This window comes from Sinomonas humi, from assembly GCF_000802235.1.
Classification (GTDB): Bacteria; Actinomycetota; Actinomycetes; order Actinomycetales; family Micrococcaceae; genus Sinomonas; species Sinomonas humi.
In genome coordinates, this window is record NZ_JTDL01000129.1 from 1 (window position 1) to 56,473 (window position 56,473).

Below are 56,473 nucleotides of genomic sequence, written 5' to 3' on the forward strand. Positions count from 1 at the left end.
GAGGGAGGGAGGGAGGGAGGGAGGGAGGGCCGTCAGTCGAAGACGACGGTGCGCGTCCCGTCAAGCAGCACGCGATGCTCAGCGTGCCACTGGACGGCACGGCACAGGGTCCGGCCCTCGACGTCCCGGCCGAGCTGCACGAACTGCTCGGGGGTCTTCGAGTGGTCCACCCGGATGACCTCTTGCTCGATGATCGGACCTTCGTCGAGATCGGCGGTGACGTAGTGCGCTGTCGCTCCGATGATCTTGACCCCCCGCGCATGCGCCTGGTGGTACGGCTTGGCGCCTTTGAACGAGGGGAGGAACGAGTGGTGGATGTTGATGGCTCGGCCCTCGAGCGCGCGGCAGAGGTCGTCCGAGAGGATCTGCATGTACCGCGCCAGAACCACAAGCTCGATCCCGTGCTCCTCGACAAGCGCGAGCAGCTTGGCCTCTGCCTCGGCCTTCGTTGCGGACGTCACGGGCAGGTGCACGAACGGAATCCCGTAGAACTCCGCCATCGGCGCAAGCTCGGTGTGGTTGGACACGATGACGGGCACTTCGATGGGCAGCGCACCGGAGCGCTGCTGGAAGAGGAGATCGTTGAGCGTCCGGCCGTCCTTCGAGCACATGATGAGGGTGCGTACGCGCTCGCCGTCGGTGAAGATGCCGAGCTTCATGTCGAACGCCTCGGCCACCGGCGCGAGCGAGGCCTCGAGCTCCTCGCGCGGCGCGGACGTTGCGACGGTCACCCGCATGAAGAACGTGCCGGTTTCACGGCTTTCGTACTGCCGTGATTCCGAGATGTTGCAGCCCGCTTCGAGCAGGGCTCCGGAGACGGCGTGCACGATCCCGGGGCGGTCGGGGCAGGAGAGCGTCACGATGAACGAGTTGGGTACCACGCTGTATAGGTTAGGCGCTCCGCGCCGCTTGGGCGTTTTCGGGCCGGTGGTCTGCCTCGAGCCGCTGGCGGGCCGCGAGGGCAGCGGCGCGGCCCGCCCGCGTCGCACCGATCGTCGAGGCCGACGCCCCGTACCCCACGAGGAAGAGGCGCGGCTCGCGCACGACGCTCACGCCGTCGTGGGCCATTAGCACTCCGCCGCCGCGCTCCCGGAGTCTGAGCGGCGAGAGGTGCCCCAGCGAGGCCCGGAATCCGGTGGCCCAAAGGATCGCATCGAGCTCGAGCTCCCTCCCGTCCGCGAGCACGGCGCCGCCCGACGTCAGGCGCGCGAGAGGCCCGAGCGAGACAAGCACCCCGCTCTCGATGCCATCGCGGTACTGCTCGGTGAGCGGTAGGCCCGTCGCCGCGACGACACTGAGAGGGGGGAGGCCGGCGCGCGTGCGCTCGCTCACTCGGCGTTCGACGTCGACGCCCCAGTCAGCATCGAATGGCGCCTTCCGGAACTCTGGGGCGCGGCGGGTCGACCAGAACGTCGTTGCGCCGGCGGCGTCGAGTTGGAGGAGGAATTGCAGAGCTGACGTCCCACCGCCGACGACCAGCACCCGTTGCCCCCGAAACTCTTCCGCTGAAACGAAGTCGTGGGTGTGCAGCTGCCGTCCGCGGAACAGCTCCTGCCCAGGGTAGTGCGGCCAGTGCGGGCGATCCCAGGTTCCCGTCGCGTTGATCACCGTCTCAGCCAGCCACTCGCGCCCGTCGACCGCGCGCACGAGGAGAGGTCCGTCGTCGTCCGCGGCCCTCGTCACCGAGGTGACCCTTGCCGGCCGGAGGATCGGGAGGCCGAAAGTCCGCTCGTACTCGCCGTAGTAGCGGCTTACGACGGCGGAGCTCGGCTCGTTGGGGTCGGGCGCCTCGAGCGGGAGGCCGGGGAGGGGGTGGAGGCCGTGCGCGGCGTCGAACGTGAGGGACGCCCAGCGGTGACGCCATGCGCCTCCCGCGCCGTCGTTCGCGTCCAATACGACATAGTCGTCCCACGGCCCTAGCCCGCGGCGCTGCAGCCAGTATGCGGCGCTCAAGCCAGCCTGCCCTGCACCGATCACGAGGCTTCTCAGTGCTTCCATTCGGCTCCTAAATTGACACGTCAACCACTACTGCAACCGGATCCGAGCTCCCTCTGTTCCCGGACGCTCCGCAGGGTAGACTGGCCTGGTCGCGACTGGCGTTGGGTGGATCACCACCGGGGAGCGACGTGCGTCGTCATCGAAGGATTCGAGCCCGGGAGGGCGGCGCGAACGGGACACCGCGGGTCGTACGCCTGGGCCGGGGGTCGAGCACGCTGCGCCGTCACGCCCCGCCATCCAGTTCCGGCATGGGCGAAACGGCCGGTAGCCTGACCAGTAGCACGCCGAGCCCAAATCCAGGAGATCCCGTGACCACCGCGAATCCCACCGTGTCCTCCGTCAGCAACCTTCCCCTCGCCGACGTCGATCCTGAGATCGCCGCCGTCCTCGACCAGGAGCTCGGGCGCCAGCGTGGCACGCTCGAGATGATCGCGTCCGAGAACTTCGCTCCCCGCGCCGTCATGGAGGCGCAGGGGTCTGTCCTCACGAACAAGTACGCCGAGGGTTACCCGGGGCGCCGCTACTACGGCGGCTGCGAGTACGTCGACATCGCCGAGAACCTCGCGATCGACCGGGTCAAGGCCCTGTTCGACGCCGAGTTCGCGAACGTCCAGCCGCACTCGGGTGCGCAGGCCAACGCCGCCGCCCTCTCCGCGCTCATCAATCCAGGCGACAAGATCCTGGGCCTCTCCCTCGCGCACGGCGGACACCTCACGCACGGCATGAAGCTGAACTTCTCCGGGAAGCTCTACCAGGTCGCCGCGTACCAGGTCGAGGAGGACACGTTCCGGATCGACATGGACAAGCTGCGTGAGCAGGCGCTCGCCGAGCGTCCGCAGGTCATCATTGCAGGCTGGTCCGCGTACCCGCGCCACCTCGACTTCGCCGCATTCCGCTCGATCGCGGACGAGGTCGGCGCTTACCTGTGGACCGACATGGCCCACTTCGCCGGCCTGGTCGCGGCCGGCCTGCACCCGAGCCCGGTCCCGCACTCGCACGTCGTCACCTCGACCGTCCACAAGACCCTCGCGGGTCCCCGTTCGGGCGTGATCCTTGCGAAGCAGGAGTTCGGCAAGAAGCTCAACTCGAACGTCTTCCCCGGCCAGCAGGGCGGCCCGCTCATGCACGTGATCGCTGCGAAGGCCGTCGCCTTCAAGATCGCGGGCTCGGCGGAGTTCAAGGAGCGCCAGGAGCGCGTGCTCGAGGGGGCGCGCATCATCGCTGACCGCCTCAACCAGCAGGATGTCGCGGAAGCAGGCGTTTCCGTGCTCACGGGCGGTACCGATGTGCACCTCGTCCTCGTCGACCTCCGGAACTCGGAGCTCGACGGCCAGCAGGCCGAGGATCTGCTCCACGCCGTCGGCATCACGGTCAACCGCAACGCCGTCCCGTTCGACCCGCGGCCACCGATGGTGACCTCCGGCCTGCGCATCGGAACTCCGGCGCTTGCGACTCGCGGCTTCGGGGCCAACGAGTTCACGGAGGTCGGGGACATCATCGCGACCGCGCTCAAGGGCGGAGCCGACCTCGAATCCCTGCAGGCTCGTGTCGACAAGCTCGCGAATGATTTCCCGCTGTACCCGGGGCACGAGGAGTGGTGAGTGCTTCGATGACGTCCGCTGCTTCGACTGGCGCTGTAGTCCTCGACGGAAAGGCCGCCTCGGCGGCCATCAAGGCTGAACTGACCGAACGGGTCGCCGCGCTCAAGGCCAAGGGCATCACCCCTGGCATCGCGACCGTGCTCGTGGGTGCGGACCCGGCCTCGCAGCTCTACGTGGGCATGAAGCACAAGCAGTCTGTCGCCATCGGGATGAACTCGATCCAGAAGTCGCTGCCTGCGGATTCCAGCCAGGAGCAGGTTGAGGCGCTGATCGATGAGCTCAACGCGGATCCGACGTGCCACGGCTACATCGTCCAGCTCCCGCTGCCCAAGCACCTCAACACGGACGCGATCCTCGAGCGCATCGATCCGGCGAAGGACGCGGACGGGTTGCACCCGACCAACCTCGGTCGGCTCGTGCTGAACGTGAACCACCCGATCGAGACCCCGTTGCCGTGCACCCCGCGAGGTGTGATCGAGCTCTTGCTCCGCAATGACTACGACCTCAAGGGCAAGCACGTCGTGGTCGTGGGCCGCGGCGTCACGATCGGCCGCTCCATCCCGCTGCTGCTGACCCGGCGCGCGATCAACGCGACCGTCACGCTCACGCACACCGGGACGCAGGACCTCTCGGAGCACCTTCGCCGTGCCGACGTCATAGTTGCCGCAGCGGGAGTCAAGCACATCGTCAAGCCCGAGGACGTCAAGCCCGGAGCGGCCGTGCTCGATGTCGGGGTGACCCGTGAGGACGATCCCGAGGGCGGCAAGCCGAAGGTGTTCGGCGACGTCGATCCGCGAGTTGCCGAAGTGGCCGGCTACCTTTCCCCGAACCCCGGGGGAGTGGGACCCATGACGGTCGCCCTGCTCATGACCAACGTCGTCGAGGCTGCCGAGCGCCAAGCTGCCGAGCGCCAGGCCGCGCAGGCCTCCTGACCGCTCGCCCGATTCCTTGCGCCGTCATCTCTGCGGGGTCTGAACCCTGCAGAGGTGACGGCGCAATTCTGTCTCGCGGCGAAAAGGCCCCGCAAACTTTCTGAAAGATGCGTTGCAGAAAGTGGCCGGAATCCCTTCCGGTGACCCTGCATGTCGAGTAGTGTGCGGTGAGTGTCGCATGAAGCACGAGGCGTTGCCGGGGGGGCGGTGGTGACGAGTGTTCGCGCCGCGCAACCGGTCATCACGGCGCGGAATCTCGTGAAGGCATACGGGGATGTCAACGCGGTGGACGGGATCAGCTTCGACGTTCCGGCGGGGGAGTCATTCGGCCTCCTCGGGCCCAACGGGGCCGGGAAGTCTACGACAATGAGGATGATCGGCGGCGTCAGCCAGCGCACGAGCGGGCAGCTGGACATCATGGGCCTCGACCCCGAACTGCAGGGCCCCGAGGTCCGCGCGCACCTGGGCGTCGTGCCCCAGCAGGACAATCTCGACGAAGAGCTCCGTGTCCGGGACAACCTCATCATCTACGGCCGTTATTTTGGGCTCTCGCGCAGCTACCTCGCCCAGCGTGCTGACGAACTCCTCGAATTCGCCCAGCTCGAGGATAAGGCGAAGGCCCGGGTCGACTCGCTGTCCGGTGGGATGAAGCGACGTCTCACCATCGCCCGTTCGCTCATCAACGATCCGAAGATCCTCCTCTTGGACGAGCCGACGACGGGGCTTGACCCGCAGGCGCGTCACGTCCTGTGGGATCGTCTCTTCCGGCTCAAGGAGAGGGGTGTGACCCTCGTCCTGACTACCCACTACATGGACGAGGCGGAGCAGCTGTGCGATCGCCTCATCGTGGTGGACAAAGGCCAGATCATGGCCGAGGGCTCCCCTGCGGAGCTCATCCGGAAGCATTCGAGCAGAGAGGTGCTCGAGGTCCGGTTCGGCACCGACCGGAACGCGGCCGCTGCCGATCAGCTGGACGGGACGGGGGACCGGATCGAAGTGCTTCCGGACCGGGTGCTTGTATACAGCGAGAATGGTGAGGAGTCGCTCGAAGTCATCCGAGCGAGGGGGTTGCGTCCCATGACTTCGCTCGTGCGGCGCGCGTCCCTCGAGGATGTCTTCCTGCGGCTGACGGGGCGGTCCCTCATTGACTGAGGACTCAGCCCAGCGCCTCGAAGTTCAGGCCCCGGAAGTCTCTGCGGCCAAGGCGCGTCGCTGGGGGTCGTTCTACTTCATGGAGCACATGCTGCGCAGCATGCGCGCCTATGCAGTGACGATCATCGTCACGAGCGTCGGCAATCCGCTCCTCTATCTCTTCTCTATGGGGGTCGGACTCGCGTCGATCGTCGATCGGAGCCCAACAGCGCACTTCGCCGGCGTCGGCTACCTTGCGTTCGCCGCGCCAGCCCTGCTCGTCTCGAGCTCGGTCATGACGTGCGCGAACGAGATGATGTTTCCCGTCATGGACGGCTTCAAGTGGCGCCGCATCTACTACGGCCCGCACGTCACACCACTCGTGCCTGGGCAGCTCGCCGCGGGCCACGTCATGGCGGTCGGGGTCCGGCTGCTCGTGCAGTGCAGCGTGTTCTTCCTCATCATGCTCGCGTTCGGCGCAGCGGTCAGCCCTACCTCGTGGCTCATCATCCCGATCGGTGTCCTCGCAGGAATGGCGTTCGGAACGCCGCTCATGGCGTATGCCGCCCGGATCGAGAAGGAGAATTTCCAGTTCTCCATGATCCAGCGCTTCATCGTGATGCCGCTCTTCCTCTTCTCAGGCACGTTCTACCCGCTCGAGACGATGCCCCGGGCCATGCAGTGGATCGGGTGGATTTCCCCGCTATGGCATGGGAATCAGCTCGGTCGCCTCGCGACGATAGGGCTCACTGAGCCGCTGTGGCTCGTCGCCGTCCACGTCGTCTATCTCGCGGCCCTCGGCGTCATAGGCATGATCTGGGCGCGCCGCAACTATGCGAGACGAATGAACGCATGAGCATCCTGCACGACGACGACTACATCCTTGCGCCTGATCGGCGCCCTTTGAGCGCACTCTACTCCCGAAACGCCCGTGCAGTGATCGAGCGGGGATTCCGGGTCATCAAGAGCCAGAACTGGGTGGTGCTCGTCTCCGGCTTCTTCGAGCCGGTGTTCTACCTGCTCTCCATGGGCATCGGCCTCGGGCGGCTCGTCGGATCGGTGCAGGGGCCAAGCGGTGCGCCGATCAGCTACGCGGCGTACATCGCTCCTGCGCTGCTCGCAGTTTCCGCGATGAATGGGGCAATCTACGACTCGACGTGGAACATCTTCTTCAAGATGCACTTCGGGAAGCTGTATCAGAGCATGCTCTACACGTCGCTCGGGCCGTTCGACATTGCCGTCGGCGAAATCTTCATGGCACTGTTCCGCGGCTTCCTGTACGCCCTCGGGTTCACCGGCGTGATGGCGGTCATGGGGCTCATTGCGACTCCGTGGGCGCTACTGCTAGTCCCGGCTGCGGTCACGGTCGCGTTCGGCTTCGCGAGCTTCGGGATGGCGATCACAAGCTACATGAAGACGTTCCAGCAGATGGACGTCATCACGTTCGTCATGCTCCCCATGTTCCTTTTCTCCGCCACGTTCTACCCGCTCAGCGTGTACCCGGAGCCGGTCCAGTGGGTCGTCGAGGCGCTCCCGCTGTGGCATGGGGTCGAACTCATGCGCGAGATCAGCACGGGCGCGTTCAGCGTCCTGACCCTGGTCCATCTGCTCTATTACCTGGTCATGATCCTCGTGGGCCTCGCCTTTACGACGCGGCGACTCCGTGCCCTCTTCCTCCGCTAGCCCCACCCAACCTCCGTCCAACCGTCACCTCCCGACCGTGCGCCGTCGTCCGTTGGTCACGTAACGACGGTGGGTGAGGTGTGAGCACCGTCGGGAGGTGACGGTTGGATGGAAGGGCGGGTGTGCGCCGTCATCCGTTGGTCACGTGAAGACGGTGGGCGAGGTGTGAGCACCGTCGGGAGGTGACGGTTGGATGGAAGGGCGGGTGTGCGCCGTCGTTTGTTGGTCACGTGAAGACGGTGGGCGAGGTGTGAGCACCGTCGGGAGGTGACGGTTGGATGGAAGGGCCGGTGCGCGCCGTCGTCCGTTGGTCACGTAACGACGGTGGGCGAGGTGTGAGCACCGTCGGGAGGTGACGGTTGAACGTGGGCGCACCGTCGGGAGGTGACGGTTGGATGGAAGGGCGGGGTCCGAGTGCCTTGCCGGTCTGGGAGAATGGTTCCTATGCAGTCTCTCGGCTCCCAACACCCTGCCTCCGCGCGTCAGGGCATCCGTATCGGCACGCTCGGCCTCTCGGTGCTCGTCCTCGCATTCCTTGTCGCGGTGCTCTTCGCTGCGAACCGGAACGAGGTCATCGGCTGGATCGTCGCGGTCATCTCCCTCGCTTGGCTGGTGTTCGCCGTCTTCGTCTTCGTTTCGGTCCGCAACGCGGGCCGTCGCGCGCAGGCGAAGTTCGAGGAGGCTGCCCTCCGCCTCGGGGGCCGGGCGCCGTCGATGGCTGGCCCCCAGATGGCGGGTGAGGCACGGACGGTCGACGACGCGCGCGACCTCAAGCTCGACCACTCCTTCAAAATCATCCAGGTGCAGGAGCGGGTGGTCCGCGAGAACCTCGGCAAGGATTCCGAGCAGGTCGCCCGGGCCCTCGAGACGATCCAGATCACGGCCGCGAATGCCCGTGAGATGCTGCGCCCCGACGGCGGGGAGCCGGTCACTGGGACGGTCGTCGACGAAGGGTAGAGTGGCAAGGTGACCCTCGAAGCTGCCATCACTACGCCTGTCTACGCGTCGAAGGACGGGGCGTTGCGCATTGCAACGGTCAACGTCAACGGACTCCGCGCAGCCTGGCGAAAGGGCATGCCGGAGTGGCTCGAGCCGCGCGATCTCGACATCCTGTGCCTTCAGGAGGTGCGGGCCCCAGACGACGTCGTCAACGGCTACTTGGATGGGTGGCATGTCCTGCACGCCGAGGCGGACGCAAAGGGCCGCGCCGGGGTAGCCATCGCTTCGCGCGCGGAGCCGACGGCGACACGAGTCGGCATCGGCGACGACTACTTCGCGACGGCTGGGCGCTGGGTCGAGGCGGATTTCGCGCTCGACGGCGGCAAGCAGCTCACGGTCGTGAGCGCCTACGTGCATTCGGGCGAGGCAGACACCCCGAAGCAGGTCGACAAGTACCGCTTCCTCGACGTCATGCTCAAGCGACTCCCCGAACTCGCAGAGCGCAGCGACCATGCGCTTGTCGTCGGCGACCTCAACGTCGGGCACACGCCCTTGGACATCCGCAACTGGAAGGCGAACCAGAAGCGCGCGGGCTTCCTGCCCGAGGAGCGGGCCTACTTCGACCGTTTCTTTGGGGACGAGATCGGGTGGAAGGACGTGCATCGGGAGCTGTCGGGCCAGATCGACGGCCCGTACACGTGGTGGTCCCAGCGGGGGCGCGCCTTCGACAACGACGCCGGCTGGCGCATCGACTACCAAATGGCCACTCCTGGCCTGGCGGGCTCGGCGAGGAACGCCGTCGTCGACCGCGCAACCGCGTGGGACACACGCTTCTCGGACCATGCTCCGCTCGTCATCGACTACAAGCTCTAGAACCGGAAGACCAACTCACCATGACGACTGACTCCACGCCAGCCTTGACCGCTCCCGGCCGCCAGCGTCTCGTCTCTGGCATGCAGCCCTCTGGAGACTCGCTGCACCTCGGCAACTACCTCGGCGCTCTCGTCAACTGGGTCAGGCTCCAAGACCAATACGACTGCTTCTACTTCATTCCGGATCTCCACGCCATCACGGTCCCCCAGGATCCCGCCGAACTGCTGCACCGCACGCGCCTCACGGCCGCGCAATACCTCGCGGGCGGCATCGACCTCGAGAAGTCGACCCTCTTCGTCCAGTCGCACGTCCCGGAACACGCCCAGCTCGCGTGGGTCCTCATGTGCCTCACCGGCTTCGGCGAGGCGTCTCGCATGACGCAGTTCAAGGACAAGACCGCCCGTCAGGGCCAAGATGCCGCGAGCGCGGGCCTGTTCACGTACCCGATGCTGATGGCTGCCGACATCCTCCTCTACAAGCCGTACGGCGTCCCGGTGGGGGAGGACCAGCGCCAGCATCTCGAGCTTGCGCGCACTCTTGCGCACCGTTTCAATACCCGCTTCGGTGAGACGTTCGTGGTCCCGGAGCCGCTCATCCCGCCGGTCGCCGCCAAGATCTACGACCTGCAGAACCCGACGGCCAAGATGTCGAAGTCGGCGGAGTCGCCCAACGGCCTCATCAACATCCTCGACGATCCGAAGGTCACCGCCAAGCGCATCAAGTCCGCGGTCACTGACACCGAGACCGTGGTCCGCTTCGACCGGGAGGCCAAGCCCGGCGTCTCAAACCTCCTGACCATCAGCTCGACGATCACGGGCCAGAGCATCGACGAGCTCGTGGCTTCCTATGAGGGCAAGATGTACGGGCACCTCAAGGCCGACGTCGCCCAGATCGTGGTCGACGCGGTGGCGCCGATCAAGGCGCGCACCGAGGAGTTGCTCCGCGACCCGGCTGAGCTGGACCGCCTCCTCGCCGTCGGAGCCTCCAAAGCTCGCGAGATTGCGTCGGAGACGCTCGCCGACGTCTATCGGAAGGTGGGTTTCCTGCCCGCCATGGCTCCGGCTGCTGCCTCCGTCTGAGGCGATGACGGGCCGACTCGCAGGGCAGACCCAAGCGCTGGGCGGGGAAGTTCCCCTGGTCGGCGTCATCCTCGGCTTCCCAGACGACATCGCTGCGGAGCTGCGGAAATGGCGCGCGTCTTTCGGGGACCCCGTTGCCGACGTCATTCCCGCCCACATCACTCTTGTGACGACGACGGAAACCGAGGACTGGAACGCGGCCGTCAAGCATGTGCGCGCAGTCGCGGCGCGCCAGGTGCCGTTTCGGGTGACCCTTCGCGGCACCGGATCGTTCCGGCCCGTCTCCGACGTGGTCTACCTCGAAGTGACGGAGGGCTTCGAAGAGTGCGTGCGCCTTCACTGCGAGCTGCAGCGAGGGCCGCTCGAGCGAGATCTTCCTTTCCCCTACCACCCGCACGTGACAGTGGCCCACGACGTCGACGCAGAGCGGCTCGACGAGGCCGAGGAAGCGTTGAAGAACTACAGCACATCCTTCACAGTCGCTAGCATGGGGCTGTATGAGCACGACTCCGATGGCTTCTGGCAATTACGGGAAGAGCTCGACTTCAGGGGGGAGACGCCGGCGCCGCGCGGGTCCTGATCGGCAGAAGGCAGGTCCGACGCCGCCCACGGACCTTGAGAAGCTGCGCCTGAACGCGCTGCATGCGAGGCAGGCGTGGGGCCGGGCGAAGCTCGACGGCAGTGGCGGGTTCAAGCGGCTCCTCTCGCTGATCCAGTGGCTCGTCGCCAAGGTGAACACCTTGCGCCCCGTGCGGACGATGCAGCTCTACGGGCTGCGCCATGGGCCGCTCATGAGCGCCGGAATCGGCTTCAACATGTTCTTCTCGATCCTGGGTCTGTTGACCACGGGCTTTTCCATCGCGGGCCTCGTACTGGCCGGTCAGCCAGAACTGGTCAACAAGACGGTTCAGCTCGTCGCCCAATCGGCACCGGGGCTGCTCAAGGTGAATGGCCATGAGGGAGTCGCCGATCCCAATGCCCTCCTCAACCCCTCAGGTCTCGGCATCACCGCCATCATCGGCGCAATTGTGACCATATTTACGTCGTTGGGATGGATCAGCAGCGTCCGCGACGGCCTCCGCGGTGTCCTCGCAGAACAGCCGCTCCAGCTGAACGCGATCCTCCAACGCCTCCACGACGCCGGGACGCTGCTGCTCCTCGGAGTGGCACTCGTTCTCACGTCCGGCGTGAGCATCCTGTTCACGGGTGCCATCGGCTTCATCGCGGACCTTCTGCACGTCGCCAGGGCCCTCGTCGCCCCCATCAGCTGGCTCATCGGAATCATTGTGCCCCTGCTGCTCAACTGGGTCACTGCCGTCATCATGTTCCGCCTCGCCGCGGGTCTCCGCCTCTCGCGTCGCGCATGGCTGGAGGCGACGATCATTGCGGGGGCCGGCACAACGGTCCTGCAGCTCTTCAGCAGCCAACTCCTGGCCAGAGCCGGGGCGAACCCTTTGCTCGCGTCCTTCGCGATCATCATTGGGCTGCTTATCTGGTTCAACCTCGTGAGCCAGGTCTATCTCGTGTCCGGCTCGTGGGCCGCAATCAGGGAGGCAGACACAAGCGCGATGGCCGGGCATCGGCCCGGAATGCTCGGTTCCTCGCGCCCCTCGTTCCACCCCGGGCGTCAGCTTGCCCACGTCGAGGCTGAGCTTCGGGCCGCTGAACGCCGCCAGCCCGTCAACGTGGGTTCTCACGGCCCGTTGACGCACGACGGCGCCGGCTCGCCAGGGCTTCCCAGCGTCCCTGCCGCCGTTGTGCCGCCGGAACCCGTTCGCGCGGTGGCCCCGGATACCGCATCACTGGCACCTGAGGCGCCACAGAAGCACGGCATCGGGAATTGGCTGCGGGGCCTGCGACGCCGAGCGAGCGAATGAGGGTGGCCTTCTTCGTGCGCCGGACGGCATAGACAGCCAGACGGCATAGACAGGGAGGGGCGCGACTGCCGATGCGGCAGTGGCGCCCCTCCCTCATTCCCAGACTCCCGCGTTCGGCGGGTGGGGGTGTCTCAGAACTGGCGGGCGAGGACCGCCTGCTTGACCTCGGAGATGGCCTTGGTCACCTGGATGCCGCGGGGGCAGGCCTCCGAGCAGTTGAAGATCGTGCGGCAGCGCCACACGCCTTCCTTGTCGTTGAGGATCTCAAGGCGCATGTCCCCGGCGTCGTCACGGGAATCGAAGATGAAGCGATGCGCATTCACGATCGCCGCCGGGCCGAAGTACTGCCCGTCCGTCCAGAACACGGGGCACGAGGACGTGCAGGCGGCACAGAGGATGCACTTGGTCGTGTCGTCGAACCGCTCGCGGTCCTCGGGGGACTGCAGACGCTCCTTCGTCGGGGCGTGGCCCTTCGCCACGAGGAACGGCATGATCTCGCGGTACGACTGGAAGAAGGGCTCCATGTCGACGATGAGGTCCTTTTCGACCGGAAGGCCCTTGATGGGCTCGACCGTGATCGGCTTGGACGTGTCGAGGTCCTTGAGGAGCGTTTTGCACGCGAGGCGGTTGCGGCCGTTGATGCGCATTGCATCCGAGCCACAGACACCATGCGCGCACGAGCGACGGAACGAGAGCGAACCGTCGAGCTCCCACTTGACCTTGTGGAGGGCGTCGAGCACGCGGTCCGTGCCGTACATCGTGAGCTTGAACTCGTCCCAGTGCGACTCGTCTGAGACCTCTGGGTTGTAGCGGCGTACGCGGAGCGTGACGTCGAACGTGGGAATCTCGCCCCCGCCGCCAACGCTGGCGGGAAGCTCGACCTTCGAAGCAGGCTCTGCAGTTGACGCGGTCATCAGTACTTACGCTCCATCGGCTCGTAACGGGTGAAGATGACCGGTTTCGTGCCGAAGCGGATGCCCTTGATGCCCTCGGTCTCGGCCGTGGGGTCCTTGTAGAGCATCGTGTGCTTCATCCAGTTGGCATCGTCGCGGTCGGGGAAGTCCTCGCGGTAGTGGCCACCGCGAGACTCCTTGCGGTGGAGGGCAGCAACAGTCATAGCCTCGGCGAGGTCCAGGAGGAAGCCGAGCTCGACTGCCTCGAGGAGATCCAGGTTGAACCGCTTGCCCTTGTCCTGGATGCTGATGTTCCGGTAGCGCTCGCGAAGCTTCTCGATATCCCCGAGGGCTGTGGTGATCGAGTCAGCGGTGCGGAACACCTGCATGTTCGCGTCCATCGTCTCCTGAAGGTCCGAGCGGATAGCCGCTACCTTCTCGGTCCCCGTTCCGGAGCGGACGACGTCGAGCATGGCGATCGTCTCGGCGGTCGGGTTGTCCGGGAGATCGACGAAGTCGGCCGTCTTCGCGTACTCGGCCGCGTTGATACCGGAGCGCTTGCCGAAGACGTTGATGTCGAGGAGCGAGTTCGTCCCAAGACGGTTCGAGCCGTGCACGGAAACGCACGCGACCTCGCCGGCTGCATAGAGGCCAGGGATGATCGTGTCGTTGTCCTGGAGGACCTCGCCCTTGATGTTGGTGGGGACGCCGCCCATCGCGTAGTGCGCCGTCGGGTAGACCGGAACCGGCTCCGTGTAGGGCTCGACTCCGAGGTACGTGCGGGCGAACTCCGTGATGTCCGGGAGCTTCGCGTCGATGTGCGCGGGCTCGAGGTGTGTCAGGTCGAGGAGCACATAGTCCTTGTTCGGACCGGCGCCGCGCCCCTCGCGCACCTCGTTGGCCATCGAGCGGGCCACGATGTCGCGCGGGGCGAGGTCCTTGATGGTCGGAGCGTAGCGTTCCATGAAGCGCTCGCCCTCGGAGTTGCGCAGGATCGCGCCCTCGCCACGAGCCGCCTCGGACAGGAGGATGCCGAGGCCCGCGAGGCCCGTCGGGTGGAACTGGAAGAACTCCATGTCTTCGAGCGGGATGCCGCGGCGGAAGGCGATGCCCATGCCATCGCCCGTGAGGGTGTGCGCATTGGACGTGGTCTTGAAGACCTTGCCCGCACCACCGGTAGCGAAGACGATTGCCTTCGCCTGGAACACGTGGATTTCCCCAGACGCGAGGTCGTAGCTCACGACGCCAGCGACGCGCTTCTGCTTGTACGGCGTTCCGTCCTCGCGAACCGCGTCATCTTCGACGACGAGGAGATCGAGGACGTAGTACTCGTTGTAGAACTCGACGTTGTGCTTGACGCAGTTTTGGTACAGCGTCTGCAGGATCATGTGGCCAGTGCGGTCGGCTGCGTAGCAGGCACGGCGAACAGGAGCCTTGCCATGGTCACGTGTGTGACCACCAAAGCGGCGCTGGTCGATGCGGCCCTCGGGCGTGCGGTTGAACGGGAGGCCCATCTTCTCAAGGTCGAGGACGGCGTCGATCGCCTCCTTGGCCATGACCTCCGCGGCATCCTGGTCGACCAGGTAGTCGCCGCCCTTGACTGTGTCGAAGGTGTGCCACTCCCAGTTGTCCTCCTCGACGTTGGCAAGGGCGGCACACATGCCGCCCTGGGCCGCGCCGGTGTGGGAGCGGGTGGGGTACAGCTTGGTCAGCACCGCGGTGCGTGCGCGCTGGCCGGACTCAATGGCCGCGCGCATCCCGGCACCGCCGGCGCCGACGATCACCACGTCGTACTTGTGGACCTGCATACTGGATGCTTCTCTCTCTCGCGCAAGACTGAGACGCCGCTCGCGTGCCGAGGGCGTCGCCTGAAATGCCTGCTACGGCTTGGGGCAGAAGGAGCCTGGGAGCGGGACTCCGTTGACGGTGGGGCACGGGTTGAACGTGAAGATCACGAGCGTCCCGAGGATCACGATCGCCGCAGCTGCGGCGAACAGCACGATGAGAAGCCAGAAGCGGACAGTGTCGCGATCGGCGTAGTCGTTGATGATCGTGCGGACGCCGTTCGTGCCGTGCAGCATGGCGAGCCACAGCATGGCCAGATCCCACCACTGCCAGAACGGGCTGGCCCACTTGCCGGCCACGAACCCGAAGTCGATCGCGTGCACCCCGTTGCCGAGCATGAGGTTGACGAAGAGGTGGCCGAAGATGAGGACGACGAGCACGATGCCCGAGAGGCGCATGAAGAGCCATGCAGCCATCTCGAAGCCGCCCTTGGCGCCGCTGCCGTGGCGCGTGTACTTGGGGGAGACGCGGCCGGTCTCGGACGTGCTGCGGGGGAACCGAATGTCAGGAGTTGTGCTCATGCCGTTCAGCCTCCGAACACGATCGAGAGTTGGCGGATGGCAAAGGCCACGAACACAACGGCCCATACGACGATGACGGTCCACAGCATCTGCCGCTGGTACTTCGGACCGCTCTTCCAGAAGTCGACGGCGATGATGCGCAGGCCGTTGAACGCATGGAACAGGATGGCGGCGACAAGCGCGGTCTCGCCAAGCCCCATGACCGGGTTCTTGTATTCGCCGATGACGGCGTTGTAGGCGTCAGGGGACACACGCACCAATGAGGTGTCCAGCACATGCACCAACAAGAAGAAGAAGATCACGACACCGGTAATCCGGTGCCCGACCCAGGACCACATGCCTTCACGGCCGCGGTACAGGGTGCCAGCTGGTTTTGTCGGCACTGATAAACCTCCCTGCGAGCACCGATGCGGGCGCTCACCCAAGAGGCGAGGGCACCGATGCAGAAGGCGCCCGTCTCGGCTGGCGGACGCGTACTCTGTCGAGCTCCAGCCTAAATCTAGGCTTCGCTCTCAGCTTATTCAATTTGCTCCCCCCTCCGAGCCTAGGAGAGTGGGGATAATCACAAGGGTCCGGGACAGGGTTGTGCAAGGGCGCGCTGGCCCCTGCTCCGTGGCGTGGCCTCCATTAGAGTAGGGGCGATGAGCACTGAATTCCCGGCCGCGAGTGCGGCAGACCGCGACGCCGTCTTGGACCGCTTTGTCGCCGTGATCCCGGCGGGCGGAGTCGGCACGCGGCTGTGGCCCCTCTCGCGCGCGGCCGCGCCGAAGTTCCTCCACGACCTCACCGGGTCGGGGAGCACGCTCATCCGTGCGACGTACGACAGGCTCAGGCCCCTCGCCAACGGGCGCCTCCTCGTGGTGACCGGCCAGGCCCACCGCGCCGCGGTGTGCCACCAGATCCCCGAACTCGACACCGCTGACCTAGTGCTCGAAAGCGAGCCCAAGGACTCGGGCGCCGCCATTGGCCTGGCTGCCGCGATCCTGTACCGCCGTGACCCAGCCACGATCATGGGTTCCTTCGCGGCGGATCACGTGATCAGCCCTGACACCGTCTTCCGCGCAGCGGTCCTTGAGGCCATTCACACGGCAGCCTCCGGGGAGCGCGGCAAGATCGTGACAATCGGCATCGAGCCAACTCACCCTTCGACCGGCTTCGGGTACATCCGGGGAGGAGAGGCGCTCGACGTCGCGGGCGCGCCGAGCGCACGCGCCGTCGCCGAGTTCGTCGAGAAGCCCAGTCTCGAAGTCGCCGAGAAGTACCTCGCGTCCGGGGAGTACCTCTGGAACGCGGGCATGTTCGTCGCCCCAGTCTCCCTCATGCTCGAGCATCTAGAGGCGAACCAGCCCGAGCTCTACGCCGGGCTTACGGAAATCGCGGACGCGTGGGACACCCCGGCCAGGGACGAGGTCACTGCGCGCGTGTGGCCGACGCTTCCGAAGATTGCCATCGACTACGCCGTCGCCGAGCCTGCCGCCGCCGCGGGGGACGTCGCCGTCGTGCCTGGAGCCTTCCGCTGGGACGACGTCGGGGACTTCGCCGCCATCGGCCGGCTCAACAGTGCTCGGGAAGTCGACGCCGTCACGGTCCTGGGCGAGGGGGCGCGCGTATTCACTGAAGGCGCGAGCGGGATCGTTGTTTCCGACACGAAGCGCGTCATTGCGCTCATCGGAATCCAGGACGTCGTGATCGTCGATACGCCCGACGCGCTTCTCGTGACGACCAAGGAACACGCGCAGAAGGTGAAGGGCGCCGTAGCGGCTCTCAAGGCGAGCGGCGACACCGACGTCCTCTGAGCCCCTTGCGCTGAGCCCCTTGACGGACGGCGTATTAGGTCGCCGAGATGGGCGTTGAGACAGCGCCGGCCGCTGAAACGTGGGCGAAGAGAGCGTGGCGCTAGAGTGAACGAGTGCGCAACTACACCACGGAAGCCGACCCGACGCCTCTCGTCGGCCCCCGTCTCGATCATCTCCTCCCGGATCTCATCGCGTTCCGTCGTGATCTTCATGCGCACCCCGAATTGAGCTTTCAGGAATTCCGCACGACGGACCGCATTGTTGCCCGACTTGAGGCAGCAGGTCTTGAGCCGCGGCGCCTCGAGGGGACCGGCGTCGTCGTCGACATCGGCGAGGGGCCCATCGCGACGGCGCTTCGCGGCGACATCGACGCCCTTCCCATCATCGAAGAGACGGGTCTCTCGTTCGCCTCGCTGAACCACGGCGTCACGCATGCGTGCGGGCACGACGTCCACACGACGTGTGCCCTCGGTGCCGCCCTCGTGCTCGCGGACAAGCATCGCGAGGAGCCGCTCGGCGCAACGGTGCGGGTCATCTTCCAGCCGGCCGAGGAGACGATGCCGGGGGGCGCCCTCGCCTGCATCGATCAAGGCGTCCTCTCCGGCGTTCCGCGCATTATGGCGCTGCACTGCGATCCCAGGATCGAGGTCGGACGCATTGGGACGCGGATCGGTTCGATCACCTCGGCCTCGGACACGATCAGGATTGAGCTCGTCGGACGGGGCGGACATACCTCGCGCCCCCACCTGACCGAGGACCTCGTGTTCGCCCTCTCGCAGATCGCGATCAACGTCCCGGCCGTCCTGTCCCGGCGCGTCGACGTCCGGAGCGGCGTTTCGATGGTCTGGGGCCAGATCGCTGCCGGAGCCGCGCCCAACGCTATTCCCGCCGTCGGCCACATGGCAGGCACCATGCGCTGCCTCGATCGCGAGGCGTGGCACAGCGCCGGCGAACTCCTCGACGAGGTGGTCCAGCAGGTCGCCGCGCCCTACGGGGTAGATGTGCGGCTCGAGCACACGCGGGGCGTGCCGCCGGTCGTGAACTCCGAGCACGAGACGGCGCTCATCGAGGCAGCTGCCCGGGCGGAGCTCGGGGAGGCTGCCGTGGTCCTGACGCCACAGTCGATGGGCGGGGAGGACTTTGCCTGGTTCCTCGGCGAGATCCCGGGTTCCATGTTCCGCCTCGGCATCGCGACGCCGGGCGGCGAGGAGTATGACCTCCACCGCGGCGACCTCATCGTCAACGAGGGTGCTATTGCGTGCGGCGTTCGGGTTCTCGCGGCCGCAGCGCTCCGCAGCGTGCGGGATCTGTGACCTTGCAGTCATTGGAGGGCCTGTCAGAGGCTGAGGCTGTCGACTGGGACGAGCTGGCCGCCCTTGCCCACGCATCGATGCGGAAGGCCTATGCCCCGTACTCGCGTTTTCCGGTGGGCGCGGCGGCGCTGCTCGACGACGGGCGGACGGTCTGCGGATGCAACGTCGAGAATGCATCCTATGGGCTCACCCTCTGCGCTGAGTGCACGCTCGTCGGCCAGATCCAGATGACCGGCGGTGGAAGGATCCGCGCCTTCGCGTGCGTCGACGGCGAAGGCAGGCCGCTCATGCCTTGCGGGCGCTGCCGTCAGCTCCTCTATGAATTCCGCGCCCCCGGCATGCAGCTCATGACTGCCCGCGGTGTCCGTTCAATCGAAGACATCCTCCCGGATGCCTTCGGGCCCGAAAACCTGGAAGCGCCCGAGGAGGGAATGTGAGCGACGCATTTGAGCCGGGCAACCCGACGGAATCCTTCGACGCCGTCGACGTCATCCGTACCAAGCGGGACCGCAAGGATCTCTCGGACGATCAGATCGAATGGGTCGTCGACGCCTACACCCGCGGGGTCGTCGCGGAGGAACAGATGTCCGCGCTCGCCATGGCGATCCTGCTCAACGGGATGACGCACCGCGAGACGGCGCGCTGGACTGCGGCCATGACAGCGTCGGGGGAGCGCCTCGACTTCTCGGCGCTGCGGGCACCCGGAGGGGGAGTCCGGCCCACGGCGGACAAGCATTCCACCGGGGGAGTCGGCGACAAGATCACGCTTCCCCTCGCCCCGCTTGTGGCCGTGTTCGGGGTCGCAGTACCCCAGCTTTCCGGCCGGGGGCTGGGCCACACAGGCGGGACCCTCGACAAGCTCGAGTCGATCCCCGGGTGGCGTGCCACCCTCAGCAACGATGAGCTGATGGCTCAGCTCGAAGGGGTGGGCGCCGTCGTCTGCGCTGCAGGCAGCGGCCTCGTGCCGGCCGACAAGAAGCTCTACGCGCTCCGCGACGTCACGGGAACGGTCGAATCAATTCCGCTCATCGCCTCGTCCATCATGAGCAAGAAGATCGCCGAGGGCACCGGATCACTGGTCCTGGATGTCAAGGTCGGTTCGGGAGCCTTCATGAAGGACGAGGCGCAGGCGCGGGAACTCGCTGAGACCATGGTCGCCCTGGGCTTGGACGCCGGAGTCAAAACGGTCGCGCTCCTGACCAACATGTCAACGCCGCTCGGGCTCACGGTCGGCAATGCCATCGAGGTCGAGGAGGCCGTCGAGGTGCTCGCGGGCGGAGGCCCGGACGACGTCGTCGAGCTCACGGTGCGCCTCGCCGAGGAGATGCTCGCGTGCGCGGGGGTGCACGACGCCGACCCGGGCCAGGCGCTCCGCGACGGCCGGGCGATGGACGTGTGGCGGCGGATGATCGCAGCCCAAGGCGGCGACCCGGATGCCGTGCTTCCGGTAGCGCGCGAATCCGATGTTGTCTACGCCGCGGCAGACGGAGTTCTCGTCGAACTCGACGCCCTCAAAGTCGGAGTGGCTGCGTGGCGCCTCGGTGCAGGCCGGGCGCGCAGGGAAGATACTGTGCAAGCGGCGGCGGGGGTACGGCTGCACGCGAAGCCGGGCGCGTTTGTCCGCGCTGGCGAGCCCCTCATGACGCTCCTCACTGACAGCCCGGACCGCTTCGCGCGGGCGAAGCAAGCGCTCGAAGGCGCTGCCGTGATCGCGCCCGCCGGGGCGCGTCCGGCCCAGATGCTTGTCATCGACCGGGTCGCGTGAAACGCTGAAGGCGACCTTAGCGGCGCCAGGGGACAGCGCGGCTACGCGGAGGGAATAACTCCAGCGGATGGCAGCACGCTCAAGGGCGTGCGACACTGAAATGAGCCCGCCGCACAAGGAGCACCATCGCATGCTGAACGTTCTGGATCACGCGATTCTGCATGCTGCTGGGCAGTGGTGGATTTATCCGATCTTGCTCGTCTTCTTCTTCATCGACGGCTTTGCGGTCATCGCTCCGAGCGAGACGCTCATCGTCGCACTTGCAGCCTACTGGCGTCACAGCGGCGAGCCCAATCTGTGGATCCTCGGGCTGACGGCGCTCGTGGGGGCCATAGCCGGGGACAACACTGCGTACATGCTCGGACGCGGAATCGGAATCGATCGCTGGCGGTGGATGCGCCGACCGAGAGTGCAGAAGGTCTTCGCGTGGGCGCGGCACGAGCTCGATAAACGCGGAGCAGTCCTCATCTTCACCGCGCGCTATATCCCATGGGGCCGTGTGGCGGTCAACTACGTGGCAGGTTCGACTCGATTCCGTCATCGGACCTTCTTCTGGCTGGACGCGTTCGCGTGCCTGACGTGGGTCGGGTACTCGCTGGGCGTCGGCTTGCTGGCGAGTTCCTTCCCGTGGCTGCACCACAACCCGCTTGGGAGCGCTGCCGTCGCAGTCGTGTTCGCGCTCATCCTCGGGGTCATCCTCGATCACCTGATCACGATGCTCCACCGTTGGCGAGACGCGAAGGACGCGGAGCGGGCAGCGGCACGCGCAGAGGCAGCGCGTCGCTCGCACCTCAGTCAGCATCCAGAGGCCGGACTTTCGACGGATGACTATGCCCCGCACCGCGGTGGTGCCGAGGGCCCGGCTGGTGCGCGCCGTGGCCCTTCCCTAAAGTTGGACCGTGACTGAGCCGATCATCGATGCTGCCCCTGATCTGACCTTCGACCTTCGTTCCCTTCCCAAGGTCTCCCTCCACGACCATCTCGACGGCGGCCTGCGGCCTGCCACGATCATCGAGCTCGCCGCAGAGATCGGGCATGAGCTGCCCTCCACCGAACCCGTGGCCCTGGCTCAGTGGTTCCGCGAGTCCGCCGATTCCGGCTCGCTCCCGCGCTATCTCGAGACCTTCGACCACACGGTTGCCGTGATGCAGACGGGGTCAGCGCTGCGACGCATCGCCCGCGAGTTCGTTGAGGATCTCGCGGACGACGGCGTGGTGTACGGCGAGGTCCGATGGGCGCCTGAGCAGCACCTCGCCCGCGGACTCACCCTCGATGAGGCTGTAGAGGCCGTGCAAGAGGGAATCGAGGAGGGCATCGCGAAGGTCGAGGAGTCAGGGCGCGTCATCGCTGTCGGCCAGCTCATCACCGCCATGAGGCACGCCGACCGTTCGCAGGAGATCGCAGAGCTCGCCGTGCGGCATCGCGAGCATGGCGCTGTCGGCTTTGACATCGCCGGCGCCGAGGACGGTTTCCCGGCATCCCGTTTCGCGGACGCCTTCACGTACCTTGCCCGCCGGAACTTTCCCGTGACTGTGCACGCTGGCGAGGCGGCGGGGCTCGCGAGCATCCAGTCCGCCCTTGTCGACGGCCGCGCGCTGCGCCTCGGCCATGGTGTCCGCATCGCCGAGGACATCTCGGTCGAGGAATCGGGCGAGGTCGACGAGGACGGGGTGCCGATCTTGGACGTCTCGCTCGGCGAACTCGCGGCCTGGGTCCGCGACCGCGGGATCCCGCTCGAGCTCTGCCCGTCATCGAACCTTCAGACCGGCGCCATCGCGCCTTGGGGCGAGGACATCCTCGACCACCCGATCGACATGCTCTACGAGCTCGGGTTCAAGGTCACCGTGAACACGGACAACCGACTCATGAGCGGCGTGACCCTCACGGACGAATTCGAATTGCTCGTCGAGGCGTTCGACTACGACCTCGATGACCTTCTCGAGCTCACGCTCAACGCGGCAGAGGCGGCATTCCTTCCGCTTGAGGACAGGGAAGACCTCGTGGAGTTCATCAACGAGGCCTACGGAAGCCTCGGCGAGTAAGGCCTCCCAAGGTGAGCGTCGCCGTCGACCGTCTTGTGGAGGTGGTCCGTCTCCTCCGTGAGCACTGCCTGTGGACGGCGGCGCTCACACACGCCTCGCTCGTCGAGTACCTCGTCGAGGAGTCCTACGAGCTCGTAGAGGCCATCGAGGATCGGCAGCCCGAGGAGGAGCTCAAGGGGGAGCTCGCTGACGTCTTGCTTCAGGTAGTGCTGCACGCCGAGATTGCGCGTGAGCGGGGAGCCTTCGATCTGGACGCCGTGGCCGAGGCTCTCACGGCCAAGATGATTCGCCGTAATCGGCACGTTTTCACGGCCGACGGCGGGCTGCAGCCGAGCTTTCCTGCGACGGTCGAGGAGATCATCGCCTCATGGGATGCGGCAAAGCGCGACGAAAAAGCTGAGCGGGCGGCGGCCGCCGATCGGGACGACGTCCTCCCGCCGCGAGCCCGAGACGGCGAAGCAATCGAGGGCCTCCCTCGCCATCTCCCAGCCCTGGCGCTCGCAGACAAGGCGCTCGGGCGAGCCGAGCGGCGCAGGGCCCTCGACGGCGCCGAGCCTCCGCCTGCGGACAGTGGGGGGTCTGCGCGAGCTGAGTTTGTGACCGAAGACGAGCTGGGCGACCGGCTTCTGGACATCGTCCAAGCCGCGAGATCACGCGGATTCGACGCGGAGCGCGCCCTTCGGGCTGCTGTTCGGCGCATTCTCGCGTGACTGATCGGATCACTCACCTTGGCAACCCCCCTCCAGAGCTGTACTTTCAGAAAAGCGAACTGGCAGAGGGTGCTGGGCGCGGACATGGGAGGGGACGTCATGAAGAAGATGCGAATTGCCGGGGTTGTGGCGGTACTGGCCGGTCTTGTCGGGGGAGTGGGTCTCGCGCCGGCCACGGCCGACTCCGGATGCGCCGACGGCCGAGTCTGCTTCTGGACCGACATCAACTACGGAGGGGCAAAGTACAGTGCGCCATACCGTAACGGCTATGTCGGCTGGATGAATGATCAGGCGAGCACTTTTCGGATCGGTAAGACGGTCGACGATAGGTATCACTATGTGATGTTCTACGAGAATGCCGGGTTCTGGGGAAGCAGGTTCTATGCAAAAGAATTTCAAGCTTTCAACCTGACGTCGCTGGCTTTTCCTGGAGGCGGCAGCTGGAACGACAAAATCAGTAGCCACGACGAAGCTTACTGAACCGTGCCTCTTACACGATCTATCGTTGTTGGGGCGGCAGCCTCGGCTCTTCTTCTAGCTGGCTGCGCCGGTTTTCCACAGGAAGGTTCGTCGGCTGGGAGTGCGACGCCTTCGCCAGTCGACCGTTCGCCCTTCGCGCACATAAAAGCAGCGCTGGACGAGGGGACGGCGAGCATCCGTCTTCCTCTGGACGATTACGTCTTCTCCCCCGAGGAGTGGGAAGTGGTGTCGTCTGCCAATGCATTTCTCGTTGAACAGTGTGTGAAGGCCCAGGGCCGACCCCTTCTCGAAGGGCACACTGACTTCGAGGTAAGAGAAAATCGGCGCTATGGCCCATGGGTGATGAAGCTCGCAGAAGTCAATGGCTGGGAATCCGTCCGGATCAAAAGAGCGGACGGGATTTATGATTCTGGTGTCCGCTACGGCCCAGACGGGCCTCCTGGCGACGCCGTCGAAGCTTCTCGCGAGTGCAGGTCCGAGCTTGAGTCAACGGGTGATCTGATTCCTGAGATGACCCCGGGTTGGGCGGCTACTGCCAACACGGTGGTTGGGCAACTTTCCTCGCAGGCCACGGATCTCACGTACCGCGATCCGGAGTATCGGCAAGTCAACGCTCAATGGCTGGCATGCATCAAAGCCGAAGGCCTCACACTCGATCCCGCGAACGGCGAATGGGGTGTGGCACGGGGGAACTCATCGAAGGAACAGCAGATCCGCGACGCAGTCAAGGACGTGCGGTGCAAGCAGAAGCACTCGGTGATGCAGCGGTTGTCCGATATTGAGGCGCAGTACCAAGCTGCGCTCATGGCCCCAAAAGAAGCCCAGCTCGCCGAGTTGGCCAAGGCGAAGCAGGACGCGCTGGCGAGAGCGCGCAAGGTCCTGGCTGAGCATGGGGCGTAAGAGGCGTGGCTCTCGGGAGTTGAGGAGCTCCGAGGGAAGCCCTGACGCTCCTGGACGCATTCCCTTTGGGGGTCGGCCCGGCGTCATTTCCGTGTTCGTCTTCCTCGTGGTCGCGAGCATTGCGTGCAGCTATTGGCTCGGCACCCTCGTTCGTTCCCCGGACGACCTAACGCTCCGGCAGGCCCCTGAGACCGTCCGTGTGACAGCAGCCGTCGAGGAACGAGTGGTTACCTCAAGCCTGAGCGTCCAAGGGAATGTGAGCGGTGCGCCGACTCGGGAGATCAGATTCGAGGGATCCTCGGGCGGTGCGAGGCAGGTTGTCACGTCGGTGGCAAAGGCCCAGGGCAATCCGGTCGCGTTCGGCGACCTCTTGGCCACGGTCTCGGGCGTTCCGGTCTTCCTCCTGCCCGAGGACGTCCCGCTCTACCGTGACCTGCGCCAGGGCGATACCGGCCCCGATGTCTCGGCGTTCCAGACGCTGCTCTTGCGTCTGGGCTATCTGCGCGGGGCTGCTACCGGCACGATGGACGCCCGCACCGTCACGGCCGCAGTCCTCTGGTACAAGGGCCAGAAGCAAAATCTGCCTGAGCGCGAGGGCAAACCGTACATCGCTGTAGATCACTTCGCCTTTGGGGCGGGCGAGGGTTCCGTACGTGTCGGCCCGGCCGTCGGGCAGAGGCTCGAGCCGGGGAAGCCGCTGTTCGTCCTGTCTGCGGGCCAGCAGGCGGTCACTTCGCGGTTCACGGTGCCGGAAGCCGATTCGGTGAAGGTTGGAACGGCCGTGACGGTCAGAGGATCGGGAGGGGCCAGTTTCGCCGGGAACATTGCATCCATAGGGCCGTTCCAGAGCAACGAGGCCTCGAAGGAACAGCGTGCCGGCCATGATGTCCGCGTCGAGCTGTCCGCCCAGGACGCTGCCGCCCTCAAAGAGGCGAGCACAGTCTCCGTGACGGTCAGCGGCCAGGGAAAGCGTGGGCCCGCCGTGCCGTTGAGCGCCATCAGACAGGGATCAGAGGGGACGTTCGTCACGCGCGAAGCCGAGCAGGGGGCCGCGGGCTCGTCACCGTCCGCGCGGGATGTGGCCGTCAAGGTCCTCGCCCAGGAAGGCGGGTGGGCCAGCATCGACGCGAGCCCCGAGCTTCCTGTGGGAACAAGGGTCATTGTCAGGTGAGTGTGGCTCAGGCGGCTTTCCGGACGGACTCAATCTCCCGGCCTGCAATCTCCCTGCGCGGCGTCGCCAAAAGCTTCGACGAAGGCACGGTTGCCCTGCGGGGCTGCGACCTCGATATCGAGGACGGCGACTTCGTGGCGATCGTCGGCGCCTCCGGCTCGGGCAAGTCCACGCTCCTGAACATCATTGGAACGCTGGATAGGGCTGATGAGGGGGAGTATTTCCTGCACGGGTGCCCCGTCGGGAGCCTGCGGGAACGCGATCTCTGCAGACTCCGCAAGGAGACTTTCGCTTTCGTCTTCCAGGAATCCCACGTCCTCCGCGAGGAGACGACCGCCCGGAACGCGGCGCTCGGACTCCGGGTGCAAGGCATCCGACGGCGGGACCGGGCGAGGGCAGTAGCCCGCGGACTCGCCCGAGTGGGGCTCGGCCATCGATGGTCCACGCGAGGCCGCCACCTCTCGGGCGGGGAAAGGCAGCGGCTTGCCTTCGCGCGTGCTGCCTCGACGAGCGCACCCATCCTGTTGGCGGACGAGCCCACAGGGAACCTCGACTCCCGGAACGGCGAAGAGCTCATCCGCCAGCTCAGGCAGCTCAACGCAGAGGGGACGACCGTCGTCGTCGTGACCCATGACGAGCGGGTTGCAGCGGCAGCCAGACGTCGGATCCGCATCGTGGACGGCGAGGTATCCGAGGACGAGGCGCCCCCGGCTCTCATGAGCGCGGCCGTCGCTCCCGCCTCTCAGGAGAATCCGCGCAGCACGCGCTGGGACCCCCTCGATGACATCTCTGACGCGCTCTCGTCCGCGACGTCCCGGATCGCCCGCAGTGCAATGGTTGTCCTCGCGTTTGCGCTGGGTGTCGCCGGGCTCACGGCCTCAGTCGGCCTGAGCGAGAGCGCCGCCGCTCAGGTGTCGCAGCGCATATCCGCCGCGGCGCTCGATGAGGTCACAGTCACTGCTGCAGGCGAACCGACGCTCGAGCACGAGTTCTTCGCCACAATGGACCAGATTCGCGAAAGGCTTGGCCGCCTCGACGGAGTGCGGGGCACGGGCGTGAACGCCACGCTCTCGAGTCAGGAGTATTCGGTCACTGTCCTTCCGCCCCAGAGCGTCCCAAGTCAGTCCCGGTTCAGGGGAGAGCTCATGGCGGCCGACGGCGACTGGCTGGGTTTGCAGGGCGCGGAGGCCTCAGGGCGCGGCAGCTTCGCGGCGTTCGACGCCGCCACCCGGCAGGGGAGGCCGGCGGCCGTCATCGGCGAGGGAGCGGCCAGAGCTCTCGGCCTGGAGAGCAACGCCATCGGCCAACAAGTGTGGATAGACGGGCGCAGAATCGACGTCATCGGGGGACTGCGGGGCGCGAGCCGCGCTCCGGGACTCCGGGACGCCGTCGTCGTCAACTTCGCATCGCTCGCCGGGCGTGCAGGGCTGAGCCCGGTTCTCCTCGTGCGGACCGAGGACGGCTACCCTGCTGCGCTGCGCTCGGCTATCCCGCTGGCCCTCAACCCCGCGCAGCCGGGCGCGTATACGGTCTCGTTGACGGCGGACCTCCGTTCGCTCCGCCGGGGAGTCTCAGCCGATCTCGCTGATCTGGTCCGCGTGGTCTCATGGGCCCTCCTGCTGTTCTCGGGCCTCGGCGCTGCCTCCGCGATGTACCTCGCGGTCCAGTCCCGCTCTGCGGAGATCGCCCTGCGCCGGGCTCTCGGCGCGAGCCGCCTCTCGATCGCCAGGATCTTCCTGCTCGAAGGAGCCGTGCTCGGGCTGGGCGGCGGCCTACTGGGTTCGGCGCTCGGGGTGGGGGCCGTCGTCGTCTACTGCCTCCTTCAAGGTTGGACGGCAGTCTTGAACTCAGAGCTGGTGGCACTGGGGACGGGTCTCGGGGCCGTCGTAGGCGTCGTGGCCGCCGTGTATCCGGCTTGGGCGGCCGCAACGGGCTCCATTGCGGAGCGCATCCGTGGCTAGAGGAGTCACAGTGTCGCGCGTGTCCCGCGCGCCCACTAGGCTGTGGGTGACACCGAGGTCATCCACGCGTAACTCTCGCGTGCCCAAACGCTCCGTTCACCATTGCTCACCATTGCAAGGAGTTCATCCATGGCCCTTATCGATGCCATCCACGCCCGCGAGATCCTCGACTCCCGCGGCAACCCCACGGTCGAGGTCGAGGTCCTCCTGAGCGATGGCTCGCTCGGGCGCGCCGCGGTTCCCTCGGGCGCTTCGACCGGCGAGTTCGAGGCGGTGGAGCGTCGCGACGGCGACAAGGGCCGCTACCTCGGCAAGGGAGTCCAGCAGGCCGTCGAGGCTGTTGTGGATCAGATCGCCCCTGCCCTTCAGGGCTTCGACGCAACCGATCAGCGCGCGATCGATCAGGCGATGATCGATCTCGACGGCACGCCCAACAAGTCGAACCTCGGTGCGAACGCGATCCTCGGCGTCTCGCTTGCCGTGGCCAACGCCGCGGCGGACTCCGCGAACCTCCCGCTGTACAAGTACCTCGGCGGCCCGAACGCGCACGTCCTCCCGGTACCGCTCATGAACATCCTCAACGGCGGTTCCCACGCCGACTCGGACGTCGACATCCAGGAATTCATGGTCGTCCCGCTCGGGGCCGAGACGTTCTCGGAAGGCCTGCGCTGGGGAGTCGAGGTCTACCACGCGCTCAAGGGTGTCCTGAAGGAGAAGGGCCTCGCGACCGGCCTTGGCGACGAGGGCGGGTTCGCTCCGAACCTCCCGTCGAACCGGGCCGCACTCGAGCTCATCACCGAGGCGATCAAGAAGGCCGGCTACGAGCCCGGCAAGGATGTTGCACTCGCGCTTGACGTAGCCTCCTCCGAGTTCTTCAACGACGGTGCGTACCAGTTCGAGGGCCAGTCGCGTTCGGCTGCGGACATGAGCGCCTACTACGAGGAGCTCGTCCGTGACTTCCCGCTCGTCTCGATCGAGGATCCGCTCGACGAGAATGACTGGGACGGCTGGAAGACCCTCACCGACGCGATCGGAGACAAGGTCCAGCTCGTGGGCGACGACCTCTTCGTCACCAACCCGAAGCGACTCCAGCAGGGCATCGATGCGAAGACCGCGAACTCGTTGCTCGTGAAGGTGAACCAGATCGGTTCGCTCACCGAGACGCTCGACGCCGTCTCCCTCGCCCAGCGCGCGGGCTACACGACCATCACGTCCCACCGTTCGGGCGAGACGGAAGACACGACGATCGCGGATATCGCTGTCGCCACGAACGCAGGCCAGATCAAGACCGGCGCCCCTGCCCGTTCGGAGCGCGTCGCGAAGTACAACCAGCTCCTCCGGATCGAGGAAGAGCTCGACGACGCCGCCCGCTACGCCGGGCGCAGCGCGTTCCCGCGTTTCAAGGCCTAAACCCCGGCCGGTCTCCCCGGCTCAGCAGGTCGCGGCGGCTATGGTTGAACGAGACCATAGCCGCCGCTGCCGTTTCTGGAGGGATTTCCATGGCGACGAGACGCCCGCAGGTGCCCCGGTCCGTCCGGGCCGCCGGCGCCCAGACGGCCTCGCCGGCATCCGCTGCGAAGGGCGACGACCACCACGAGGCGCCCTACAGGGCTGCCGGTGAGCGGGCGTCGTCGTCCGCCACGGGCCGCACGACGACGACGGCCACGCGCGCTCGAGCTGCATCCACAAGCAGGGCCGCCACGCCCCGCGCCTCCGCGCCCAGGCTCTCCGCGGCCCAGCGGTCCGCGGCGCGCGACCAGCAGCCTGTGCCTGCGCGAGCCTTTTCGGGCCGCATCCTCGCGCTCGCCCTCGTGCTTGTCGCGGTCACGATCATGCTTGCCCCGACCATCCGTGTCTTCTTCAGCCAGCGCGCCGAGATCCACTCGATCCAAGCTGACATCGCGGCCAAGCAGACCGATCAGACGAACCTCAAGGACGAGATCTCCCGCTGGCAGGATCCGGCCTATGTGCAGCAGCAGGCGCGCGACCGGATTAATATGGTCATGCCCGGAGAGACCTCCTACTGGGTCTTCGGAGACGCTGGCACGTCCTCGTCCTCGGGCAGTGCGACGAGCGCAGCCACCTCGGGCTCGTCTCCCTCGGACGTCCCTTGGACGCAGTCCCTCTGGGACGCTGTGCGCCGCGCCGCGACCCAGTGACCCCTGCTCCGGCTGCCCCAGAAAGGACACCGTGACAGATCCGACTGCTGTGACCCCGCAGGACCTCGAGGTCATCAGCCGCCAGCTCGGGCGCCCTGCGCGCGACGTGGTCGAGGTGCCGGCGCGCTGCGTGTGCGGCAATCCGCTCGTCGCGGCCACGGCCCCGCGGCTCTCGAACGGGACGCCGTTCCCGACCACTTTCTATCTGACCCATCCAGTCGTCACGTCGGCGGTCTCGCGCCTTGAGGCGGCGGGCGTCATGAACGAGATGAACGAGCGGCTCTCGGCGGAGCCCGAACTGGCCGCTGCCTACCGCGGCGCGCATGAGGCGTATCTGGCCGAGCGCGGGCGCGTTGGTGAGCGGGCCGGGACCGGGCCTGTTCCCGAGATCGACGGCGTCTCGGCCGGCGGCATGCCGGAGCGGGTCAAATGTCTCCACGTTCTGGTCGGCCAGTCGCTCGCGATGGGTTCCGGAATCAACGTGCTCGGCGACGAGGCGATCGAGCGGATCGCCGAATGGTGGACTCCAGACCGCTGCTACTGCTCGGGCGCTTGGGATAGCGAGTCCCCAGCTCCGAGCAGGGATCTCAGCCGTCACGGTCCCCAAGGCCTCCCGTCGATGACGGGGCGAGCCGCGCCGGTGCGGAAGCGTGCCAGCGAGCAGGCCAGTTCCGGGGAGGCCAGGTCCCCGGAACCCCGTTCGGGGGCCGGATCAACTGAGGGGGAGGACGCATGAGAGTCGCCGGGATCGATTGCGGCACGAATTCCATCCGTCTGCTGGTGGCGGACACCCAAGACGGCGCTCGTCACGGCGGCGCGCCCGTGCAAGACGCCGCCCACACTCCGGTGCGACTCACCGACGTGCACCGCGAGATGCGGATCGTGCGCCTCGGACAAGGGGTCGACGCGACGGGCCTCCTCGCTCCGGAAGCGCTTGAGCGCACCTTCGCGGCCGTCGAGGACTATGCCGCGACCATTCAAGGTCTCGGCGCGGAACGGGTTCGCTTTGTAGCGACCAGCGCGACCCGGGACGCGCGCAATCGTGACGAGTTCGTCGAGGGAATCCGGTCCAGGCTTGGGGTCGAGCCCGAGGTGGTCCCCGGGAGCGAGGAAGCGTCCTTGAGCTTCGCGGGCGCGGCGAGCGTCCTGCCTCTCCGAGCGGGCGAGCCGGTCCTCGTCGTCGACCTCGGTGGCGGCAGCACCGAGTTCGTCCTGGGAGACGCCGAGGGCGTCATCGCGGCGCGCTCGGTCGACATCGGCTGCGTGCGCCTCACCGAGCGGCACCTCCGAAGCGACCCACCTACGGGTTCGGAGATCGCCGAGGCGCAGGACGACGTCGACCGCGGCATCGAGGAGGCACTCGCCGAGGTGCCCCTCGCCGCCGCAACAGCCGTGATCGGGGTCGCGGGTTCGATCACGACGATCACCGCTCACGCCCTTGCACTGCCTTCGTATCAGCCGGAACGCATCCACGGCTCAGAGCTCGCGCTTCCCCAGATCGAGGCGGCCTGTGGGTCGCTCCTCGGCATGAGCCGTGAGCAGCGGATCGCCCTTCCCTACATGCATCCAGGGCGCGCAGACGTCATCGGCGCCGGAGCTCTCGTGTGGCGGAGGATTCTCGAGCGGATGGCGGAGCTGACCGAGGGCAGGATTGCGACCGCGATCACGAGCGAGCACGACATCCTCGACGGTATCGCGCTCAGCACGCTGGGCGACGCCGCGAGCTGACGCATGCGAGTTCTGCCCCGATCGTCCCGCCCCGCGGTGAAGCTCTTCGCCGTCTTTCTCGCAGCTTTGACGTCCCTCGCGCTCGTCGCTGTAGCTGTTCTCGCTCCCGCGCTCCCAGCCCGCGCAGACACCGTGCGGGACGGCGAGTACTGGCTTTCCGAGTTCGGCATCGACAAGGCCTGGAACGTGTCGAAGGGCGCCGGAACGACCGTTGCCGTCATTGACAGCGGAATCAACGGCGACATTCCGGACCTCCAGGGCGCGATCTCGGGAGGGACCGACGTCTCGGCGAGCGGGCAGCCGGATGGCCAGAAGCCCATCGGTGCGGAACCTGTGCATGGGACGCTCGTCGCCTCGGTCCTAGCTGGTCGCGGCCACAACGCGGACGGTTCTCCGGTCGCTTCGGGAGCGATTGGTTCTGACGGCGTCGTGGGTGTTGCCCCCGAGGCCAAGCTCCTGACTGTCTCGACCTGGCTCGGCTCCGTGAACCCCTCGGGCCGCACCGACATGCAGCAGATCCCCGACGCGGTTCGCTGGGCGGTGGATCACGGTGCGAAGGTCATCAACATGTCCCTCGGCAGTTCCTCGCCGGATTGGCCGCCGAGCTGGGATGCGGCCTTTCTGTACGCGGAGCAGAAGGATGTAGTCATCGTGGCCGCGGCCGGAAACAGGGGCGCCGGCAACGTCCAGGTCGGCGCGCCGGCCACCATCCCAGGCGTCCTCACCGTGGCTGGCCTTGACCGCCAGGAGCACGCAAGTGTGGACGCCTCGTCGCAGGGCGTGAGCATCGGAGTATCTGCCCCCGCAGAACAGCTAGTCGGTGACCTGCCGGACGGAACGTACGCGCAGTGGGCCGGATCCTCGGGGGCTGCTCCGATCGTCGCCGGGGTCGCTGCCCTCATTCGGTCCAAGTGGCCCCAGATGAGCGCGGACCAGGTCATCAACCGCATCATCTCAACGGCGAAGGATGCGGGCGCGCCCGGCCATGACCCGATCTACGGCTACGGGATCCTCAACGCCGAGGCCGCCCTCACAGCCGACGTGCCGGAGACGAAAGTCAACCCGCTCGGCTCGATCGCAGACTGGATCCGCGTCCACCGTCCGGACGCCGCAGCTCCTCCCTCAACCCCGCTCGCGCCGACCCAGCCGCCGTCGACCGAGCCGCCGCTCGCGGAGGCGACACCCCCGGCGCCGGTAGCTTCCGCGGGCTCATCGCCGTGGCCCGCAGTTGTAGTCCTGGGCTTCGGCGGCCTCCTTCTCGTGATCCTCGTGGGCGGCACGTGGCACGTCCTCGCCGTTCGGAGAAGAGACGCCGAAAAAGATAGTGAAACTTTTCACAAACTGCTACAGTAGTGAGCATGCCTTCCACCATTGATCTTGTCGACCGCCCGCGCGTTCTCGTCGCCGGCGGTGGTTACGTTGGTCTTTACGTTGCCCTCGGGCTGCAGAAGAAGATCGCACAGGCCGGTGGCATCGTCACCGTCGTCGACCCCATGCCGTACATGACCTACCAGCCCTTCCTCCCAGAGGTCGCTGGCGGCAACATCGAGGCCCGCCACGTGGTGATCCCGCTGCGTCGGACCCTGCCGCAGGCAGAGGTGATCCAGGGCTCACTCGTCTCGGTCGACCACGCGAACCGCAAGGCCACGATCCTGCTCCCGGGCAACGAGGGCACGGTCGAGATCCCGTACGTGGACATCGTGATGGCAGCGGGAGCGATCACGCGCACCTTCCCGATTCCGGGCCTCGCCGAGAAGGGCATCGGCAACAAGACCATCGAGGAAGCCGTCGCGCTCCGCAATCAGGTCCTTGAGCGCATCGAGTTCGCCTCGACCGCCGCAGACCCGGCCGAGCGTCAGGCCGCGCTCACCTTCGTTGTGGTTGGCGGCGGATTCGCCGGCATCGAAACCCTCACGGAGCTCGAGGACCTCGCGCGCGCGACGGTCGCGGCGAACGACCGTGTGCGGCAGGAGGAAGTCCGCTTCGTCCTCGTCGAGGCCATGGGCCGTATCATGCCCGAGGTCACCCCGGAGCAGGCTGACTGGGTCGTTGAGCACCTGCGCAGCCGCGGCATCGAGGTCCTGTTGAACACCTCGCTCGCCAGCGCTGAGGGCACCCTCAAGCTCATCAACATGCCGGACAAGTCCCCGGCGCAGGAGTTCGCCGCCGACACCCTCATCTGGACCGCCGGCGTCCAGGCCAACCCCGTGGTCCGCTCGAGCGATTTTCCGCTCGAACCGCGCGGTCGCATCCGGGTGCTCCCCGACCTCCGTGTGGCAGGCGACGAGGGCATCGTCGAGAACGCGTGGGCCGCTGGCGACATCGCCGCCGTTCCGGACCTCACGGGCAAGGGCCTGCCTGACGGCACATGCGTGCCGAACGCGCAGCACGCGCTCCGCCAGGCGAAGCTCCTCGCGAAGAACCTGTGGGCTTCGCGTTGGGACCGCCCGCTCGAGGACTACAAGCACAAGAACCTCGGCGCTGTGGCCGGCTTCGGCCCGTGGAAGGGCGTCGCCAACATCAACGTGGTCGGCCACATCGGACTCCACGGCCCGCTCGCCTGGCTCGCCCACCGCGGCTACCACGGTCTTGCGATCCCGACCGTGGAGCGCAAGTTCCGCGTCGGCCTCGACTGGCTCTCGGCCCTCTTCGCCGGCCGAGACAACACGCCGCTCGAGAACCTCGACGACCCCCGTGCGTCGTTCGTCGCCGCGGCGAGCCCGAAGCCGAAGACGATTGCTCCGCCGGTCGAGCCGGCGAAGGTGCCTGCGCAGTAGAGCGTGCTTGCGCAGTAGTCGGCGCACCTAAGGCGAGTACCGCACGACGGCGGCCGCACCCTTACAGGGAGCGGTCGCCGTCGTCGTTTGTCGCCTTGCCGCCGTGACGCGCCTCCAGACTGTAGGCTAGATCGGCGCCCCAGTAGCCCAATTGGCAGAGGCAGCGGACTTAAAATCCGCCAAGTCAGGGTTCGAGTCCCTGTTGGGGCACCATCTGCGCATCCCTTGGCATGTGAGGGTCCATTCGGTTGGTCCCCAGAAGCCTCGCCCCTCATGAAGCGCAATCCCGGCTGGTGTGCAAGCCGTTATGAGGCTGTGACCTGTGGTTCTTCTGTGAATATCAAGCTTGGTCTAGCCTGACGTTGTGATCAGGAACACACCTGCATCCACCTGTCTGGGGAGTCTTGCGCCCTTCGATGGAGGAGAAGAATCGAATGATTGCACGTCATGAGGTAGTTCCCCGCGTCGCCAAGCTAACCGCTCTTGGCGTCGGGGTTGCGCTGCTCGCCACCGCGTGCGGCGGGAGTCCGTCGGGGGGTTCGTCCGGGAGCAGTTCCAGTTCGGCGGCAGGAGGGATCTCATGCCCAGCGCCGAGTTCCGGCGGCGGCCCTCAAGCCTCGGGAGGCGCGACAACCGTTGCGCCGTCGGACGTCCCCAAGTCTTCGACGGCCTCGCCGACGCCCCTCAAGATCGGCACGCTGCTGCCGCAGACCGGTGCACTTGCGTTCCTCGGCCCGCCTGAGATCGCGGGCGTCAACCTCGCCGTCAAGCAGATCAACGATGCCGGAGGCGTGCTCGGACATCCCGTCGAAGCCATTCACCGCGACTCGGGCGACACGACGACCGATATCGCGACCCAGTCCGTGACCAACCTTCTCGGCCAAAACGTGAGCGCCATCGTCGGCGCGGCGTCCTCGGGCGTGTCCCAGACGGTGATCAACCAGATCACAGGTTCGGGCACGGTCATGTTCTCCCCGGCCAACACCTCGCCCGTCTTCAGCACCTGGCCTGCGCACGGCCTCTACTGGCGGACCGCGCCCTCCGACGTCCTGCAGGGCCGCGTCCTCGGCAACTACATGGCCTCGTGCGGCGCCCAGACCCTCGGCCTGCTCGTCCTGAATGACGCTTACGGCACAGGTCTTCGCGACAACGTCGTCAAGGCCTTCCAAGCAGCAGGGGGCAAGGTCGTGGACCAGGAGCTGTTCAACGAGGGCGACTCGCAGTTCAGCTCGCAGGTCGACAAGGTCGTGGCGGCCAAGCCCGACGCGATCGCAGTGATCTCGTTCGACCAGGCCAAGCAGATCGTCCCGTTGCTCACAGCCAAGGGGATCAAGCCGACTCAGATGTTCTTCGTTGACGGCAACACGTCCGACTACAGCAAGGACCTCAAGCCGGGTACGCTCGCGGGATCTCGCGGGACCATCCCTGGAACCTTTGCCTCCGCGGACTTCAAGACGCAGCTCAAGACGATTGACCCGAGCCTCAAGGACTACAACTACGCCGGGGAATCGTGGGACGCCGTCAACCTGATCGCGCTTGCGGCCGAGGAAGCCAAGAGCACGAAGGGCGTCGACATTGCGAAGCACCTTCAGGACGTTTCGGAAGGCGGCCAGAAGTGCTTCGACTTCGCGACGTGCGTGACTCTCCTCCGGCAAGGCAAGGACATCGACTACGACGGCCAGTCCGGTCCGGTGACGTTCGCCTCGAATGGTGATCCGACGGAGGCCTACATCGGTCTCTACGAGTTCGACAACAACAACGTCCCCCAGCCAATCAGCCAGGAATACGGCAAGCTCTCCTGAGCATCGCTTCTGGCAGAAGTGAGCCCCCGGTCCGGACGAGGACCGGGGGCTCACTCTTCGTCAGGCGGCCCGCAGCCCTTGAGGAAGCGTCGCCATCTTGCTACTTGCCCGCGCCCTCGGTGCTACTTGCCTGCGCCGTCGACTGTGTCGGCGAGGGTCCCGAGGTAGAGCTGGATCACCTTCGGGTCGTGGAGTAGCTCTCTGCCCGTTCCCGTGTACGCGTCCTTGCCCTGATCGAGGACGTAGCCGCGGTCGCAGATCTGGAGGCAGCGGCGCGCATTCTGCTCGACCATGATCACAGAAACCCCCGCGCGGTTGACCTCGTGGACGCGCAGGAACGTCTCGTCCTGCTTGACGGGGGATAGCCCTGCCGACGGCTCATCCAGTAGCAGGACGGCGGGATCCATCATGAGCGCCCTGCCCATCGCCACCATCTGCCGCTCACCGCCCGAGAGCGAACCAGCCCGTTGAGTCCGGCGCCGCGCGAGCTCCGGGAACAGATCGGTGACGAAGTCCCAGCGTTCCTTGAAGTTCTTGGGCCGCTGGAACACCCCCATCTGCATGTTCTCCTCGATGGTCAGGGTCGTGAAGACGTTGTTCGTCTGAGGCACGAACCCGACCCCTCGACTCACGAGTTTGTTGGCCTTGAGACCCGTGAGCTCTTGGCCGCGGACGACGACGGAACCCGAGTGGACTTTGACGAGCCCGAACATGGCCTTGAGGAGGGTCGACTTGCCGGCCCCGTTGGGACCGATGATGCCGATCAGCTCGCCCTTGCGGGCCTCGATGCTGCAGCCGTTGAGGATGTTGACCCCAGGCAGATATCCGGCCACGAGATCCCTGACACTGACGACAGCTTCAGCATCGGTGCTTGCCCCGCCCCGAGCATTGGGTGCCTTCGCTGGTTGCGCGCTCATTCGGCGTCGTCCTTTCCGGACTGGGACTCTTGGGACCGCGGGCCCTGCGAATCGGGCCCTCGGTCCTCGCCCTTCGGTGGCTGCACGGTGAGCGTCTCGGCCTGGCCGTCCTCGGGGCCTCCGGAGAGGATCCCGGCATCCGGGGTACCGACGACGGACTCCTCATCGGCTGCAAGGTCGGCTTCGAGCTCCTCGATGCCCTGCATCGAACCGAGGTCCACGTCATGGTGTGCGCCGAGGTAGGCGTCGACGACAGCCGGATCCTTCATGACCTCGGCAGGCGGGCCCTCGGCCACGATCTTTCCCTCGGCCATGACCACGACCCAGTCAGCGATGTGCCGGACCACGTGCATATCGTGCTCAACGAACAGCACGGTCATGCCCTCGGCCTTGAGGTTCTTGATGTGATCAAGGAGGCTCTGGGATAGCGCAGGATTCACCCCGGCCATCGGCTCGTCGAGCATGACGAGCTTGGGGTTCACCATGAGGGCGCGGGCCATCTCGAGAAGTTTGCGCTGGCCGCCGGAAAGGGACGCAGCGTAGTCGTCCCGCTTCGTGTCCAGTTTGAACTTCGCGAGCAGCTCCTCCGCCTGCCCCGTGATGTCCTTCTCCCGCTTCCCCCAGATGCCGCGGAACAGGGCATTCCGGAGCTTCTCGCCGGGCTGTTCGGAGGCGCCGAGCCGCATGTTCTCGATTACCGTGAGCTTGCCCATCACCTTGGTGAGCTGGAAGGTGCGCACCATGCCCATGCGAGCGACCTTGTAGGAGGACATGCCCGAGAGATTGGTCCCTTCGAACTGCCAGGATCCGGAGTTGGGCGTGTCGAAGCCGGTCAGGAGGTTGAACAGCGTGGTCTTCCCTGCGCCGTTCGGACCGATGAGCGCGGTGATCTTGTGCCGCGGGATTTCGAGGTGGTCGACGTCGACGGCGGTGATCCCGCCGAAGCGGCGGGTGACATTGTCGGCGACGACGATCGGATCGCGCTTCTTGCAGCCAGGGCCTCCCGGGCCCTCGGCGATCGGCCGCTCGTCAGTCATGTAGTCGGCCGACTCGGCGGCCGTTGGAGGGTGGCTCATGAGAACGCGAGCTCCTTCTTGTTGCCGAAGACGCCTTGTGGCCTGAAGATCATGAGCAGCATGAGCGCCACGCCGACGAGGATGTACCGAAGCTGGCCCGCCTGGGAGGGGTTGAGCCACGGGAGCACACCGATCTGGATGAGCCCGAAGAGGACGTTCTGGGTGAGCGAAAGGACGATCCAGAAGAGCATCGCGCCGACAACGGGACCGAGGACGGTCGACATCCCTCCCAGCAGGAGGCACGTCCACAGGAAGAACGTGAGCTCCGTGCCGTAGTTGGCGGGCTGGACCACGTCGCGGGGGAGCGTGAAGACGAGGCCGGCGAGGGCTCCGAAGATGCCGCCGATCACGAGCGCCTGCATCTTGTAGGCGTACACATTCTTGCCGAGGGACCGGACTGCGAGCTCGTCCTCGCGAATCCCCTTGAGCACTCGACCCCAAGGGCTGCGCATGAGGAGCCACACGACGATTCCGAGGACTATCACGAGGCCCCAGCCGAATACCCGGTAGAAGAAGTCCGGACTGCTGTAGCCGAGGTAGTTCCCGGGCGGGAACGGGTTGAGGCGGAGGAAATCCTGCCGAAAGCCTGCGAGCCCGTTCGCCGAGCCAGTGACGTCTGTGAGGCTGTTCGTCGTCACGATGTACCGGATGATCTCCGCGGCAGCGATGGTCACGATCGCGAGATAGTCCGCGCGGAGCCGTAGCGTCGGAATGCCGAGGATCAGCGCGAAGGCGACCGAGCAGGCGATCGCGAGGAGGAAGCCGAGCCACCACGGCACCCCGAAGTGGATGGTCGACATCGCGAAGGCATACGAACCGACGGCCATGAAGCCCGCCTGACCGAAGTTGAGCAGTCCCGAGTAGCCGAAGTGCACGGCGAGGCCGAGCGCAGCGAGCGCGTAGGCCGCCGTCGTGGGGCTGACCATCTCGCCGATGGCCTCGTTGAAGATCAGACCGAAATCCATTCCTTGCCCTCCTTAGCCCACTCGCTCGCGGCGGCCGAGGATGCCCTGCGGCCGGAACAGGAGCACGAGGATCATGACAACCAGTGCCCCGACGTACTTGAGATCGGAGGTCAGACCGAAGACGGTCGTGAGCTCCACGAAGATTCCGACAACCACGGACCCCACGAGGGCACCGAACACCGTGCCGAGGCCGCCGAGCGTTACTCCCGCGAAGATCATGAGCAGGATCTGCTGGCCCATGTTGAACGTCACCCCGGGCCGGTAGTAAGCCCAGAGAATGCCGCCCAAGGCCGCCAGCAGGCCGCCCATGACCCAGACGAGGCGGATCACCCGGTCTACGTCGATCCCGCTAGCGGCCGCGAGGGCGGGGTTGTCGGCGACCGCGCGGGTCGCCTTTCCAAGCCGCGTCTTGAGGAGTACGAACCCGAGGATCGCGATCACGACCACGGAGATGAGGAGGGAGACCAGGTTGTTCGGCGACACCGAGACGGGCCCGAGGTCGATGTCTGTGGTCTGCGAGTAGGGCAGCTGCTGAGTCTCGCCGCCGAAGAAGAAGAGGATCACATAGCGCGCCGCGAGTGCGAGGCCGATGCTCACGATCATCATCGGCACGAGGCCCGTTCCGCGCCGTCGGAGCGGCTTCCAGAGGAGGGCGTCCTGGGCGTATCCGAACACGGCACCGGAAAGGAGGCCACCGATGATCGCGAGCCAGAACGGTGCGCCGGCACTGCTGAGCGAGAAGACGACGACGGCGCCCAGCGTCACCATCTCGCCGTGGGCGAAGTTGGTGAGACCCGTGGTTCCGAAGATCAGCGAGAGCCCGACCGAGGAGAGGGCGAGAAGGAGCCCGAAGCTGAGCCCCGCGACGAGCCGGTTGGCGAGGTCTGAGAAGAAGCTGGTTTGGTGCACGGTGATCCCCGCGCCGAAGGCGAAGATCGTGCTCACGTTCGTGGTCTGGTTGAAGGTGACCGTGCGGGGATTCTCCTGGCCCGCCGCAAGCTTTACTCCCGAGGGCAGGGTCGACTCGTCGAGCGTCAGCTGATAGCTGCCCTCGGTGGGCACTGAAATGCTCCACGATCCGTTGGATGCCGAGGTAGTGCTTCCCTCGAAGCCGTTGCCCTTCGCGGTGATCTTGACGCCTGCGAGCGGTTGGCCGGCATTGCGCAGGAAGCCTGAGATGGTGTTGGGGAACTGGGACGTGGAGCCCGGGCTGCTCGATGATCCTGCGCTGTTCGGCGAGGGCGAGGGCGCCGGTGTTGCCTGCGCGGCTGGCGCGACGGCCAAGAAGAGAGCGAACAGGACGCCCAGGAGCATACCTGCCGCCGAGAGCGAACGGCGCAACTTCGAGGTGTGGACGGCGCTCTCTCGTCTATTCAAGTTAGACCTCCGCGATTCCGGGGGCGGAGCTGGCCGGGGTCAGCTCAAGGACGGACCGACGGTGGGATGCGCGGCTTCTTTGTGACGCATCTCACCTGATGGAACGTCATGTTACTCGGCAGGAGCACCGCGCAGCTTGCGCTGGGGGCGCCGAAAGGTAGAGATCAGGTAACGACTATCTTCGGGCCGCTATCGCCGCGACAACGGGGTCGCGGTGCCCCGGGTTCAGAGGTAGAGCCCGAGCTCGCTCTCGCGGCTCTCCGGCTCGGCTACTGCGTGGAGGTCGCGCTCGCGGAGCAGGATGTAGTCCTTGGTTGCAACTTCGACCTCGGAGCGATCCTCCGGGTCGAACAGGACACGATCGCCCACCGAGACCTGCCGGACGCTCGGCCCCGCAGCCACAACCAGCGCCCACGCGAGCCGGCGGCCGAGGCTTGCCGTCGCCGGAATCACGATTCCGGAGGCCGAGCGGCGCTCGCTGGCATCCTTGTCGAGCTGCACGAGGATCCGGTCATGGAGCATGCGCAGGGGAAGTCGAGATGGCGTGGCGGGCGAGACGTCGTGGGCCGTGCGTTCTGGGCTGTCGGGGTGAGACACGGAGACAGTCTAGTGGGGCCTGGGAACTCGACCACGGTGGTGCTCGTGCACTTGATAGCCTCTGAACGCAACTCCATCACCGCACCTGATCTAGGAGTGACCCATGGCCCTTGGTGGCAACCCCGTCTTCCGGGGCAAGAACTTCAGAAGTGCCGTCACGGCGGCACCTTCCGCCCCGCCATCTCCCTACGCACCGCCCATGACGGCCGAGCAGCTTGACGAGCTCTACCGTGCTCCGTCGGCGGGGCCGGCAGAGACCGGCCGCATCACGTACGACGATGTCATCGTCAAGACGCTCGTGTGCCTCGGTGCCGTCGTACTCGGCGCAGCCGTCACCCTCGCGGTCCCGCAGCCGATCGCCCTTGGCCTTACGCTTGTGGGCGCGCTCGGCGGCTTTGTCCTCGGACTCGTCAACACATTCAAGCGCGAGCCGTCGCCCGCACTTGTCCTCGCCTACGCAGCGCTCGAGGGGCTCTTCCTCGGCGGCCTGACTCTGCTGCTCGACCGTGTGGCACCAGGCATCGGCCTTCAGGCCGTGCTCGGCACGTTCGCCGTCGCCGGCGCCACCCTTTTCCTCTACCGCAGTGGAAAGGTCCGCGCCACCCCCGGACTCGCGAAGTTCTTCCTCATCGCGGTCGTTGGCTACCTCGCCTTCAGCGTCGTGAACCTGTTCCTGATGCTGTTCGGCGTCGTTCAGAATCCGTGGGGCCTGCGAGGGATCACCGTCTTCGGTATCCCGCTCGGAGTCGCGATTGGGCTCCTCGCAGTCGTCCTCGCGGCGATCTCGCTCATCTTCGACTTCAACAGCATCGAACAGGCCGTGAAGGCTGGCGCTCCCCGCCGCGTCGCCTGGACCGCTGCCTTCGGCCTCACGGTCACGCTCGTGTGGCTGTACACCGAGATCCTGCGGATCCTCGCGATCGTGAACAGCAACGATTAGCCCAGAGGATCGATGAAGAGGCGGCCCGCGGAGAGCTTCCGCGGGCCGCCCCTGTGGTGACTGGGTGGGGCTATGCGAGGCGCCTCGCGCCGTCGGCCGGGGTCACCGTAAAGAGCCTCGGCGCCCGGAAGCCGCGCTCGGCGAAGGCTGTCAGGACGGCGTCTCGGACCCGGTTCTCGTCGTCGTGGGGGACGAGCGCGATAGCGGAGCCGCCGAAGCCCCCGCCAGTCATCCGCGCGCCGACCGCACCGGCCGCTCGGCTCGCCTCAACCGCCGCGTCGAGCTCATCGCAGGAGATCTCGAAGTCGTCCCGCATCGATGCATGGCTCGCGTCGAGGAAGGAAGCGATGGCCGCCGGCCCTGAGGAGCGGAGAGCAGCGGCACTGTCGAGCACCCGCTGGTCCTCGGTCACGACGTGCCGCACGCGGCGGAACGTCGTCTCGTCCATGAGGCCGCGCGCCTCGTCGAGGTCGTCGACCGAGACGTCTCGGAGGGCCTTGACCCCGAGCACCTCGGCTCCGAGCTCGCAGGCCTCTCGGCGATTCGCGTAGCCTCCGTCCGCATGCGAGTGGGCCACGCGGGTGTCGATGACAAGGGTCACGAGCCCGGCCGCAGCGGCGTCAAAGGGGACGAGCTCAACGCTCTGGTCCCTGCAATCGAGGAATACCGCGTGGCCCGACCGGCCGCGCAGCGAGGCCGATTGGTCCATGATGCCGGTCGGTGCGCCAACGAACGCGTTCTCGGCCCGCTGGGTCGTGAGCACGAGCTGCTCGGCGTCGAGCCCAGCCCCCGTCACCTCGTTGAGGGCGGTTGCGACCGCGCATTCGATCGCGTGGGAGGACGAGAGCCCTGCCCCGAGGGGTACGTCAGAATCGAGGACGAGTTCGAAGCCGGGCACTTCGATCCCGCGCTCTTGAAAAGCCCACACGACTCCCGAGGGGTAGACGCTCCAGCCTTGGGCGCGGTCCGCCCGCAGATCGCCCACAGAGAGCTCGGTGACCCCGCTCTCGGCGCCAGCCGTCGAGAGAAGCCGCATCACGCCGTCGTCACGGACGCGCAGGGCCACGCGTGCGGCGAGGTCGATGGCGAACGGCAGCACGAATCCCTCGTTGTAATCGGTGTGCTCGCCGATGAGGTTCACGCGCCCGGGAGCAGTCCACACTCCGTCGGCTGTTCCTCCGAAGACCTCACCGAAGGCGGCCGTCACGCGTTCCACGTTCGGGCTCAGCGGGCCCTGCGGGCTCATCGGCGTGCCTCCGAAACCGCATCCCGGAGCCTGGCGGCGACGTCTTCTGCCCGAGTGTCGTTGATGAATGCGCCCATGGCGGCCTCCGATCCGGCGAGGTACTTGAGTTTGTCTGCGGCGCGGCGCGGTGAGGTGAGCTGGAGATGGAACCGCGACGGAGGCCGGAGTACGGGATCGATCGGCGCTTGGAACCAGGCGGCGATGTATGGGGTCGGCGTCTCGTACAACCGGTCGACGCCACGGAGGAGCTGGAGATACATGTCCGTCAGCTCGTCCTTCTCCTCGCCGGTGAGGCCAGCGAAGTCGGCCACGTGCCGGTGCGGCACCAAGTGGACCTCGACGGGCCAGCGGGCAGCGAAGGGGACGTAGGCGCTGAAACTCGAACCCTCGAGGATCATGCGTGCTCCGTCCGCCCGCTCGCGGTCGAGCAACGACCCGAGCAGCGTCTGCTTTCCGTCGTTCGCGTCGAAGTGTCGACGAGCAGCTTCGGCGAGCTGGGCCCCGCGCGGCGTGAGATAGGGGTACGCGTAGATCTGCCCATGGGGATGGTGCAGCGTGACGCCGATCTGGGCGCCGCGGTTCTCGAAGGGGAAGACCTGCCGGATCCCGGGGAGAGCGCTCAGTTCAGCAGTTCGGTGGGCCCACGCCTCGACGACCGTGCGAGCTCGCGAGTAGGGGAGTTCAGCGAAAGAGCCTTGGTGCTCGGGCGTGAAGGACACGACCTCGCAGCGGCCAAGGGCAGGTGCAGTCTCGCCCCACGGCAGCGCGGAGGGCAGCTCTGCGACGGCGGGACCGAGCGAAGGGAAGCGATTCTCGAAGACGACGACGTCGTAGTCAGGGTCGGGGAGTTCCGACGCGAACGACGGCGTGCTCGGGCACAGCGGGCAGGCGTCGGCGGGCGGAAGATGGGTCCGCGACTGGCGGTGGGCAGCAACGGCAACCCAGTCGCCGCTCAGGGCGTCGTAGCGCAGTTCGCCGGGGGCAGGACGGGGCGGGAGGTCCCGAGCGTCCTGGACGGGTGATCGGCGGGGAGCTCCTGGATCGTCGAAGTAGATGAGCTCGCGCCCGTCGGCAAGAGTGCTGCGCGTGACGGGGGAGAGGCCGGCAGTGGTGGTCATGCGTGGCTCCCGATAGTGGAGGTGTCGGCAAGGATGACGTGGGGGATTCGGTCGTCGAGCTCGCGGCGGGCAACGTCGGAGAGCCCTGTGTCGGAGATGAGCGTGTCGGCACGCTCGAGGGGCGCGATCTGAGCCAGGCTCAGGAGGCCGTACTTCGTGCTGTCGGCGAGGACGATGAGCCGCGCTGCGGCGTCCGCGGCTGCCCTGTTCGTCTCAGCCTCGAGGAGATTCGGGGTCGTCAGCCCTCCGCGGGGATGCAGGCCATGGACCCCCATGAAACACAATTCGACGTGGAGCTGAGCGAGCGAAGCAGTCGCGAGGGGGCCGACGAGGGCCTCTGACGGCGTGCGCTCGCCACCCGTGAGGATCGTGCGGACGGAGTGTCCGAGGGCCTCTGCGACCTTGATCGAGTTTGTCGCGACCGTCAGGTCCGGAATGGTCGGGAGGAGCTTGGCGAGTGCGAACGTCGTCGTACCCGCTGTGACGAACAGCGTCGAGCCGGGTCTGACCAAGGCTGCGGCCTCCCGGGCAATGGCTGACTTCGTGTCCGCATGGTGCCCGAACTTCACCTCGAAGCCGGGCTCGGCGAACGCGAAGTCCACCACGCGTGCTGCACCGCCGTGAACTCGCCGCGCGAGTCCGAGGTTCTCGAGCTGCTCGATGTCCCGGCGGATGGTCATTTCCGAGACCGAAAGCGAGCTCGCGAGCTCTGCGACCCGGACCGCCTCACGCTTCTCTAGCTCCGCCACGATGCGCGCATGACGCTCTGCTGCCAGCACGGTCGCCCCCTCTATGCCAAGCTGCTCGCCGTCCTGCAAGTCCAAGCTTGAGAGGTCACAGCAACCAAAGATTTCTAACAAAAGATAACATTCCAGCCGTCCAAAGGGAAGAGCCAGTTTGGGCGCCACGGCGCGTTGGGTGCGGTGAATCTGCGGAGCCGGACAAGGGCTAACGTGGGGGGACATGAGAGCCCCGACCCCTTTCCAGACCCGTCGACCTGCTGCGACGGGGCGCCAGTACCGCATTTCGCGAGGTGGGAGTGCAGCCGTCATCACCGAGCTCGCAGCAGGGCTGCGCTCCTTCGAGATCGACGGCGTGCAGCTCACCGAGACCTACTCCGACGGTCAGATCCCTCCGGGTGCGGCGGGCATCACGCTCGCGCCTTGGGCCAATCGCATCGAGGACGGGCGCTGGATGCTCGACGGCACTGTCCAGCAGCTCGACATCACCGAACCGTCCAAGAACAACGCGAGCCACGGGCTCCTCCGCAACACCGGCTATGAGCTTCTCGAACACGAGGACGCACGCGTGGTGCTCGAGGGCACTGTCTTCCCTCAGCATGGCTATCCGTTTCTGGTCCGGCACCGTGTCGAGTACCGCATCGACGACGCCGGCGGCCTCCACGTGCGGCAAATGCTCGCGAACGATTCGGAGCAGTCCGCGCCGTTCGTGCTCGGCGCTCACCCGTATCTCCGGCTCGGCGACGTCGAGACGGGAGAACTCACGCTTACCGTGCGGGCCGAACGACGGCTCGTACCGGACGAGCGCCAGATTCCGCGGGCGACGGCGGCCGCCGACGGGGAGTGGGACCTTTCGGCTGGACGACGCGTGGGCACGCTCGACCTCGACTCGGCCTACACGGGCCTCACGTTCGAGGGAGGGGCCGCCCGGGCGACGCTCACCTCGCCGGACGGCAGGTCTGTGTGGCTTTGGCAGGACATTCGCTGCCGCTACACGCACGTGTTCGTGACGCGCCGCTACCCGGGGCGTGACATCGCCGTCGCCCTCGAACCGCAGACCGGGCCGGCCAACGCCTTCAACAGCGGCGAGGATCTTGGGTGGCTGGCTCCAGGGGGCCAATCTGCCATGGAATGGGGCATCGGGGCCGCGCTCTGAGACGGCCGGGGTGACAGGATGGGCAGATGGACGCCTCCGACGCACCCCGGACCGACGCCCCCGATCCCGCCGCGGATCCCACCACCCTGCCCGACGGTCCGACACCTGCCCATCGCCCATCTCACGTTCGGCCCGTAACCGATGCCGACCTGCCATTCGCGCTGCGCATCGCAGCCGCGTGGTCCTGGCGCCTGGCGATCATCATCGCCGTCGTCAGCGCTGTCCTGTGGGGGCTTGCCCACCTGAGCTTCCTCGTGATCCCCGTCCTCGTTGCGGCGCTCCTTGCAGGCCTCCTCAGCCCTGTTGTCGCGTGGCTCCGGCGCGCACGACTCCCGCGCGGCCTCGCCGTGGCCGTTGCCGAGCTCGGCTTCATCGGCCTCGTCGCGGGTCTCCTGACGCTGGTGGGCCGTCAGATCACGGCGGGCCTCGCCCAACTCTGGGGCCAGGCGCTCGCAGGCCTCAGCGAAGTTCAGAAGTGGCTCGCCGAGGGTCCGCTGCAGATCACGGCCGCGCAGCTCCAGACGTACATAGACAACGCCCAGAACGTGCTGCAGAACAACCAGAGCGGGCTGCTCAGTGGGGCGATCAGCGTAGGGAGCTCTGCGGGGCACATCATCGCCGGCGCGCTCATCGCGCTCTTCGTGCTCATCTTCTTCCTGCTCGAGGGAGAGCGGATCTGGCTGTTCCTCGTCGGGCTCCTGCCGAGGGCCGCCAGAGCCGCCACTGATGGCGCCGGCCGGGCCGGTTGGGTCTCGCTCGTGAGCTACGTCCGGGTCCAGGTGCTGGTCGCCGCCGTCGACGCCATCGGCATCGGGGTGGGTGCCGCAGTCCTCGGCGTCCCGCTGGCGCTCCCGCTTGGGATCCTCGTCTTCGTAGCCTCCTTCGTCCCGGTCGTCGGCGCTCTCGTAAGCGGCGCCGTCGCCGTCCTGCTCGCACTCGTTGCCAACGGCCTCGTCAACGCCCTCATCATGCTCGCGATCGTCATCCTCGTCCAACAGCTCGAGAGCCATGTGCTGCAGCCGCTTGTCATGGGACGCGCCGTCGCCCTCCACCCGGTCGCGGTCATCCTGACTGTCGCCGCCGGCTCCTACCTCGCGGGCATCCCGGGTGCCCTCTTCGCCGTGCCTACGCTCGCCGTCGCAAACTCCGCCGTTCGCTTCATCTCGTCCCGATCATGGGAAACTGATAGGGCGCTAACCCGTCCGGAGCCCCCCTCCGAGAACCCTGGCGCCGCAGAATCCTCCGAAACCCCCTAGGAGCTGGCCCGATGAATGTCCTCTCGACCCTCGCTGTGACGCTGGACGATGTCCTCGCTGCACAGGAGCTGCTCGAGGGGATTATTGCGAGGACACCGATCGAGACGTCGCGAGCGCTCGCTCAGGTTACGGGGTCAGAGGTCTTCTTCAAATGCGAGAACCTCCAACGGGCTGGTTCGTTCAAAGTCCGGGGCGCGTACGTGCGAATGGCCCGCCTCAGCGCAGAGGAGCGCGAGCTCGGCGTTGTTGCTGCCTCGGCAGGCAACCACGCCCAGGGTGTTGCAGTCGCAGCCAAGCGGCTTGGCATCCGGGCACGCATCTACATGCCCCTCGGCGTGGCGCTCCCCAAGCTCCAGGCGACCCGAAGCCACGGCGCGGAAGTGGTGCTCCACGGCCACAATGTCGACGAGGCGCTCGCCGAGGCGAAGCGCTACGCCGAGGAGACGGGGGCTGTGTTCGTGCACCCGTTCGACAACGCGGATGTGGTCGCGGGCCAGGGCACGGTGGGGCTCGAGATCCTCGAACAGATCCCTGATGTGGACACGATCCTCATGGGCGTGGGCGGTGGCGGGCTGCTCGCCGGGGTAGCTGTTGCAGTCAAGGCCAGAGCCGCACAGCTCGGCCGCGAGATCCGCGTGATCGGTGTGCAGGCGGAGAATGCCGCGGCCTACCCGCCGTCGCTCGCTGCCGACGCCGTGGTCCCCCTCCAGAAGGTGGCGACGATGGCGGACGGCATCGCCGTCGGCCTTCCCGGCCAGATTCCGTTCAGCATCATCCGCGAACTCGTCGACGACGTCGTAACGGTGAGCGAGGATTCGCTCGCCCGCGCACTCATCTTCCTCCTCGAGCGCGCGAAGCTCGTCGTAGAGCCCGCGGGGGCAGTCGGCGTCGCGGCGCTCATGGACGGCAAGCTCGCTGAGCTCGGCATCAATGCCAAGAAGACGGCGGTCATCCTCTCGGGCGGCAACATCGATCCGATGTTGCTACTCAAGGTGATCCAGCGTGGCCTCTCGGCCGCCGGGCGGTTCCTGACAGTGCGGATGATGCTCGACGACCGCCCAGGCTCGCTAGCGACCATCTCGCGCATCATCGCCGAGAACGACGCGAACGTCACGGGCGTCGACCACACCCGCGTCGGTGGCTCGATCGCCATGGGCGACGTCGCGATCACGATCGACATGGAGACCAAGGGCCACCAGCACTCGGAGCAGGTCCTCGAGGCGCTGCGGGCGGAGGGCTTCCAGCCGATCGTGATGCACGTCTGAGCCAGCACAGACGACGGCGGCGCCGCACCCCTTGAAGGGCCGGCGCCGCCGTCGTCGCTCTGGGTAGGGGATCAGCCCGCGTAGGGGGTAGCCGAGATGATCTCGACCGGGATCTCCTTGCCGTTCGGCGCAGTGTAAGAGAGCTTCTCGCCCTGCTTGTGGCCGATGATGGCCGCACCGAGCGGTGACTTCTCGCTGAAGACGTCGATCTCGGCGTCGCCCGCAATTTCGCGCGAGCCGAGCAGGAAGCGCTCCTCGTCACCCGCGATCTTCGCGACGACAAGCATGCCCGGTTCGACGACGCCGTCGTCAGCGGGCTTCTCGCCTACCTGGGCATTGCGAAGGAGCTCCTGCAGCTGGCGGATGCGGGCCTCGATCTTGCCCTGCTCCTCCTTGGCTGCGTGGTAGCCGCCGTTCTCCTTGAGGTCGCCCTCCTGGCGGGCCGCCTCGATCCTCTCGACGATCTCGTGACGGCCGGCACCTGAGAGGTGGTCAAGCTCGGCCTTCAGGCGGTCGTACGCCTCCTGCGTGAGCCAGGCGCCGCCATGGTGGGTGGTGGTCATCTCGTCTCCTCAATATGTCCGTGCACGTTCCTGCACGGCCTTCCATGCAAAGACCCCGCCGGAGTGCTGCCGCGATCCCGGGTCGAACCCGGTCCGCCTGCTGCCACCGACGGGGCACTGGTATTAGTCCATTGTAGTGATCAGGTCAGGCGATCCCAAGCTGGACTGAGGTGCGTGTCACATCCTCTGTATCTGCTGAACGAGATCCAGGCGCGTCAGGTTCCCTTGACCCAGCATGAATCGATCGAGACCGAGACGGCCCCGGTTTGGGTGCGGAGCACGACGTGCGCCTGCTGCGTCGTCTGGCCCGAAGCGCCTGCCACAGGCCCGAATTCCAGCTGCTTCCAGCCGACGACACCGAACGAACTGTCCTGCGCCTTCACCGTGCAGTACGCGGTCTGAGAGGCATCCTTGGTGACCTCGATGTCCTCCGTCGCATGCCATGGATCCGGAGTCGTGAAGCTCACGTCTTTGAAGGAGACCGTCGCATTGTTTCCGCTCCAGGCGAACAGCGCAACCCCGATGACGACGACGACGAGCACGACGGCTGAGACGATAAGGGCGGCGCGCCGGGACATCTTGCGTCGGGGCGCCCCATAGCGATCTCCGTACCTTGCGCTGCCACCGCGGGCGTATCGCGAGTCGGCTGCTGCTCCGGGGCTTTGAGTCACCTGACTATTCTAGGAGACGTGTCTGCAAACAATGACGCGCTCCGCCCAGCGGACAACGACTCGCTCCGCCTCCTCGCCGTCCACGCCCACCCCGACGACGAGTCGAGCAAGGGCGCGCCGATGATGGCCAAGTACCTCGCGGAGGGCCACGAGGTCATGGTCGTGAGCTGCACGGATGGCTCACGCGGGGACATCCAGAACCCCGCACTCCTCGACTACCCGCACGCGGATCGGGACATGGGCGGCGTCCGGCGGCTCGAGATGGCCGAGGCGCAGCGCATCATCGGCATGCAGCACCGCTGGCTCGGATTCACCGACTCCGGCCTGCCCGAGGGCGATCCGTTGCCGCCGCTGCCGTGGGGCGCGTTCGCGACGTTCCCGCTGCATCAGGCAGCAGCGCCGCTCGTCCGGCTCGTGCGCGAGTTCCGGCCGCACGTCGTCGTCTCCTACGACGAGAACGGCGGCTACCCGCACCCGGACCACATCATGGCCCACCGCGTCGCTGTCGAGGCCTTCCGGGCTGCGCCTCTCGCAGACGAGTACCCGGACGCCGGGGAGCCGTGGGCGCCGTCGAAGCTCTACTACGATGTGCCGTTCAACGTCCGCAAGTACGAGACCTTCCACCGGGCGCTGCTCCAGGCGGGGCTTGAATCGCCCTACGCACGATGGGTCGCCTCGGCCACGGAGGACGACGCCGAAGGCCACCATCCGTGGGCAGCCCGGCACCCCGTGACGACGCAGGTCGAATGCGGCAAGTACTTCGAGACCCGTGACCGAGCGCTCGCCGCGCACGCCTCCCAAGTGGACCCGAACGGCTCCTTCTTCGTCGTCTCGCTCGAGCTGCGGCAGCGCCTGTGGCCGTGGGAGGACTACTCCCTCATTTCCTCCTCCGTCGGGTACCCGAAGGACGGCCAGACCGAGGAGGATCTCTTCGCGGGGCTGCGATAGTTTCGCACGCTAAGATTGTTGGGTGCATTCTCTGTTCCTGGCCCTCGCCGCCACGCCCAGCCCTACTGATTCGGGGACGCTCCGCCCGGGCCTGACCGAAGACCAGATCACCCCCGGAATCTGGGGATTCCTCTCGACGGCGTTCATCGTCGTCCTCATGCTGCTGCTGATCGTCGACATGGTGCGCCGCCTACGCCGCGTCCGCTACCGGAGCCAGGTCGAGGAGGAGCGTGCCGCCGGCGAGGCGCCCGAGGTCCGCGGAGACGCCGACGAAGTCGTGGCCGACGACGCATCGGCCGACACTACCGTCCCCGGGGTCTCCGGCGAGGGGACTGCGACCGAAGACGGGGCCCGAGACGAGCCTTCCCCCAGCCGCGGCCCCAAGGCCACGCGCTAGGCGCCGCTCAAGCGACTTCGCAGCCCCAGCCGGGGCCTCAAGGTGCACTCGGCAATGTGTACTCGGCCGGGTTCCGGGGGAGACTCGGAGGTATGGCGAACAGACTTGCCGGGAGTCCCTCGGCCTATCTCCGCCAGCACGCGGCGAATCCCGTGGACTGGCAGCCCTACGGCGACGAGGCATTTTCCGAGGCCAAGCGACGCGATGTTCCGGTCTTCATTTCCATCGGCTACGCCGCATGCCACTGGTGCCACGTCATGGCCCACGAGTCCTTCGAGGATCGAGCCACGGCTGAGGCGCTCAACCAGCGCTTCGTGAGCATCAAGGTAGACCGGGAGGAGCGTCCCGACGTGGACGCCGTCTACATGGCCGCGTGCCAGGCGATGAGCGGCCAAGGGGGCTGGCCGCTCAGCATCTTCGCTCTTCCAGATGGCCGAGCCTTCTACGCCGGCACCTACTTCCCCCCGCTCCCGTACCCCGGACGTCCAAGCTTTCGTCAGATTCTCGACGCCGTGTGGGAGGCCTGGACCGAGCGCCGCGAGGCCGTCGAACAGCAGGCGGCGGCGCTCGCCGAGGGGCTCGGCGGGGTGTTCTCCGCGCACCTGCTCGACGTCGAAGCCCCTGCAGGCGCAGTCGAGCCGCAAGCACTCGACGCCGCTGTCGCGGGCCTGATCCGAACGGAGGACCCAGAGCACGGCGGGTTCGGCGGCGCCCCCAAGTTCCCGCCGTCGCCCGTTCTCGAATTCCTCATCCGGCACGCCTCAGCCACATCCTCGTCAGGCGGCAGTGCAGAGGCTGCACGCGCCCTCGCGGGGCGCGCGCTCGCCGGCATGTGCCGTTCCGCACTTTTCGACGCCCTCGGCGGAGGCTTCGCCCGCTACTCCGTGACCGCCGACTGGTCGCTTCCGCACTACGAGAAGATGCTCTACGACAACGCGCAGCTCCTGCGCGTCCTCGCGCACTGGGTGTGGCTCGGCGGCTCGGACGAGTTCCCCCGAGAGGAGGCACACGAGGCCGCGGCCCTCACCGCGGACTGGCTAATTCGCGAGCTCGGACTTCCGGAGGGCGGCTTCGCGTCGTCACTCGACGCGGACTCCGAGCGTGACGGTCGCAGCGTGGAGGGCGGCTACTACGTGTGGACGCGTCGGGAACTCGCCGAGGCTGTGGGCCGGGAGCACGCGGACGCCGCCGTGCGACTCGCCTCGGTGTTCGGGCTTCCCATCGGGGAGCACTCCGACCACGGGGCACCTCTGCACCCGGGGCGCGCCCTTGACGTGGGCGAGCGAGAGCTCCTGGAACGTCATCGGGCTACACTCCTCGCCGCACGTGCACGCCGCACACCGCCCGGCCGCGACGACAAGGTGGTCGCGGGCTGGAACGGTCTTGCCGTTGCCGCCCTCGCGGACGCGGCGTGGGCCCTCGAGCGGCCCGAGCTGCTCGACGGGGCGCGCCGTGCCGCTGAACTCCTCGCGACGGTTCACTGGGACGGAGAGCGGCTCCTGCGCGTCTCTCACGCGGGATCGGCGGCGGGCATCGAGGGTCTCCTTGGCGACTACGCCGGCTGCGCCGAGGGTGCGTTCAGTCTCTACGGCGCGACGGGGGAGGAGCGGTGGTATGCGTGGGCGGAGGAGCTCCTGGAGGTGGCCGCACGGCGTTTCGTCGCTGACGGACTGCTCTCTGACGAAGCGGTGGCCTCCGGAGAGGCGTCCGCCGGTGTTCGGATAGCACTTGCAGGAGCGCGCACCCTCGACCCCCACGACAACGAGACGCCCAGTGGCGCTTCGCTCCTCGCAGGTGCCCTGCTCGCCCACGCCGCCTACAGCGGCTCCGCTCAGCACCGGGCGCTTGCGTCATCGATCCTCGCCGGGCTTCCGCGGGTGCTCGCCCAAGGGCCTCGGGCCGCCGGGTGGCTCCTGGCCGTCGCCGAAGCCGCGTTTGCTGGCCCGGTGGAGATCGCCGTCGTCGGCCGCCCTGATGGCAACCGACGCCATCTGGTTGCGGCAGCGTTGGCCGCGCCCAGCCCCGGGCGCGTCGTCGCTGTGGGCGACCACGAAGCCGCGGACGAACGGATCCCGCTGCTCGCCGGCCGTCCAGGAGGCCCCGATGGCGCCCCACTCGCCTACGTCTGCCGCGACTTCGCGTGCCGCCTTCCCGTCAGCACGCCCGAGGAGCTGGGTGAGCAGTTGCGGGCGGGGGGATGAATGCGTCTCAGAGGCCTGGAGCGCCCAGTATCGCGACCATGATCGCGACGAAGTGCACGGCAAAGCCGGCCACCGTGAAGGCGTGGAAGAACTCATGGAATCCGAAGTGGCGCCAGCTGAAGTTGGGGCGGCGGATCCCGTAGAAGACAGCCCCCGCGATATAGAACGCACCTCCGATGCAAACGAGGATCGCGGCGGGGACATCCGCGGCGAAGAACTGGGGGAGGAACAGGAACGCCGCGCAGCCGAGGGCGATGTAGATCGGCACGTAGAGCCACCGCGGTGCGGCAACCCAGATCACGCGGAAAAGCACGGTGAGCGCCGCGGCTCCCCATACTGCGATGAGGAGCCCGAGGGCCGTGGGGCGTGGAAGAAGCACCCACGAGAGCGGAGTGTAGGTACCTGCGATGACGAGCACGATATTCGTGTGGTCGATCCGTTTGAGGATCGCCTTCACGCGGGGCGACCAGTTTCCGCGATGGTAGACCGCCGAAACGCTGAACAGGGCCAAGCCGGTGAACGCGTAGACGGCGCAGGCGATCTTCCGGTCAGGGGTAGGGGCGAGGGCCACGAGGACGATGCCGGCAACGAGGGCGAGGGGCGCAGCTACGGTATGTATCCAGCCCCGCCACGAAGGCTTGAGTGCTAGGAGCTCGGCGCGGGTCACCGCGTGCTGCCGCATGCCTCGAGTCTAGCGCCCACGGGTACAGGTTACTTCTGAGTAGGTGCGGGCCTCGGGCCCTGACAGACACCGCCGGAGGGGTCTGGACGCTGTCCCGCTCCGCTCTGCCGGTAGGCTGGTGGCCATGCTTCCCGGCTTCCTCTACGGCTACTACGAGCGCCGGCTGCAGCGCGGCCTGACGCCGGAGAGCATCCCCGGCCACATCGGGGTCATGGTGGACGGCAACCGCCGTTGGGCGAGGCAGTTCAATGCGCCCAGCGCACAGGGCCACCGGGCCGGCGCGGACAAGATCCACGAATTCCTCGGCTGGTGCCGCGAACTCGACGTGCGAGTTGTGACCCTCTACATGCTCTCGACCGATAACATGAACCGCTCGAGCGAGGAACTCTCGGAGCTCACGGAGATCATCGCGGAAACGCTCGACCGCCTCGACGACGATCCGAACGTGTCCGTCCACGCCATGGGGGCACCGGAGCTTCTCCCGGACCACCTCGCGGAGCGGCTTGCGCGATTGACCGCGAAGCCGAGCCCCTCAGAACCCCTCCACGTCAACGTTGCTGTCGGCTACGGCGGGCGGCGCGAGATCGTTGACGCCGTGCGCGACCTCCTGCGCGACGCCCTGGCCCGGGGCGAGGACATCGCCGCGCTCGCCGAGCGGCTCGACGTCGACGACATCTCCCGGTTCCTCTACACGGCGGGCCAACCGGATCCTGACCTCGTGATCCGCACATCGGGTGAGCAGCGCCTGTCCGGCTTCCTCATGTGGCAGAGCGCCTACAGCGAGTTCTACTTCTGCGAGGCGCTCTGGCCGGCCTTCCGCAAGGTGGACTTCCTCCGCGCCCTGCGCGACTACGCGGGACGCCAACGTCGCTTCGGTTCGTGAAGGATGCCCAGCCGTTCCCTAGCCGTGATTCAGGCAACATGCCCACCACGTTCATTTCCCGGCAACCTTACGCGGCGTAGTGTTGCGCCATCGGGGGGCATCCGCTCCCCGAGCGGGGAGGCCGAATTGGGCGTTGCGTTTGCAGCTGCTCCGGGAGGCCGGCCCGGCCTCGCGGCCGAGCCGGAAGGAACTGGAGACTGCCGGGGAAACCTGGGGGCTGGAGTCGACGTGACGACCACTGGAATGCTGTCCGAAGAGCACACGGCCGAGCTCAAGCGGCGGACCTACGTGCTGGACACCTCCGTGCTGCTGTCTGATCCGAGGGCCGTGCTGCGCTTTGCCGAGCACGAGGTCGTGATCCCGGTTGTTGTGATCACCGAGCTCGAGGCGAAACGCCACGACCCGGAGCTGGGCTACTTCGCCCGGAAGGCACTGCGCCTGCTCGACGATCTCCGCCTCGAGCACGGAAGCCTGGGCAATCCGATACCGCTCGGCACGCAGGGCGGGACGCTCGTCGTCGAACTCAACCACATTTCAGCCGAGGTACTGCCCGCTGGCTTCCGCAGCGGCGACAACGACGCGCGGATACTCGCCGTCGCCAAGAATCTCGCCAACGAGGGACGCTCGGTCACGGTCGTCTCGAAGGACCTCCCGATGCGCGTCAAGGCCTCGGCAATGCAGCTTGACGCGGACGAGTACCGCAACGAGCAGATCGTCGATTCGGGGTGGACGGGAGTCGCCGAGATCGAGGCGAGCGAGGCGGAGGTCTCGGCGCTTTACGGCCACGAGCCGGTCTTCCTGCCCGAGGCGGCGGAGATGCCGGTCAACACAGGGCTCGTCATCATGTCCCCCCGGGGCTCGGCTCTCGGGCGCGTCGGGGCAGACAAGCAGGTCCGCTTGGTCCGGGGCGACCGGGACGTGTTCGGCCTCCACGGGCGCTCCGCGGAGCAGAGGCTCGCGATCGACCTTCTGATGGATCCCGCCGTGGGAATCGTCTCCCTTGGCGGAAAGGCCGGCACGGGCAAATCAGCTCTCGCGCTGTGCGCGGGCCTCGAAGCGGTGATGGAGCGGCAGGAGCACAAGAAGGTGGTTGTGTTCCGGCCGCTCTTCGCGGTGGGCGGCCAGGAACTGGGCTATCTGCCCGGCACGGAAGCCGAAAAGATGAACCCGTGGGGCCAGGCCGTGTTCGACACGCTCGGCGCGGTGACGAGCCCCGCCGTCATCGACGAGGTCATGGACCGCGGGATGCTTGAGGTCCTCCCGCTCACCCACATCCGCGGGCGGTCGCTCCATGACTCGTTCGTCATCGTGGACGAGGCACAGTCCCTCGAGAAGAACGTCCTGCTCACCGTTATGAGCCGCATCGGCCAGAACTCGAAGATCGTCCTCACGCACGACGTCGCCCAGCGCGACAACCTCCGGGTCGGCCGGCACGACGGAATCGCAGCCGTCGTCGAAACGCTCAAGGGCCACCCGCTCTTCGGCCATGTGACGCTCAC

Annotated in this window: 54 protein-coding genes and 1 tRNA gene (1 of these 55 cut by a window edge); 38 read left to right on the forward strand and 17 right to left on the reverse strand. The window is 66.9% G+C overall.

All coding sequences use genetic code 11. The features are described 5' to 3' along the window. Window positions 1-32: 32 nt before the first annotated feature. Both purU and LK10_RS12940 read right to left on the reverse strand, forming a co-directional pair. The gene (gene purU, locus LK10_RS12935) at window positions 33-881 is read right to left on the reverse strand and encodes a formyltetrahydrofolate deformylase (RefSeq protein ID WP_043124372.1); all 849 of its coding nucleotides are present in this window, start codon (window positions 879-881) and stop codon (window positions 33-35) included. 10 nt (window positions 882-891) lie between these two features. Continuing rightward, entirely contained in the window at window positions 892-1,998 is a 1,107-nt protein-coding gene (locus tag LK10_RS12940) for an NAD(P)-binding domain-containing protein (protein WP_043124373.1), read from the reverse strand. 308 nt (window positions 1,999-2,306) lie between these two features. Between LK10_RS12940 and glyA the strand changes: the two genes are divergently transcribed. From glyA to LK10_RS21430, 10 genes are all read left to right on the forward strand, one after another. Then, the gene (glyA, locus tag LK10_RS12945; RefSeq protein WP_043124374.1) at window positions 2,307-3,599 is read left to right on the forward strand and encodes a serine hydroxymethyltransferase; all 1,293 of its coding nucleotides are present in this window, start codon (window positions 2,307-2,309) and stop codon (window positions 3,597-3,599) included. 8 nt (window positions 3,600-3,607) lie between these two features. Beyond that, a complete protein-coding gene (locus LK10_RS12950) occupies window positions 3,608-4,531 on the forward strand; it encodes a bifunctional methylenetetrahydrofolate dehydrogenase/methenyltetrahydrofolate cyclohydrolase (RefSeq protein ID WP_043124375.1) in 924 nt (307 codons plus the stop codon). Window positions 4,532-4,741: 210 nt separating this feature from the next. After that, on the forward strand, window positions 4,742-5,683 hold the full coding sequence (locus LK10_RS12955) for an ABC transporter ATP-binding protein (RefSeq protein ID WP_052207329.1): 942 nt from the start codon (window positions 4,742-4,744) through the stop codon (window positions 5,681-5,683). Then, window positions 5,676-6,518: an ABC transporter permease gene (locus LK10_RS12960; protein ID WP_043124377.1), complete on the forward strand. Its 843-nt coding sequence runs from the start codon at window positions 5,676-5,678 to the stop codon at window positions 6,516-6,518. Before LK10_RS12955 ends, LK10_RS12960 begins: the two co-directional genes overlap by 8 nt. Beyond that, window positions 6,515-7,345 (forward strand): ABC transporter permease, encoded by an 831-nt coding sequence (locus LK10_RS12965; RefSeq protein ID WP_043124378.1) that lies wholly within the window; start codon window positions 6,515-6,517, stop codon window positions 7,343-7,345. The genes LK10_RS12960 and LK10_RS12965 overlap by 4 nt, the downstream gene beginning before the upstream one ends. Before the next feature lie 444 nt (window positions 7,346-7,789). Next, window positions 7,790-8,302, forward strand: coding sequence for a hypothetical protein (locus LK10_RS12970; RefSeq protein ID WP_043124379.1), 513 nt, complete (start codon window positions 7,790-7,792; stop codon window positions 8,300-8,302). Between the two features lie 9 nt (window positions 8,303-8,311). After that, entirely contained in the window at window positions 8,312-9,157 is an 846-nt protein-coding gene (locus LK10_RS12975; RefSeq protein ID WP_231567758.1) for an exodeoxyribonuclease III, read from the forward strand. Between the two features lie 20 nt (window positions 9,158-9,177). Continuing rightward, entirely contained in the window at window positions 9,178-10,236 is a 1,059-nt protein-coding gene (gene trpS / locus LK10_RS12980) for a tryptophan--tRNA ligase (protein ID WP_043124380.1), read from the forward strand. A 4-nt stretch (window positions 10,237-10,240) separates the two neighbouring features. Beyond that, a complete protein-coding gene (locus LK10_RS12985; RefSeq protein WP_052207311.1) occupies window positions 10,241-10,816 on the forward strand; it encodes a 2'-5' RNA ligase family protein in 576 nt (191 codons plus the stop codon). Beyond that, window positions 10,734-12,113 (forward strand): YihY/virulence factor BrkB family protein, encoded by a 1,380-nt coding sequence (locus LK10_RS21430; protein WP_231567759.1) that lies wholly within the window; start codon window positions 10,734-10,736, stop codon window positions 12,111-12,113. Before LK10_RS12985 ends, LK10_RS21430 begins: the two co-directional genes overlap by 83 nt. Before the next feature lie 131 nt (window positions 12,114-12,244). On the opposite strand, the gene LK10_RS12995 is transcribed toward LK10_RS21430, so the two are convergent. The 4 genes from LK10_RS12995 to sdhC all read right to left on the reverse strand — a co-directional run bounded on the left by LK10_RS12995 (window position 12,245) and on the right by sdhC (window position 15,755). Beyond that, entirely contained in the window at window positions 12,245-13,027 is a 783-nt protein-coding gene (locus tag LK10_RS12995; RefSeq protein ID WP_043124381.1) for a succinate dehydrogenase iron-sulfur subunit, read from the reverse strand. Next, complete coding sequence (gene sdhA / locus LK10_RS13000) at window positions 13,027-14,814, reverse strand: succinate dehydrogenase flavoprotein subunit (RefSeq protein ID WP_043124383.1); 1,788 nt, start codon at window positions 14,812-14,814, stop codon at window positions 13,027-13,029. The genes LK10_RS12995 and sdhA overlap by 1 nt, the downstream gene beginning before the upstream one ends. A gap of 72 nt (window positions 14,815-14,886) precedes the next feature. Then, entirely contained in the window at window positions 14,887-15,372 is a 486-nt protein-coding gene (locus LK10_RS13005; RefSeq protein WP_043124385.1) for a succinate dehydrogenase hydrophobic membrane anchor subunit, read from the reverse strand. Between the two features lie 5 nt (window positions 15,373-15,377). Then, entirely contained in the window at window positions 15,378-15,755 is a 378-nt protein-coding gene (sdhC, locus tag LK10_RS13010) for a succinate dehydrogenase, cytochrome b556 subunit (protein ID WP_081998515.1), read from the reverse strand. A gap of 258 nt (window positions 15,756-16,013) precedes the next feature. On the opposite strand from sdhC, the gene LK10_RS13015 reads away from it, so the two are divergent. The 19 genes from LK10_RS13015 (at window position 16,014) to LK10_RS13105 (ending at window position 35,976) form a co-directional block, all read left to right on the forward strand. Further along, window positions 16,014-17,168, forward strand: coding sequence for a mannose-1-phosphate guanylyltransferase (locus tag LK10_RS13015; RefSeq protein ID WP_043124388.1), 1,155 nt, complete (start codon window positions 16,014-16,016; stop codon window positions 17,166-17,168). Window positions 17,169-17,281: 113 nt separating this feature from the next. Then, window positions 17,282-18,481, forward strand: a complete 1,200-nt coding sequence (locus tag LK10_RS13020; RefSeq protein ID WP_043124389.1) for an amidohydrolase — start codon at window positions 17,282-17,284, stop codon at window positions 18,479-18,481. Then, on the forward strand, window positions 18,478-18,918 hold the full coding sequence (locus LK10_RS13025) for a cytidine deaminase (RefSeq protein ID WP_408021457.1): 441 nt from the start codon (window positions 18,478-18,480) through the stop codon (window positions 18,916-18,918). Before LK10_RS13020 ends, LK10_RS13025 begins: the two co-directional genes overlap by 4 nt. Further along, complete coding sequence (locus LK10_RS13030) at window positions 18,915-20,246, forward strand: thymidine phosphorylase (RefSeq protein ID WP_043124391.1); 1,332 nt, start codon at window positions 18,915-18,917, stop codon at window positions 20,244-20,246. Before LK10_RS13025 ends, LK10_RS13030 begins: the two co-directional genes overlap by 4 nt. Before the next feature lie 130 nt (window positions 20,247-20,376). Next, a complete protein-coding gene (locus LK10_RS13035) occupies window positions 20,377-21,153 on the forward strand; it encodes a DedA family protein (RefSeq protein WP_081998516.1) in 777 nt (258 codons plus the stop codon). Then, window positions 21,146-22,288: an adenosine deaminase gene (locus LK10_RS13040; RefSeq protein ID WP_043124394.1), complete on the forward strand. Its 1,143-nt coding sequence runs from the start codon at window positions 21,146-21,148 to the stop codon at window positions 22,286-22,288. Before LK10_RS13035 ends, LK10_RS13040 begins: the two co-directional genes overlap by 8 nt. Window positions 22,289-22,299: 11 nt before the next feature. Further along, window positions 22,300-22,998: a MazG nucleotide pyrophosphohydrolase domain-containing protein gene (locus tag LK10_RS13045; protein WP_043124397.1), complete on the forward strand. Its 699-nt coding sequence runs from the start codon at window positions 22,300-22,302 to the stop codon at window positions 22,996-22,998. 99 nt (window positions 22,999-23,097) lie between these two features. After that, the gene (locus LK10_RS13050; RefSeq protein ID WP_197061937.1) at window positions 23,098-23,478 is read left to right on the forward strand and encodes a peptidase inhibitor family I36 protein; all 381 of its coding nucleotides are present in this window, start codon (window positions 23,098-23,100) and stop codon (window positions 23,476-23,478) included. A gap of 222 nt (window positions 23,479-23,700) precedes the next feature. Beyond that, window positions 23,701-24,378, forward strand: a complete 678-nt coding sequence (locus tag LK10_RS13055; protein WP_156144162.1) for a hypothetical protein — start codon at window positions 23,701-23,703, stop codon at window positions 24,376-24,378. 91 nt (window positions 24,379-24,469) lie between these two features. Next, on the forward strand, window positions 24,470-25,549 hold the full coding sequence (locus LK10_RS13060) for an efflux RND transporter periplasmic adaptor subunit (RefSeq protein ID WP_043124404.1): 1,080 nt from the start codon (window positions 24,470-24,472) through the stop codon (window positions 25,547-25,549). Continuing rightward, the gene (locus LK10_RS13065) at window positions 25,546-27,510 is read left to right on the forward strand and encodes an ABC transporter ATP-binding protein/permease (RefSeq protein WP_156144163.1); all 1,965 of its coding nucleotides are present in this window, start codon (window positions 25,546-25,548) and stop codon (window positions 27,508-27,510) included. Before LK10_RS13060 ends, LK10_RS13065 begins: the two co-directional genes overlap by 4 nt. 129 nt (window positions 27,511-27,639) lie before the next feature. Next, window positions 27,640-28,920, forward strand: a complete 1,281-nt coding sequence (eno, locus tag LK10_RS13070) for a phosphopyruvate hydratase (RefSeq protein WP_043124412.1) — start codon at window positions 27,640-27,642, stop codon at window positions 28,918-28,920. Between the two features lie 89 nt (window positions 28,921-29,009). Continuing rightward, window positions 29,010-29,669, forward strand: coding sequence for an FtsB family cell division protein (locus tag LK10_RS22650; protein ID WP_043124414.1), 660 nt, complete (start codon window positions 29,010-29,012; stop codon window positions 29,667-29,669). Between the two features lie 31 nt (window positions 29,670-29,700). Continuing rightward, window positions 29,701-30,405, forward strand: a complete 705-nt coding sequence (locus tag LK10_RS13080) for a DUF501 domain-containing protein (protein ID WP_043124416.1) — start codon at window positions 29,701-29,703, stop codon at window positions 30,403-30,405. Continuing rightward, entirely contained in the window at window positions 30,402-31,397 is a 996-nt protein-coding gene (locus tag LK10_RS13085; protein WP_043124418.1) for a Ppx/GppA phosphatase family protein, read from the forward strand. The genes LK10_RS13080 and LK10_RS13085 overlap by 4 nt, the downstream gene beginning before the upstream one ends. A gap of 3 nt (window positions 31,398-31,400) precedes the next feature. Continuing rightward, window positions 31,401-32,750, forward strand: a complete 1,350-nt coding sequence (locus LK10_RS13090; protein ID WP_081998519.1) for a S8 family serine peptidase — start codon at window positions 31,401-31,403, stop codon at window positions 32,748-32,750. 5 nt (window positions 32,751-32,755) lie between these two features. Continuing rightward, window positions 32,756-34,174: an NAD(P)/FAD-dependent oxidoreductase gene (locus LK10_RS13095; RefSeq protein WP_052207332.1), complete on the forward strand. Its 1,419-nt coding sequence runs from the start codon at window positions 32,756-32,758 to the stop codon at window positions 34,172-34,174. A gap of 136 nt (window positions 34,175-34,310) precedes the next feature. Beyond that, window positions 34,311-34,387: transfer RNA gene (locus LK10_RS13100), tRNA-Leu, on the forward strand. 221 nt (window positions 34,388-34,608) lie between these two features. After that, window positions 34,609-35,976 carry an ABC transporter substrate-binding protein gene (locus tag LK10_RS13105; RefSeq protein WP_043124420.1) on the forward strand — a complete coding sequence of 456 codons (1,368 nt, stop codon included), beginning with the start codon at window positions 34,609-34,611 and terminating at the stop codon, window positions 35,974-35,976. Between the two features lie 122 nt (window positions 35,977-36,098). Here LK10_RS13105 and LK10_RS13110 read toward each other — a convergent pair whose 3' ends face one another. The 5 genes from LK10_RS13110 to LK10_RS13130 form a co-directional block, all read right to left on the reverse strand. Then, the gene (locus tag LK10_RS13110) at window positions 36,099-36,893 is read right to left on the reverse strand and encodes an ABC transporter ATP-binding protein (protein WP_043124421.1); all 795 of its coding nucleotides are present in this window, start codon (window positions 36,891-36,893) and stop codon (window positions 36,099-36,101) included. Then, entirely contained in the window at window positions 36,890-37,969 is a 1,080-nt protein-coding gene (locus LK10_RS13115) for an ABC transporter ATP-binding protein (protein WP_043124424.1), read from the reverse strand. The genes LK10_RS13110 and LK10_RS13115 overlap by 4 nt, the downstream gene beginning before the upstream one ends. Then, a complete protein-coding gene (locus tag LK10_RS13120; RefSeq protein WP_043124427.1) occupies window positions 37,966-38,934 on the reverse strand; it encodes a branched-chain amino acid ABC transporter permease in 969 nt (322 codons plus the stop codon). The genes LK10_RS13115 and LK10_RS13120 overlap by 4 nt, the downstream gene beginning before the upstream one ends. A 12-nt stretch (window positions 38,935-38,946) precedes the next feature. After that, window positions 38,947-40,248: a branched-chain amino acid ABC transporter permease gene (locus LK10_RS13125; RefSeq protein WP_043124430.1), complete on the reverse strand. Its 1,302-nt coding sequence runs from the start codon at window positions 40,246-40,248 to the stop codon at window positions 38,947-38,949. A 288-nt stretch (window positions 40,249-40,536) separates the two neighbouring features. Then, window positions 40,537-40,833, reverse strand: coding sequence for a GroES family chaperonin (locus tag LK10_RS13130; protein ID WP_052207313.1), 297 nt, complete (start codon window positions 40,831-40,833; stop codon window positions 40,537-40,539). 178 nt (window positions 40,834-41,011) lie between these two features. Here LK10_RS13130 and LK10_RS13135 point away from each other — a divergent pair, with 178 nt between their 5' ends. Continuing rightward, window positions 41,012-41,848, forward strand: coding sequence for a Bax inhibitor-1/YccA family protein (locus LK10_RS13135; protein ID WP_043124434.1), 837 nt, complete (start codon window positions 41,012-41,014; stop codon window positions 41,846-41,848). A 70-nt stretch (window positions 41,849-41,918) separates the two neighbouring features. Here LK10_RS13135 and galK read toward each other — a convergent pair whose 3' ends face one another. The 3 genes from galK to LK10_RS13150 are packed head-to-tail and all read right to left on the reverse strand — an operon-like array spanning window position 41,919 to window position 44,991. Then, window positions 41,919-43,094 (reverse strand): galactokinase, encoded by a 1,176-nt coding sequence (gene galK / locus LK10_RS13140; RefSeq protein WP_052207314.1) that lies wholly within the window; start codon window positions 43,092-43,094, stop codon window positions 41,919-41,921. After that, on the reverse strand, window positions 43,091-44,212 hold the full coding sequence (gene galT / locus LK10_RS13145; RefSeq protein WP_043124437.1) for a galactose-1-phosphate uridylyltransferase: 1,122 nt from the start codon (window positions 44,210-44,212) through the stop codon (window positions 43,091-43,093). Before galT ends, galK begins: the two co-directional genes overlap by 4 nt. Next, window positions 44,209-44,991: a DeoR/GlpR family DNA-binding transcription regulator gene (locus tag LK10_RS13150; RefSeq protein ID WP_043124535.1), complete on the reverse strand. Its 783-nt coding sequence runs from the start codon at window positions 44,989-44,991 to the stop codon at window positions 44,209-44,211. Before LK10_RS13150 ends, galT begins: the two co-directional genes overlap by 4 nt. Window positions 44,992-45,175: 184 nt before the next feature. Between LK10_RS13150 and LK10_RS13155 the strand changes: the two genes are divergently transcribed. The 3 genes from LK10_RS13155 to ilvA are packed head-to-tail and all read left to right on the forward strand — an operon-like array spanning window position 45,176 to window position 48,629. Then, window positions 45,176-46,108: an aldose 1-epimerase family protein gene (locus LK10_RS13155; protein ID WP_043124439.1), complete on the forward strand. Its 933-nt coding sequence runs from the start codon at window positions 45,176-45,178 to the stop codon at window positions 46,106-46,108. A gap of 26 nt (window positions 46,109-46,134) precedes the next feature. Beyond that, window positions 46,135-47,364, forward strand: a complete 1,230-nt coding sequence (locus LK10_RS13160) for an AI-2E family transporter (protein WP_052207315.1) — start codon at window positions 46,135-46,137, stop codon at window positions 47,362-47,364. Between the two features lie 11 nt (window positions 47,365-47,375). After that, window positions 47,376-48,629, forward strand: a complete 1,254-nt coding sequence (gene ilvA, locus LK10_RS13165) for a threonine ammonia-lyase (RefSeq protein WP_043124442.1) — start codon at window positions 47,376-47,378, stop codon at window positions 48,627-48,629. Window positions 48,630-48,700: 71 nt separating this feature from the next. On the opposite strand, the gene greA is transcribed toward ilvA, so the two are convergent. Beyond that, window positions 48,701-49,192, reverse strand: coding sequence for a transcription elongation factor GreA (greA, locus tag LK10_RS13170; protein ID WP_043124443.1), 492 nt, complete (start codon window positions 49,190-49,192; stop codon window positions 48,701-48,703). A 215-nt stretch (window positions 49,193-49,407) separates the two neighbouring features. After that, window positions 49,408-49,863: a DUF4307 domain-containing protein gene (locus LK10_RS13175; RefSeq protein WP_156144165.1), complete on the reverse strand. Its 456-nt coding sequence runs from the start codon at window positions 49,861-49,863 to the stop codon at window positions 49,408-49,410. Between the two features lie 18 nt (window positions 49,864-49,881). On the opposite strand from LK10_RS13175, the gene mca reads away from it, so the two are divergent. The 3 genes from mca to LK10_RS13190 all read left to right on the forward strand — a co-directional run bounded on the left by mca (window position 49,882) and on the right by LK10_RS13190 (window position 53,409). Continuing rightward, on the forward strand, window positions 49,882-50,811 hold the full coding sequence (mca, locus tag LK10_RS13180) for a mycothiol conjugate amidase Mca (RefSeq protein WP_043124445.1): 930 nt from the start codon (window positions 49,882-49,884) through the stop codon (window positions 50,809-50,811). A 22-nt stretch (window positions 50,812-50,833) separates the two neighbouring features. Beyond that, window positions 50,834-51,208, forward strand: coding sequence for a hypothetical protein (locus tag LK10_RS22655; RefSeq protein ID WP_043124447.1), 375 nt, complete (start codon window positions 50,834-50,836; stop codon window positions 51,206-51,208). A 92-nt stretch (window positions 51,209-51,300) separates the two neighbouring features. Next, the gene (locus tag LK10_RS13190; RefSeq protein ID WP_043124448.1) at window positions 51,301-53,409 is read left to right on the forward strand and encodes a thioredoxin domain-containing protein; all 2,109 of its coding nucleotides are present in this window, start codon (window positions 51,301-51,303) and stop codon (window positions 53,407-53,409) included. A gap of 7 nt (window positions 53,410-53,416) precedes the next feature. Here LK10_RS13190 and trhA read toward each other — a convergent pair whose 3' ends face one another. After that, entirely contained in the window at window positions 53,417-54,091 is a 675-nt protein-coding gene (gene trhA / locus LK10_RS13195; protein ID WP_043124449.1) for a PAQR family membrane homeostasis protein TrhA, read from the reverse strand. Window positions 54,092-54,215: 124 nt separating this feature from the next. On the opposite strand from trhA, the gene LK10_RS13200 reads away from it, so the two are divergent. Beyond that, complete coding sequence (locus LK10_RS13200; RefSeq protein ID WP_043124451.1) at window positions 54,216-54,974, forward strand: isoprenyl transferase; 759 nt, start codon at window positions 54,216-54,218, stop codon at window positions 54,972-54,974. 243 nt (window positions 54,975-55,217) lie between these two features. Then, window positions 55,218-56,473, forward strand: the 5' portion of a protein-coding gene (locus LK10_RS13205; protein WP_081998534.1) for a PhoH family protein. 64 nt of this gene lie beyond the right edge of the window; the window shows 1,256 of its 1,320 coding nt (coding positions 1-1,256); its start codon is at window positions 55,218-55,220; its stop codon lies off the right edge, out of view.

Excerpts from the sequence above, each read along its gene's own strand:
- LK10_RS12940 (WP_043124373.1), bottom strand. The coding sequence starts at position 1,998 with ATGGAAGCACTGAGAAGCCTCGTGATCGGTGCAGGGCAGGCTGGCTTG.
- LK10_RS12950 (WP_043124375.1), top strand. The coding sequence starts at position 3,608 with ATGACGTCCGCTGCTTCGACTGGCGCTGTAGTCCTCGACGGAAAGGCC.
- LK10_RS12965 (WP_043124378.1), top strand. The coding sequence starts at position 6,515 with ATGAGCATCCTGCACGACGACGACTACATCCTTGCGCCTGATCGGCGC.
- LK10_RS12970 (WP_043124379.1), top strand. The coding sequence starts at position 7,790 with ATGCAGTCTCTCGGCTCCCAACACCCTGCCTCCGCGCGTCAGGGCATC.
- trpS (WP_043124380.1), top strand. The coding sequence starts at position 9,178 with ATGACGACTGACTCCACGCCAGCCTTGACCGCTCCCGGCCGCCAGCGT.
- LK10_RS12985 (WP_052207311.1), top strand. The coding sequence starts at position 10,241 with ATGACGGGCCGACTCGCAGGGCAGACCCAAGCGCTGGGCGGGGAAGTT.
- LK10_RS21430 (WP_231567759.1), top strand. The coding sequence starts at position 10,734 with ATGAGCACGACTCCGATGGCTTCTGGCAATTACGGGAAGAGCTCGACT.
- LK10_RS12995 (WP_043124381.1), bottom strand. The coding sequence starts at position 13,027 with ATGACCGCGTCAACTGCAGAGCCTGCTTCGAAGGTCGAGCTTCCCGCC.
- sdhA (WP_043124383.1), bottom strand. The coding sequence starts at position 14,814 with ATGCAGGTCCACAAGTACGACGTGGTGATCGTCGGCGCCGGCGGTGCC.
- LK10_RS13005 (WP_043124385.1), bottom strand. The coding sequence starts at position 15,372 with ATGAGCACAACTCCTGACATTCGGTTCCCCCGCAGCACGTCCGAGACC.
- LK10_RS13015 (WP_043124388.1), top strand. The coding sequence starts at position 16,014 with ATGAGCACTGAATTCCCGGCCGCGAGTGCGGCAGACCGCGACGCCGTC.
- LK10_RS13035 (WP_081998516.1), top strand. The coding sequence starts at position 20,377 with ATGCTGAACGTTCTGGATCACGCGATTCTGCATGCTGCTGGGCAGTGG.
- LK10_RS13050 (WP_197061937.1), top strand. The coding sequence starts at position 23,098 with ATGAAGAAGATGCGAATTGCCGGGGTTGTGGCGGTACTGGCCGGTCTT.
- eno (WP_043124412.1), top strand. The coding sequence starts at position 27,640 with ATGGCCCTTATCGATGCCATCCACGCCCGCGAGATCCTCGACTCCCGC.
- LK10_RS22650 (WP_043124414.1), top strand. The coding sequence starts at position 29,010 with ATGGCGACGAGACGCCCGCAGGTGCCCCGGTCCGTCCGGGCCGCCGGC.
- LK10_RS13085 (WP_043124418.1), top strand. The coding sequence starts at position 30,402 with ATGAGAGTCGCCGGGATCGATTGCGGCACGAATTCCATCCGTCTGCTG.
- LK10_RS13090 (WP_081998519.1), top strand. The coding sequence starts at position 31,401 with ATGCGAGTTCTGCCCCGATCGTCCCGCCCCGCGGTGAAGCTCTTCGCC.
- LK10_RS13095 (WP_052207332.1), top strand. The coding sequence starts at position 32,756 with ATGCCTTCCACCATTGATCTTGTCGACCGCCCGCGCGTTCTCGTCGCC.
- LK10_RS13105 (WP_043124420.1), top strand. The coding sequence starts at position 34,609 with ATGATTGCACGTCATGAGGTAGTTCCCCGCGTCGCCAAGCTAACCGCT.
- LK10_RS13110 (WP_043124421.1), bottom strand. The coding sequence starts at position 36,893 with ATGAGCGCGCAACCAGCGAAGGCACCCAATGCTCGGGGCGGGGCAAGC.
- LK10_RS13115 (WP_043124424.1), bottom strand. The coding sequence starts at position 37,969 with ATGAGCCACCCTCCAACGGCCGCCGAGTCGGCCGACTACATGACTGAC.
- LK10_RS13120 (WP_043124427.1), bottom strand. The coding sequence starts at position 38,934 with ATGGATTTCGGTCTGATCTTCAACGAGGCCATCGGCGAGATGGTCAGC.
- LK10_RS13125 (WP_043124430.1), bottom strand. The coding sequence starts at position 40,248 with ATGCTCCTGGGCGTCCTGTTCGCTCTCTTCTTGGCCGTCGCGCCAGCC.
- LK10_RS13130 (WP_052207313.1), bottom strand. The coding sequence starts at position 40,833 with ATGCTCCATGACCGGATCCTCGTGCAGCTCGACAAGGATGCCAGCGAG.
- LK10_RS13135 (WP_043124434.1), top strand. The coding sequence starts at position 41,012 with ATGGCCCTTGGTGGCAACCCCGTCTTCCGGGGCAAGAACTTCAGAAGT.
- galK (WP_052207314.1), bottom strand. The coding sequence starts at position 43,094 with ATGAGCCCGCAGGGCCCGCTGAGCCCGAACGTGGAACGCGTGACGGCC.
- galT (WP_043124437.1), bottom strand. The coding sequence starts at position 44,212 with ATGACCACCACTGCCGGCCTCTCCCCCGTCACGCGCAGCACTCTTGCC.
- LK10_RS13155 (WP_043124439.1), top strand. The coding sequence starts at position 45,176 with ATGAGAGCCCCGACCCCTTTCCAGACCCGTCGACCTGCTGCGACGGGG.
- LK10_RS13160 (WP_052207315.1), top strand. The coding sequence starts at position 46,135 with ATGGACGCCTCCGACGCACCCCGGACCGACGCCCCCGATCCCGCCGCG.
- ilvA (WP_043124442.1), top strand. The coding sequence starts at position 47,376 with ATGAATGTCCTCTCGACCCTCGCTGTGACGCTGGACGATGTCCTCGCT.
- greA (WP_043124443.1), bottom strand. The coding sequence starts at position 49,192 with ATGACCACCACCCACCATGGCGGCGCCTGGCTCACGCAGGAGGCGTAC.
- LK10_RS13190 (WP_043124448.1), top strand. The coding sequence starts at position 51,301 with ATGGCGAACAGACTTGCCGGGAGTCCCTCGGCCTATCTCCGCCAGCAC.
- trhA (WP_043124449.1), bottom strand. The coding sequence starts at position 54,091 with ATGCGGCAGCACGCGGTGACCCGCGCCGAGCTCCTAGCACTCAAGCCT.
- LK10_RS13200 (WP_043124451.1), top strand. The coding sequence starts at position 54,216 with ATGCTTCCCGGCTTCCTCTACGGCTACTACGAGCGCCGGCTGCAGCGC.